The following is a 57671-nucleotide window of genomic DNA, read 5'->3' on the forward strand; positions in this document are numbered from 1 at the left end:
AGCGCGGGACTTACGACCGTACCATTCCTGTTAATGTAAGGGGAGCATTTCGCGGAGCGATGGAATGTAATGGTAACGGATTATGCTTCAATTTCGATGTCAGAAGCCCAATGTGTCCGTCAATGAAAATCAGTCAGCATCGCATACATTCTCCCAAAGGTAGGGCGACCTTGGTGAGAGAGTGGTTGCGGCTTTTGACAGAACAAGGGGTTGAACCCAAAGTGTTGGAGCATGGGCTGGAGCAAGAGCGCCCCAGTTTGCGGGGACTGATTGAAAAAACGCGTCATAGTTGGCAAGCGTGGCGCGGTGAGTATGATTTTTCGCATGAAGTCAAAGAGGCAATGTCAGGTTGTTTAGCCTGTAAAGCTTGTTCAACCCAATGTCCGATCAAGATTGATGTTCCTTCGTTTCGTTCACGCTTTTTAGCGCTGTATCACAGCCGTTACTTGCGCCCATTGCGTGATCATATTGTTGCTAATGTTGAATCCAGCACGCCATTGATGGCAAAAGCGCCGCGAGTATTTAATTTTTTCCTGAAACAACCGTGGGCACAAAAAATCAGCCAGCATACCATTGGCATGGCTGATCTGCCGTTACTCTCCTACCCGACATTGCAACAGCAACTTGCGGGTCATTATGCAGTAAGGACAACGCTGGAACAGCTGGAAGGCTTGTCATCATTACAGCGTGACCAACATGTGCTGATTGTCCAGGATCCTTTTACAAGTTATTACGATGCTAAAGTGGTCACCGATTTTGTATTGCTGGTAGAAAAATTGGGATATAAGCCTGTTTTACTGCCATTTTCACCCAATGGAAAAGCACAGCACGTCAAAGGATTCTTGCATCGATTTGCCAAAACCGCGGGAAAAACGGCTGACTTTCTTAATCGAATAGCGCGCCTGAATATTCCTATGGTAGGTGTCGATCCTGCTTTAGTTCTGTGTTATCGGGATGAATACAACGCTATTCTCGGTGAACGGAGGGGAGATTTTCATGTTCAGTTGGTACATGAATGGCTAATCAGCATTTTGCCGGAAAAAATGTCACAAGCGAAAAACGATGATTCAATGTTCAGAGACGACTGGTATCTGCTTGGGCACTGTACCGAAGTGACAGCATTGCCTAATAGCGGCAAACAGTGGGCTGATATCTTCTGCCATTTTGGTCATCAATTGAATCATGTCAATGTCGGGTGTTGTGGTATGGCTGGTACATATGGTCATGAAAAGAAAAACCTGGAGAGATCCATTGGCATCTACAATCTTTCATGGACTCCGGCACTGAGAAATCTATCCTTAGAACATTGCCTAAGTACCGGGTATTCGTGTCGCAGTCAGGTGAAGCGTATAGAAGGAAAACTGCTTAAACATCCATTACAAGCCCTATTGGAGATAATGTCGTGATTTGGAAACGTAATATAGATGTAAATGCACTTAATCAATTTAACGGTGAGTGTATGGTAAGACATGTAGGGATCGAATTTACCCAGCTTGGTGATGATTTTATCGAAGGAACAATGCCCGTCGATCAACGAACTAAACAACCCTTCGGGATTTTGCATGGTGGGGCATCGGTGGTATTAGCTGAAACACTTGGCTCGATTGCCGGTTATCTCTGCTCGGAAGGCGAACAGAAAGTGGTGGGCGTAGAGATTAATGCTAACCACCTTAAATCTGTTCATGAAGGCATGGTTAAAGGGATTTGTAAACCTGTCCATCTTGGCCGTTCACATCAGGTCTGGCAGATTGATATCTATAATGATCAGCAACAATTATGCTGCACGTCTCGCCTGACAACGGCAGTTTTATCTTAATTATCCTACCTGTTATGTTTTTGTTCCTGTCAGTATGTGGCTGACGGGAACAGTCGGACGATATCAATCCCGCTTTGATTACTACGAATAAGATAGAATAGTTTTGCAAAGTAGGCTATTACTTAACCACTAACACTCAAGCATCATTTTCAGGAAGCACGTATGAAGCGATTTTTAACTGTTATCGGCATGTTCTTGATTGGCATGTTGTCGTTAAGTGGATTGACTCATATCGCCCATGCTATCGAGTACCCATTGCCTCCTGCTAATAGCCGCCTGATTGGCGAAAATTCTACCTATATTGTGCCCAATGACGGACGTCCGTTAGAATTCATTGCAGCCAAATACCAAATAGGATTATTGGCGATGTTGGAAGCAAATCCTGGTGTTGATCCCTATTTACCTAAACCTGGCACTGAGTTAATTATTCCATCACAGATGCTGCTGCCAGACACTCCCCGTCAGGGAATTATTATCAATCTGGCCGAACTCAGGCTCTATTATTTCCCCGAGGGAAAAAATTATGTCGTTGTGTACCCTATTGGAATAGGTCAACTTGGGCGTAACACGCCGACTATGACAACGTCAGTCAGCCAGTTGATCAAAAACCCGACATGGACACCAACCGTTAATATTCGCAAGGATTATGCTAGTCGGGGAATTATTTTGCCTGCTGTAATACCCGCAGGTCCAGATAATCCAATGGGAGATTTTGCCTTACGTTTGGCCGCCGGGCGTGGTGAATATCTGATCCACGGTACAAATGCGAATTTTGGCATTGGTATGCGTGTCAGTTCAGGATGTATTCGTTTGCGACCTGATGATATCGAAGCGCTGTTTCAGACTGTTCCACGAGGAACGCGTGTTCAAGTCATGAATGAACCAGTGAAATATGCCATAGAGCCAGATGGTAAGCGCTATGTGGAAGTTCATCAGCCACTTTCTAATAAAGAGGCTGATGATCCGCAAATAATGCCAGTTCCACGTTCTGAAGGCTTAGTGGAGTTCGTTAATAATCGTGAAACAGATGAATTCCTTGTTGATCAAGCTATTATTCGTCGTTCAGGAATGCCAGTGCAGGTAAATATAGCGCTGACTATAAATAGTCAGGCGGAAAAGGCGATTTTAAGGTCAATTGAAGATGCGGCCCCCGAAATTAAACCAGCTAAAATACCGCCATTACACCAACCAAGGCCAATTTATCAACCTGAAACATGAGAAATTGGGAAATATAGGGCGGCAAGCAGAGAAATAGAAATGGCGTACCACTGTACGCCATTTGTTATCAACAATTTCTACCTACTATAAAGATTATTTCTTGTATGAACGAACTTGGTTATCAAGGCGCTGATTCGCGCGAGCAGCTTCGTCTCTGGCTGATTGTACATCAGAACGAATAGAACTGAGATCACTGCCCAACTGGTCAACTTTAGAACCGAGAGTTTGAACCTGAGAGGCGAGTTGTTCAACTTTAGTTGCGCTTGAGCAACCCGCTAACAGAGTAGAAGCCAGAATTACTGCACCAAATACAACTTTAGCGCGATTCATCACATTACCCTCTAGATTAAGTTAATCTCCAAGTAGCCATCTAAGTATTACACAAACTATTTTAGAAAGAGAATAAATTTTTGCTACGAAAAAAATTCTGCACAAACAATAGAGTGACTTATCTGTTTAATTTTTATTAATTAAACATGAATTATTGTTATTTAGAAGCACAGCTCTAAACATAATTTCTAAAATATTCTAGTAGAGAAACAAAGAATAATATTAATTTTTAACGCTCACTATGATGATGGTGCACCATAGAAATATAAAAAGCCCAATTTGCATAATACAAATATGGGCTTCTTTATGATCCCAGTACTGCCCAAATTTAGACAGCACAGTTATTTAGCTTATTTAATCTTATAGCACGTGAACAGAGGAAGTGTTTGTGGTGCCACTTGGTACTAATGCACCGGATACCATGACAACGATATCCCCTTTGTGTGCCATACCACTTGCCAATGCAGCTTCTTTACCAATACGATAAAAATCATCGGTAGAAGCGATTTCTTTGACAATCTGAGTGGAAACACCTTTGACCAACAGCAGTTGACGGGCAGTGATTTCATTCGTTGTCAATGCAAGGATTGAGGCATTAGGGAAATACTTGCGGATAGATCTTGCAGACTTACCGCCATAAGTTGCTACCACAATCAGTGGAGATTCCAATTTTTCTGCAATTTCAACCGCGCCACGGCACACTGCTTCGGTAACGCGCAGCTTCTGAGTCCTGGTATGTTCAATTTTGCTGCCCATAACGCGATCTGTACGTTCACAGATTGTTGCCATGATGGAAACGGCTTCAACAGGATATTTTCCTTTCGCACTTTCACCAGAAAGCATTACCGCATCTGTACCGTCTAAGATAGCGTTGGCAACGTCGCCAGCTTCGGCGCGGGTAGGGCGTGGGTTTTTGATCATTGAATCCAGCATCTGAGTGGCAGTAATAACAACCTTACGAGCTGCATTACATTTTTCGATCATCATTTTTTGCGCGAAGATAACTTCTTCTACCGGGATTTCAACACCCAGATCGCCGCGGGCAACCATGATACCGTCAGACGCTTCGAGAATTTCATCGAAATTATTCAGGCCTTCCTGGTTTTCGATTTTAGAAATGATTTGGATGTGTTCGCCGCCATGAGCTTTCAGGTGCTCACGGATTTCCAGTACATCGGAACGTTTACGGATAAAAGATGCTGCAACGAAATCCACGCCTTGCTCACAACCGAAGATCAAATCCTGCCTATCTTTTTCTGCCAGTGCAGGCAGGTTGATAGAAACATTTGGCAGGTTAACGCCTTTGTTTTCACCCAAGTCACCGTTGTTCAATACTTCACAGATGACCTCAGTCGCGGTAATTTCTTTAACTGTCATAGCGATCAAACCATCATCAACCAATATGGTGTTACCTGGTTTCAGATCTTCTGGCAAACCGACATAAGTCACAGCGACACGTTCTCGATTGCCAATAACAGATTTATCTGTTGTAAAGGTGAAAGTTTGGCCCGCGGTCAGGGAGACGTCATTGCCATCTTCCAGCTTCATGGTGCGGATTTCAGGACCCTTAGTATCCAGTAAGATTGCGGCTTTTTTGCCAGTTTTTGCTACGACCGCGCGAATGTTTTTAATGCGCTGACCATGCTCTTCGTAGTCACCGTGAGAAAAGTTCAGGCGCATCACATTCATACCAGCATTAAGCAGTTTGGTCAATTTCTCTTCGGATTCTGTTTTTGGCCCGATAGTACAAACAATTTTGGTTTTTTTCATGACAATCTATCTACTGATTTAATGGATTAAAAGAGTGAATCGCTAGCCATTAACATTTGTGCCCGCATCATCTGATGTTTTGAGTTGCGCGACATAGTGAAAAGTGGATAGCAATAGAAAATGAATAGTAGTAAGCGTCAAATAGTTTTTCAGCGTGAAGTTCGGTATGTGCAGATATACGGATTTAGTTCGACTAATCATCTGTAATTTTTTCTGGATTCGGTAAATTAATTAGCTGAAACCATTCAACTTATGACATAAGCGTATTATAGAGACTAATTTCTGTGAAATGAATCAAAAAATAGCTTTTGAAAGGATTTCCACACAGAAAAGAGGAGATAGATATGGTTCATGATTAAAGAAATCAAGTTGTTGTGCAAATAAAACGTAATTGAGTTTTTAGTACACAGGTAGATTGGATAACAAGCTAGTTCATAAGTACAAAAGGATATTGGAATGAAAAAAATCGAAAAAAGGTAACGAGTATAAGAAATGAGAGAAGCGATGAATTAGATATGGTGCGTCCGAGTGGACTCGAACCACCGACCCCCACCATGTCAAGGTGGTGCTCTAACCAACTGAGCTACGGACGCACATCAAGATTCTATTTTCTGCCAACCGAATATTTGGTGCGTCCGAGTGGACTCGAACCACCGACCCCCACCATGTCAAGGTGGTGCTCTAACCAACTGAGCTACGGACGCAATCTAAATTACTGTGGCTGACAACGGGGACGAATATTAACGGGCACTGAGCCTTCTGGCAAGGGGAAAAATGCAAATTCTTGTTCAACTGCTCGCATTTACATCTTTTAGCATGAATTCGCAGCTTTTTCCCCTCGTGTTGGTAATCTAATATATTGAATTAACGAGTAGAACGTTTCAAAACATAATGGGCTGGCTGTTTTTGTGTCCATAAAATACGGTAACCCATCATGAATGCTGATGCGGTTAAACCGATAATAAACCCAATCCAGAAACCCTGTGGTCCCATCGGCTTAGTGACATAATCAGTCAATGCCAGAATATAACCACTAGGCAGCCCCAAGAGCCAATAAGCAATAAAAGTGATAAAGAAAATAGACCGTGTATCTTTATACCCGCGTAGTACTCCTGACCCAATGACCTGAACCGCATCAGAAAGTTGGTAAATAGCAGCAAACAACATCAAGTGGGAAGCAAGAAGAACGACCTCAGGATTATCGTTGTACATAAAAGCAATGTGTTTGCTAAACAGTACCGTGAAGGTCGCTGTCATACAGGCAATAATTAAGCCAACAATAATACTCGTATATGCGGATATCTTAGCGCCTTCTGTTGATTTTTGGCCCAAGTTGTAGCCAACGCGAATGGTGGCAGCGATCCCCAATGACAGCGGGAACATAAACATCATGGAGCTGAAATTGAGTGATATCTGGTGCCCTGCAACGGCCACAACGCCGAGCGGAGAAACCAACAACGAGACGACAGCAAACAGAGTAACCTCAAAGAACATCGCTAAAGCGATAGGCAGGCCAAGCAGTGCAATACGTTTTTGCGTATGCCATTCAGGACCCACAAATTTGTTGAATGTTGGGATATCTTTTTGGGAAGGCGAGTGCTTCACATAGGCAAGCAGCAACAGGAACATAACCCAGTAAACGGTTGCCGTTGCAACACCACAACCGACACCTCCCAATGCTGGTGCACCAAATTTACCGTAAATAAAAATATAGTTAACGGGAATATTGACCAGGAGTCCGGCAAGACCTATGACCATTGCTGGTTTGGTTTTCGATAATCCTTCACATTGACCACGTAAAACTTGATAAAACAAATAACCTGGCGCTCCCCACATGATCGCATGGATAAATTCCGTGGCTTTTTGTGCCAATACAGGATCGACATTATGTTGTGCTTCTATAATAAATCGGCTGTTATACAGTATTGCGATGGTCAAGATAGAGAGGAAGGTTGCAAGCCAAAACCCTTGCTGGATTTGACCTGCAATATTTTTTCTCTGGCCAGAGCCATTCATGTGTGCCACGATTGGCGTCAAGGCGAGCAATAAACCTTGGCCAAACAGAATGGTTGGCAACCAGATTGATGTGCCAACCGCCACCGCTGACATTTCAACAGCACCAGCTTTACCAGCCATGACGGTATCGACGAAACCCATCGCAGTTTGTGAAAACTGTGCGATGACGACAGGGATCCCTAAAGCGAGCAAACTACGCGCTTCATTTAAATATTTCTGCACGTACTACACCTTTTTTGATTGAAAATTAACGAGAAAAACAAGAAATATTTTTGCGAGCAAACGATGTTAATGGAAAATATATCGCTTATAAGCTGCCATATTGTATAGGACTCATTTTATTAATCCAATCATTGCACGATGTTTATACTCAACATGATTGAAGCAACACTCAACAGAAACTAAAATCAACCAAAATAATGTATTAAATAAAATGGTATTTAAACAGAGTAATGTTTAAACGAAATGATGTTTAAACAACATGGTGTTTAAAGGTGGTGGGTGGGTTAAACTAATCCGCCAGATGAAATTATTAAAGAGGTTCCCATGTTTACAGGTATCGTTCAGGGAAAAGCACCGATAGTTGCTATTGATGAAAAAATGCATTTTCGGACCTATGTTGTTAAATTTCCGGCTGAATTATTACCCGGAATTGAAACGGGCGCTTCTGTTTCCCACAACGGCTGTTGTCTGACTGTAACTAATATCGACGGTGATTTAATCAGTTTTGATTTAATGAAAGAAACATTGCGTTTGACCAACCTTGGCGAACTTAGGGTAGGTGATTTAGTTAATCTGGAAAGGGCGGCTAAATTTGGTGATGAAATTGGTGGGCATTTGATGTCCGGTCATGTTATTACAACAGCAGAAATTGCCAAGATCTTCACTTCTGAAAATAACCATGAAATATGGTTTCGAATTCACGATAAACAGTTAATGAAATATATTCTGCATAAAGGATTTGTCGGTATTGACGGAATTAGCCTAACAATTGGAGATGTAGTCAATAATCGCTTCTGTGTTCATTTAATTCCAGAAACATTGGAGCGTACAACTTTGGGCAAAAAACGTCTCGGTGAAAAGGTTAATATTGAAATTGATCCACAAACCCAAGCGATTGTAGATACCGTTGAACGTGTTATGGCTCAGAAAGAACAAGAAAAATTATTGTTACAGACTGAAGAATAATAAAAAATATTTCTAGATTCGATAAAACACGAAAGCTACAGAAATACCATTTCTGTAGCTTTAGAAATTTCATTATGAGGAGTTATCTAGGTACTCTTAATCCTTTTTCGATGCCTCGCGAGCTGAATACTATCTGCCATAACTGTATATCTCTTGCACGAAATGCACCTGCACAGGCGTTCAGGTAATAACTGAACATCCGTTTGAAGCGTGGGCTATAGTTACGCTCTATTTCATGCCAACTGGCGATAAATCGCTCATACCATGCCATCAATGTCCGGTCATAATCGGTCCCAAAATTGTGCCAATCTTCCATGACAAACTTTCCGGTAGTTGCTTTGGCAATTTTGGCAATCGACGGTAAGCAGCCGTTGGGAAAAATATATTTGCTGATCCATGCATCGGAACCTAATTTATCAATATTGGAACCGATAGTATGGAGAAGGAACAGACCATCAGGTGTTAAGTTCTTTTTCACTATATTGAAATAATTGTCATAATTTTTAGGGCCTACGTGCTCAAACATGCCGACAGATACAACGCGATCAAATTGAAGATTAAGGTTTCGGTAATCTTCAAGGATAATTTTTACATTTAGATCCTTGCAACGTTCCTGTGCATACTTCTGTTGCTCGGCTGAAATTGTTACTCCTGTGACAGATACTCCGTAGTTTTCTGCCGCATAGGCGGCCAAACCTCCCCATCCACAACCGATATCCAATAAAGTCATACCCGGAGACAGTTGTAGTTTTTCGCAAATCAGGCGCAGCTTATGGGATTGTGCTTCTTCCAGTGTGTTGGCATCTTTCCAATAACCGCAAGAATATTGCATGTGAGGATCAAGCATCCGAGTAAACAGGTCATTGCCTAAATTATAATGTTCCTCACCTACAATCCAGGCACGCTTGGGAGATTGTAAATTAAATATACGAGAGATAATTATCTTGAAGATATCTTTGACATTTTTAGGAATACGATGTTCTAAACCTGCCCGTAATACTTTGTAAAAGAAAATATCAAGGCGATCACATTCCCACCAGCCATCCATATAACTCTCACCCAGACCCAAGGAGCCTTCTTTCAATACGCGCTTATAGAAGTCAGGATTTTTAATACGTATGTCGAAAGGGCGCTTGCCATTGATATCAATATCAGTTTCCTGAAGCAATTCATGGGCGATCCTATGCCAAGGATCAGTGATTATTTTTTTACCTTCAACGAAAGACGAACTCATATACTCTCCAACATTTGTGTGATGGAATTTTGAGGTGTCACTTTGTAGCTGATTTTTATTATATAAAACCTCGAAGGTTTGTTTGAAAATAATATAGAAATTGCATTGAAAAGCACATATTGCCTATTCATCCTGAAATTAAATAGAGCGTCAATGCTCTGAAAGACCTCAAATTCCGAGTTTTTAGAATAATGAATCCGTATGAGTATATGAGTGAAATGGTATTTAAACAATCATCTAAAGGTCACATAATGGCGTAACCTTTAGATAATAATGTTCTTAACTATTATTTTTTTGGAAAATTATTGTATTTATGCTTGGTGACTTTTTTCAACACCTTGTTTTTGCAGCCAATAACCGATAGCCATGGGGACAACCGTAAGTGCCATGATTGTTGTCGTCGATAAAAGAGGGTATTCCATAAATAGAGAAACGATCATACTGGCAACAAAACAGAGGCCCAATTGCAGGGCATTTTGTAATGCAGCCGCTTTACCACTATCCTGTGGATAAACAGACAGAGCATTTGCTACTGCAATTGGATAGGATGCACCATTCATTGCCGCCATTACACAAAAAGGAATAAGAATGGCTATAAATGAAGGTTCACTTAATATGGAAATCAAACAAATAATGATCATGCTTACAGCATAGCCCACCAACAGAAATGGGAATACCGTTTCACTTTTTACTTTTTCCAGTAAGATACGGCAACCATACCCGCCAATCATAAATGCCAGAGTTTGGGGAATATAACTTAAGCCAATATCGGTAGGATCATAACCCATATCTTTCAAAATTGTTGGTGAACCCGTTAGCCAGGCAAAAAAACCTGCACTGCAAGATGCATAGATCAGTACATTTCCGTTAAAAACTGGGGAAGTGAATAACGTAAAGAAAGAAACTACCTTTTTATCGGCATGGGTTTCGATATTGGTGCGTTTATTGGTCAGAAAAAATGTTGGTATTAACAGCAAGATCGCTACGATCATTAAAACAAGGAAAATGATTCTCCAACCATTATGCGTTAATAACCATGCGCCCAACAAAGGAGCAAGAGCAGGGGAAAGAGCAACCAAAGGCATGATCATGGCAAAAACACGTTTGGTACGCTCTGCATCATATCTATCGACGACTAAAGCCTGCCAGGTCACCGCAGCAGAACAAACACCAACCGCTTGCATAAATCTCAATACCAATAACTGGATCGGGTCTGTTATCCAAAGCATACCTAAACAACTAATGGAAAACAGGAATAGGCCGATAATAAGAACAGGTTTTCTGCCCAAACGGTCAGACAATTGACCCCATAAAAGTTGGGCAAAAGCAAATCCGGCAAGAAAAATGCTAAGGCTCGCACTGATGGCGTTAGTTGATGTACCTAATTCTGCTTTCATTGTATCAAAAGCGGGCAGATACATATCAATGGCCAAATAGCCTAGCATGCTTAAGCCTGCGAGATAAGACATAAATGGAAGGGAGTTTTTATTTGTTGTCATTGTGTTAATAATTAGGTTTTGTAGTGGAGTGAGTAAGGAAATATTTGGCTTATTTTATATAGCATGATTTTTACTTGTGAAACGGTAATATTTGCACCATGCTGTGAAAAAAATTGAAAGGAAGATATATGTGGTCTGAATACTCTCTGGAAGTCGTTGATGCTGTTGCCAGAACAGGAAGTTTCAGCGCGGCTGCATCAGAACTCCATCGTGTGCCTTCTGCTGTCAGCTATACGGTAAAACAGCTTGAAGAATGGCTGGCAGTACCTCTGTTTGAACGTCGTCATCGTGATGTCGATTTAACGGAAGCGGGGGCAATTTTTGTCAAAGAAGCGCGTTCTGTTATCAAAAAAATGAATCACACTAGGCACCAGTGCCAACAGGTTGCCAACGGTTGGCGGGGGCAATTTAGTATTGCGGTTGATCAGGTAGTAAAACCAGAACGAACGCTTCGGCTAATTTTGGATTTTTATCGCCATTTTCCAGATATTGAGTTACTTATCTATCCAGAAGTTTTCAATGGCGTATGGGATGCTTTGGTGGATGAACGAGTGGATGTCGCCATTGGCGCGACACGTGCTTCCCCCGTGGGCGAGCGATATAGCTTCAGGGATATGGGGTTTATGCCTTGGCTGTGTGTAGCCAGTCCTGAACACGAACTGGCAGTAATATCGGAAAAATTGAATGATGATCAAATGCGGCCTTATCCCAGTTTATGTCTTGAAGACACCGCGCGCAGCTTACCTAAACGTGATACATGGGCTTTGGATAATCAGCGGAGGTTGATTGTTCCCGATTGGGATGTTGGATTAAGCTGCTTGATGGATGGATTGTGTGTAGGCATGGTGCCCAAACACCGAGCGCAACCGCTGATCCGTAAAGGCAAGCTGATTACACTTGAACTTGAACAACCATTGCCTGACAGCCCATGCTGCCTGACATGGTCGCAAAAAAGCCATTCACCGGCATTAAGCTGGTTACTTGATTATCTGGGGGATAGCGAAACGCTTAATGCCGAATGGCTGCAAGAAAATTAACTGTCAGCGGCGATAATCGATAAAAGGTCCATCTGCAACTGAGCGCCGTTCAACAAGGCGTGGGTGGACTTCGATAGTTTGAGCATCCTCACGTTTATTGACGATCCTGTCCAGTAGCATTGAAAAGGCCATTTGCCCTAAACGCTCTTTGGGTTGGTGGATGGTTGTCAATGCTGGCGTAAAATAGCGGGCATTACGAATATTATCATAACCGATGATTGAAATGTCTTGTGGAACGCGCAATCCCAACTCATCGGCTGCACAAATTGCTCCCATAGCCATGACATCTCCACCACAAAAAACAGCGGTTGGGCGATGTTTTTGATTCAGGATCTTGTACATAGCTTGATAACCGGACTCAGGTTCAAAATCACCTTGTACAATCCACTCATCCCGAATAGCGATATTGGCTTCTTTTAGTGCTTTGAGGAAACCTTGATGGCGGCCCCCCCCCGTATTTCTTGCCAATGACCCAGGAATAGATGCAATATCACGATGACCACGTTCAATGAGATAACGGCCAGCCAGGTAACCACCATGAAAGGCATTATCAATAATTGCATCGGTAAAATCGCCTCTGGATTCTCCCCAATCCATGACCACCATAGGAATATTACGATAGCCTTCCAGCATACTCAAAAGTTGCTCAGGGTATTCTGAACACATTACCAGCAAACCATCTACCCGTTTTTGCGCCAGCATTGCGAGATAAGCTTTCTGTTTATCAAGGTTGTTATGAGAATTACATAAAATCAGTGTATAACCTTTGCTATAGCAGCTATTTTCAACCGACTCTATGATCTCAGCAAAGTATGGTGCTTCACTTGATGTTGCCAGCAATCCAATGGATTTGGTGTGGTTAACTTTCAAGCTGCGGGCAACGGCACTGGGAGAATAGTTCAATTCTTTAATAGCGGCCCAGACTGCGGCCTTGGTATCTTCGGCGACGAAACGGGTTTTATTGATAACATGGGATACGGTTGTGGTCGAAACACCAGCGCGTTTAGCCACATCTTTAATCGTTGCCATGAAAAAAGGACTCCTGACCTTCTGGTCTAATTTATATACCCTTTATCTTTCTTGTCGGGTATAGCTATTTGTTAATCGTTTGCCAATATATTTATATACAGGGTGATGGTTGGCAATAATTTAGCGGTAAACCTTGAATTTTGTCTGATCTAGCTCAAAAGTGAAAGCAATAATCGATGCTATAAAGAGTATGGATTAAATATCGCGGTAGGGTTTTTCGATATATGGAAAATAACTGCTTAAAATTTAGGATGTTGAGGTGTCTTAATTTTCACATTGAGGATGTTCTATGGATACAGATCTGAAGCTGGGATTGTTGGCTGCCTGTAGTGCATTAATCATGATTGTTTTTCTGGCAAGCCTCTGTCTGATCTGATCAAGATCTAAAAGAAGAATTTGTAGTCTCACTTACATTAAGGGCGGGTTCTCCGGCATGCGGAATTCCGCGAATGAAGGAAAACCTGCCCTTATTATTTCAGGTTAGTATAAGAATGAATCTTATTAAGCCAGGTTTTCTTCAACAAATTTCCAGTTTACCAGAGCCCAGAAGTGCTCCAAATATTGAGGGCGTGCATTGCGGTAATCGATGTAATATGCGTGCTCCCAAACGTCAACAGTCAGTACTGGCTTATCTTCGCCAGTCAGTGGGGTTGCTGCATTTGAAGTGTTAACAATAGCCAGAGTGCCATCAACTTTCTTGACTAACCAAGTCCAGCCTGAACCAAAGTTTTTCAGGGCTGCGTCGGTGAACTGCTGTTTGAACTCAGCAAAAGAACCGAAAGCATTGTTGATAGCATTTGCAACTTTTCCGGTGGGTTCGCCCCCACCATTTGGTGACAGGCTATGCCAGTAGAAAGTATGGTTCCAAACTTGTGCTGCGTTATTGAAAATGCCAGCTTCAGAAGTTTTGATAATTTCTTCCAGCGATTTTCCGGCAAATTCAGTATCTTTAATCAGATTATTCAGGTTTACAACATAAGCGTTGTGATGTTTGCCGTAGTGATATTCCAGAGTTTCTGCAGAAATGTGTGGTTCCAGGGCATCTTTGGCATAAGGTAATGCGGGTAATTCAAAAGACATTGCATGCTCCTTTTTAATATCGGGTTTTTGGCTCCGCAAACCATGGCTTAGACACTAACCATGGGCAGGGCAAATTTAAGCTTATTATCGTGTTACTATTTTGATAATTATCTTAACAACTTTTCTGCTAAATAACAGGGAAAAAGATGCTATTGAGCTGCGAACTGGTGCAGAACTGAACTTAACATGGATTAGATACAGTCAGTTGGAATGAAAATAACTGATGATCAATTGCTGCAAATCATGGCAAAAATTTGCCATATAAAGTTCACGGTAGAAAAATTAGCGTAGAAAGTGGTATTCTGAATCAATCTTTATCTTATGCTGATAAATAGCGCTTGCAGTTTTTAAGGAAGCAAATATGACGAACATTAATGCAAATACTAACACGGTTACTGATACAACGGCTGATACAGTCATTGAAAAAATCGAACGTCAGATCAGAGAAAACCCAATTCTGCTGTACATGAAAGGCTCCCCGAAACTACCAAACTGTGGCTTCTCTGCTCAGGCAGTTCAAGCTATATCAGCTTGTGGTGAACGTTTTGCATATGTGGATATTCTGCAAAATCCAGATATCCGTGCTCAATTGCCTAAATATGCAAATTGGCCGACTTTTCCTCAACTTTGGGTTGATGGTGAGTTGGTGGGAGGTTGTGACATCCTTGTTGAAATGTACCAACGTGGTGAATTACAAACACTGATCAAAGAAACTGCTGATAAATATCGTGAGCAGGAATAAGGTCAGTCATTCATCTGAATGATGGCGCCTTTTCATAGCCCCATACTTTAATCGGTATGGGGCTTGCTTTTTTAGGATCCGCAGTTGGCTGTATCAGCAGATGGAAGCGGCCAACCACCTAGCCGTTTCCAGCGATTAACCAGTTCACAGAAAAGCAGGGCAGTTCGATCAGTATCATAAAGGGCGCTATGGGCCTGATTGCTGTCAAACGGAATTTCCGCTGTGATACAAGCTTTGGCAAGAATTGTCTGGCCAAGAACCAGGCCACTGAGTGCAGCGGTATCAAAAGTAGCGAACGGATGGAATGGGTTGCGTTTCAAACCAGCACGGTCAGCAGCAGCCATGACAAAACTGTGATCAAAATTGGCATTATGGGCGACCATAATTGCACGGTTACAATTCGTGTCTTTCATGCCTTTGCGGATCATTTTAAAAATTGCGTGCAAGGCAGTATATTCACTGACAGCTCCTCGCAAGGGGTTTGTAGGATCAATGCCAGTGAAAGCGAGAGCGGCAGGATCAAGATTAGCCCCTTCAAAAGGCTCGATATGAAAATGCAGTGTATTGGCAGGTGTTAGCCAACCCTCTTCATCCATTTTTAAAGTAATAGCAGCAATTTCAAGTAAAGCGTCTGTACGCGCATTAAAACCAGCGGTTTCGACATCAATGACAACGGGATAGTAGCCACGAAAGCGCCCACTTAGCATATTTTGATCATTTTGATTAGGCATCTGATTTTCAGTTCTTAGCTTCAGGATTCTATTTTTAACTCTGGAATAGTGGGTATTATGACAAAATTTGGTATGTCTTGCAGAAGTAATGCTTATTCGGTGGGGAATTAAAGGGCAAGATGCCCTTATTTAGGTATTTAAATAATTTCTAGCTATAACTCGATAGTTATTGATAGAGTTAGTTGCCTAATGCATGGCTGGCACTTGAATTTTCGATGAGTTCAATCTTATAGCCATCAGGATCTTCAACGAATGCAATGACGGTTGTTCCACCTTTAACTGGCCCTGCTTCGCGAACGACTTTCCCTCCAGCAAGTTTGATGCGTTCACAGGTTGCCGCAACATCATCAACACCTAAGGCGATATGTCCAAATGCGGTTCCCATTTCGTAGTTTTCAACATCCCAATTATAGGTTAGTTCAATAACTGCGCCTTGGCTTTCATCGGTATAACCAACAAACGCGAGAGAATACTTATACTCTGGATTTTCGCTCGTGCGAAGTAAACGCATACCCATTACCTGAGTATAGAAATCAATCGAGCGTTGCATGTTGCCAACACGGATCATAGTGTGGAGTAAACGCATGATTACCTCTTGATCTTTATAGTTTTATTGCGAAACATAGCTTTATTACAAAAACTTTGCTCACATATCTGCATATGCCTGGTTAATATAACGTGTATAGATCAAAAAATTCAAATTATCCGATTTATTTAGCTTTAAGTTGTTACCATTTTATTTTGAAATGACATGGGGAAAGTTTATACTGGTCAATAAATGGCCTTATTATGGGGATGTTTGACAAACCTGGATATAGGGGGATGAGATGGCTGAACAATTAGAATTTTTTGCTATTCCAAACCCTTGTCGGGGAGTTTGTGAATCTGATCCCCGTGGTTTTTGCCGAGGATGTTATCGTAGTAGGGAAGAACGATTTATATGGATGAAAGCATCGGATAGTGAAAAAAGAGAAATATTGCGGTTATGTCATCAGAGAAAACTAAGAGGTCTGAGAAAGAAGGAAGAGGAAAGAAATATTATTCCAAGACAACCGGATTTATTTTAATTCCACTTTGAATTGGCTAAAAAATCTCATTTATATGAATTATAGTTTAGGATGATCGCAAAAATAAGAAATATTACTAGCCATAAATGAGATATTATGTATATTACATTTCTTTTATTTGACATAAGTCATTTCAAAATATCACTTCTGTTGTCTATCTTAATCATTTCAGTAAAAATTTTTTATTAAAGAATCAATTATTGAACAAAAAAGAAACTTTTTGTTATCTTATTGTTTTTTATGTTATTTATTTTGATATTATCAATCTCTGTAAGAGAAAAATGATATTAATGTAAAAATATATAGATTAGTATTTGGATGGCGGTTATTCTTATAGAACTTTAACCGAGTGAAAATGTATATATTTTGGGGATTGTACTTTTTTTGTTGATATTTAAACTTACAATAGTTTAGTTGAAGAATTATTTTATGCAGTTTATATCGTTGGTGGATTAATGCGCGATTTTATTCGGTGCGCCGTACAATTTCGCTCTTTAGGGCGACGAAGATGTCAACTTTGAGTAACAAGCCAACGCGATACTAATTAGGTAATTAGCGAAATTGCTGACTCTGCTAATGTAAGCATGATATAGAGTGCGTATCCATTATTCATATGAATAAACTGATTGGATAATTCATTGATGTTATATGAGTCTCTAATTATAAGGAGGGGTAATTGGAATTGACATTGGGATCAGATCTGGCACGTTTAGTCCGTATCTGGCGCGCTTTAATTGATCATCGTTTGAAACCGTTGAAATTAACTCAGACGCATTGGGTTACTCTATACAATATTAGTCAACTACCGCCAGAGCAGTCCCAGATACAGCTTGCAAAAGCTATTGGTATTGAGCAACCCTCTTTGGTGAGAACGCTTGATCAATTAGAAGAAAAGAAACTGATTACACGCCACACATGTGCCAATGATCGACGTGCAAAAAGAATCAAATTAACCAAAGAATCGGAAAACTTTATTAGAGAAGTGGATAGTGTTATTGGTTCGACAAGAAAAGAAATTTTGGAGGGAATTACTCATGATGAGTTAATTCTGCTTGCTTCTGTAATAAAGAAAATTGAAAAAAATATTAACCAATTGCACAAACAGGTAATATAAAAGTTAATCTATAATAATAAAATCGCGGCCCAGATCTTGTTACTGGTAAACCGCGATTTTTTGTTTTGCGTTATTTGAACATGTTAGAGTGGTGATACAGTCAAAGAATCTCCGCTGTTTGCGATCCTGACACGTTGCCCTCTGCTGAATACGGTGTTGTCTAACTTTTGTACTATGATGGCGTTTTTTCCGCTGTCCATACGAATTTCTAGTTCAATACCTTTCGTTTGATCTAAAGCACCTTCGATTCTTTGACCAGCCAGGCCGCCTGCAATAGCACCCGCAGCGGTGGCAAGCCTTTGACCAGAACCATCACCAACTGTATTACCCAGCAGTCCTCCCAAAACAGCACCACCAATGAGGCCTAGCATATTAGGATCACCAGCTTGCTTACCTTTAATCGTGATGGGTCGTACAGATAGAATGGTGCCATAAGTCACAGTTTGAGCTTGCTTGGCTTGACCAATAGAGTAAGTATCACTAGAAAGTGCTCCCATGTCTGCACAGCCAGACAACGTGGTTACTACAACTGCGCCAACCAGGAAACGTTTTAACATAATCACTCCTAATTTTAGTGCCCGATAGGGAAGCTTGAGAATAAACTTATCACCAGTTGTTCGGCTACTATTCTCAGTAGTAGATACTATTGTTAGCAGCAGAGCTAATAAATTTGTCGGCTACTAATAATGCATATTTACATATAATAAATGTTCACGATGAACTCTGAAAGGAATAATTCCTGACCAAAAGTTTAGCATGTTTTGTGAAGAGCTTTCCAAAACTCAGATTTTATCTCTGACAATGATCATTAAACATATATAGTCCGAATAGATGTGTTTTATAGTTTACGCAAGATTAAATGTAATCCACATGTTAAATGTTATCCATTATTTAATAGAGGAGTATTTATGAAGTCAGGACGTTATATTGGTGTGATGTCTGGCACCAGCATGGATGGGGTTGATGTTATTTTGGCGGAGATTAGTGATAAAATTGTTACTCAGCAAGTGAGTTATAGCCATCCTTTTCCGCAGGAGCTTAAGCAAAAATTGCTATCTATTTGTCAAGGGCAGCAAACGACATTATCAATGGTCGGAAAATTTGACTATGAGCTTGGCACTCTCTTTGCGGAAGCTGTTCAAGGATTACTGAATAAAGCAGGGCTGATTGCAAATGATATTATAGCAATTGGATGTCATGGGCAGACTGTATGGCATGAGCCGGATGGTGAAAAACCTTTTACCATGCAAATTGGTGACAATAACCGTGTAGCAGCACTTACCAATATTACAACGGTCGGTGATTTCAGACGGCGTGACATGGCTTATGGTGGGCAGGGAGCTCCTTTAGTACCCGCATTTCATATGGCTGTATTGGGCCATCCGACAGAAAGGCGTATTATTTTAAACATTGGTGGAATAGCAAATATTTCAGCCCTTCTGCCTAACTTAGCCGTTAAAGGATATGATACCGGACCCGGCAATATGTTGATGGATGCTTGGACATGGCAGCATAAGCAGTTGCCTTATGACAAAGATGCGCAGTGGGCCAGTGAAGGTACTGTTAATGAATCTTTGCTCCAGAAAATGCTTTCTGATCCCTATTTCGTACGTACGGCACCGAAAAGTACCGGGCGTGAATATTTTAATATGGCATGGCTGGAAAAACAGTTGGCTGATTTCCCTGAAGTTGCCCCAGTGGATGTTCAAGCTACATTAGCTGAACTCACGGCTGTAAGCATTGCTCAGCAAGTTATGCTAAGTGGTGGATGTGATCGCTCTTTTGGTATGTGGCGGCGGGGCGCGTAATCCATTCGTGATGAGTCGGTTATCGGCTTTATTGCCGGGTACTGAAGTGACTACGACAGACAAATATGGTTTGAGTGGTGACGACATGGAAGCTCTGGCATTTGCCTGGCTGGCATTCCGAACAATGTCTGGGTTGTCTGGTAATTTACCGTCAGTTACAGGTGCGGATAGAGAAACGATTTTAGGGGCAATTTACCCGGTTGTCAGATAATTGATCGGATAATGGTCAGTTAACAGATGATCATTATTAGAAGACAGTTAGCGAACAGATAACAATGATATGCTAATACTCATTAATAAATCGAGAGTTAGAAATGTCAGAAAATAATGAAGCAGATATTGCAGAATTGCGCCGTGAATATATACGTGGTGGATTGAGGCGAAAAGATCTTACTGAAGAACCGATTGAACTTTTTGAACGTTGGCTAAAGCAGGCTTGTGAAGCGAATCTCAGCGATCCGACGGCAATGTGTATTGCTACAGTAGATGAGCATGGGCAACCTTATCAACGCATTGTTCTATTAAAACATTTTGATGCTAATAACCTGATATTCTACACCAATCTTGGCAGTCGTAAGGCAAAACATCTGGCCCAGAATAACCGGATCAGTCTCCACTTTCCCTGGTATCAATTGGAACGACAGGTCAGTTTTCTCGGCAGAGCAGAGCGCTTGTCTCCGGTTGAGGTTGTAAAGTATTTTCACAGCCGTCCGAAGGATAGCCAAATTGCAGCCTGGGCTTCTCAACAATCCTCAAAGATTTCAGCCAGAAGCATTTTGGAAGGGAAGTTTTTGGAGCTGAAACAGAAATTCCAGAATGGTGAAGTTCCTCTCCCGAGTTTTTGGGGTGGATTCAAGGTCAGATTTGACACAGTTGAATTTTGGCAGGGCGGAACCCATCGTCTTCATGATCGTTTCCTGTATCAACGTGATGGTGATAAATGGAATGTTGACCGTTTAGCTCCTTAAGTTGCAAATTACAGCCAACCAGACAGTGATTTGCAAAGTAGGGGGAATAATTACTGTTTTAATACTGGCACTTATATGACTGGCGTTTTATGCTATAGCACTTGATTTATCACGAGATGCTTATATACCCAATAGGCTTCAAGTTGCAGCGTAGCTAACAAAGCGGCAACGTGAAAGAAGGGTATAGAAATATAAGCAAAATATACAAACTGATGGAGTCATTAATGTCTAGCAATAACCTGATTAAACAACTGCAAGAGCGGGGCCTTATTGCCCAGGTAACGGATGAAGAGGCGTTAGCTGAGAGACTGACGCAAGGTCCGGTTTCTCTCTATTGTGGCTTCGATCCTACCGCTGACAGCTTGCATTTGGGCCATCTGGTTCCCTTGCTGTGTTTAAAACGATTCCAACTTGCGGGGCACAAACCGATTGCATTGGTTGGTGGGGCGACAGGTTTGATTGGTGATCCAAGCTTTAAAGCAACTGAACGCAAATTGAATACAGGGGAAACGGTCAAAGAGTGGGTTGAGAAAATTCGTAACCAAGTTTCTCCGTTCCTGAGTTTCAATGGTGAAAATGGTGCAGAGTTAGCCAATAACTACGATTGGTTTGGTCAAATGGATGTGCTGACCTTCCTGCGTGATATCGGTAAGCACTTTTCTGTAAACCAGATGATCAACAAAGAAGCGGTAAAACAACGCCTTAACCGTGATGATGTTGGTATTTCGTACACTGAGTTTTCTTATAACCTGTTGCAGTCATATGACTTTGCAAATTTGAATAGAGAATATGGTGTTGAATTACAGATTGGTGGATCAGACCAATGGGGCAACATTACTTCAGGTATCGATTTGACGCGTCGCTTAAACCAGAAACAAGTGTTTGGTATGACTGTTCCACTTATCACCAAATCAGACGGAACTAAATTTGGTAAGACAGAGGGTGGGGCAGTTTGGTTGGATCCGAAAAAAACGAGTCCGTACAAATTTTACCAGTTCTGGATTAACACAGCAGATGCAGATGTTTACCGTTTCCTGAAATTCTTTACTTTCATGAGCATTGAGGAAATTAATGCGCTGGAAGAAGAAGATAAGAACAGCGGTAAAGCTCCGCGTGCACAATATGTACTGGCAGAACAAGTTACTGGTCTGGTGCATGGTGAAGAAGGGCTTGCAGCAGCGAAACGTATCACTGAGAGTTTATTCTCAGGAGCGATTGCTGATTTGACCGAAGAAGATTTCGCTCAATTGGCACAAGATGGAATGCCGACAATAGAATTTGAAAAAGGTGGGGATCTGCAACAAGCACTGGTTACCGCCGAATTTGTTCCTTCCCGTGGGCAGGCTCGTACCATGATCAGCTCTAATGCGGTTTCCATCAACGGTGAAAAAAAATCCGAACCGATGTATGTATTTACGGATAATGACTGTTTATTTGGGCGTTATAGCTTATTACGCCGTGGTAAGAAACATTATTGCCTTATCAATTGGAAATAATTAACTAATATTATTATTAAGGGCAACGATAATGTTGCCCTTAATGTATCTGATGTCTTTATAAATATTATCTATTCATAAATTAAAAATAATAAACCAGGTATTATCATGAATAATGTTCTTTCAATTCAGTCTCATGTTGTCTTTGGTCATGCCGGAAACAGTGCAGCTGTTTTTCCGATGCGGCGTATGGGGGTGAACGTATGGGCATTAAATACGGTTCAATTTTCAAACCATACCCAATATCCTCAATGGCGTGGTTGTGTAATGCCGCCGGAACATTTGACTGAAATCGCGCAGGGAATAGGTGAAATAAATAAACTCGCATCCTGTAATGCAGTCCTGAGTGGTTATATTGGTTCTGCGGAGCAGGGAAATTATATCCTTGATATCGTGAAGCGGGTTAAAGAAGCCAACCCTGATGCATGGTATTTCTGTGACCCTGTCATGGGGCATCCAGAAAAAGGATGCATAGTTGCTCCAGGCGTTGCTGAATTTTTATGTGATAAAGCCCTACCTGCCAGTGATGTTATTGCACCTAATTTGTTGGAACTTGAAACATTGACTATGCGGAAAATTGGTAGCGTAGAACAAGCTATATCGGCTGCGCGTGAGTTATGTGACAAAGGTCCCAGGATTGTATTGGTTAAGCATTTGAGTCGAGCAGGTTATCAGGCCGATTGTTTTGAAATGCTTTTGGTAACCAAAGAACATAGTTGGCACGTTAGCCGTCCATTAATTGATACAGGGACACGTCAACCCGTTGGTGTTGGTGACTTAACGAGTGGTTTGTTTCTTGCCAATCTATTGAAAAACCCTTTTTTGACAAATGAAGCATTACAAGCTGCTTTAGAACATGTTGCAGCTGCGGTCTACGAAGTGATGCTGGAAACGCAAAAGAGTGAGGAATATGAATTACAGATTGTTGCCGCACAAGATAGGATAGTGACTCCAGAACATCAATTTCATGCTGTCAGAATAGATTAATAATAAAAAAACAGTGCCACCCATAATTTTATGGATGGCACTGTTTTTAACATGCCATTACTTTAACTCTAACTCATTCATGGCCGCAATGCTAAAGCCACCATCAACATGTAAGATCTCACCGCTGATACCACCAGCCAGATCTGAACACAAGAAGGCAGCAGCATTACCGACATCCTCTGTTGTCACCGTGCGGCGAATAGGTGTAACCGCTTCACAGTGTGCCAGCATCTTACGGAAATCTTTGATACCAGAAGCTGCCAGAGTACGGATTGGGCCAGCAGAGATACCATTAACACGAACACCTTCAGTACCCATTGCATTTGCCATATAACGTACGTTTGCTTCCAGAGAAGCTTTCGCCAGACCCATGACGTTATAGTTAGGAATTGCACGCTCGGCACCCAAATAACTCAAGGTGAGCAGGGCAGAACCCGGATTCAGCATAGTACGGCAGACTTTCGCCATTGCGACAAAGCTGTATGCGCTGATGTCGTGTGCAATTTTGAAACCTTCACGGTTAACAGCGTTAACATAATCACCATCAAGCTGGTCAGCCGGCGCATAACCAATAGAGTGAACAAAACCATCGAATTTAGGCCATACTTTGCCTAATTCAACGAACAATGCGTCGATACTTTCATCTTCAGCCACGTCACATGGCAGAACGATATCTGAATTCAGTGATGCGGCGAATTCTTCGACACGAGGTTTCAACTTGTCATTTTGATAAGTGAAAGCCAGCTCTGCTCCTTGATCGTGCATTGCCTTGGCAATTCCATAAGCAATAGACAGTTTGCTGGCGACGCCAGTAATGAGAATGCGCTTGCCGGTCATGAAACCCATAGCAGTATCCTTATTGTTCTTTATGATCAAAATTGTTCTTTGTGATCAAACACCAAAAGTCATGGAAAAACAGAAATAATAAATCTCTAACCATAACTGCGGTATTTATGGTGAATAAACGGGGATGATTCTACCATGCCGGAGGAAAATGTGGTGAGTTTCCCATTCTGTTCCGATCAGTGATTAAAATACATCCAATAAAAACATTAGGTGATATCCTGTCGCCATGCTTCAGCAGACAGGGCTTCACCAAAATGACTGGCTATCAATTTGCGTGTAATATCATGCAGCGGAGAAGCCAGAACCTCCGCTGTATTGCCACGCTCGACAACTTCCCCTTGATGCATTACCAGCACTTGATCACTGATGTGTTTCATCATACCGAGATGCTGGGTGACATAGATATATGAAATACCGTGTTTTTCCTGTAATTCCAGCATCAAGTTGATGATTTGGGAACGCATTGACATATCAAGGGATGCCAGGGCTTCGTCTGCAACAATGATCTGTGGTTGCAATATCAGGGCCCGTGCCAAAGCCACACGCTGTTTTTGCCCTGATGCGAGCATATGTGGGTAATAATTGGCATGATCTGGCAGTAAACCAACTTGACGCAACGTTTGGTTGATACGTTTTTCCCGTTCGGCGGGAGATAACTTCGTATTCAAAATTAACGGCATATCCAGAATCTGACCAATGCGCTGACGAGGATTCAGTGATGTGCTGGGATCTTGAAAAATCATACGAATGCGCTGGCTGCGGTAGCTATAATCCCCGTAAGACAGCTTATGACCGTTAATCAGAATTTCACCTGAACTCGGTTCAATAACCCCTGATAACATTCTCGCGAGTGTAGATTTACCGGAACCATTTGCACCAAGGATAGCGAGGGTTTTTTTGGGTTGCAGGGTAAAGCTCACTGGTTGTACGGCGTCAAGTTGATGACGGTGAAATAGTCCGGTTCGATAGCGAAATGTTTTAGTCAGGTTTTTAACTTCCAGCAATGTCTCAACCACTTATGGTTCCTCCATATTCAAAGGGAAATGGCAGGCGAATGCATGGCTCTTAATCACCCGTAGCCGTGGGGTTGCAATACAGGTTTTTTGTGCATAAGGGCAACGTGGCCCCAAACGGCAACCTACCGGCAAATGTTCCAGTGATGGAATAACTCCAGACAGCGTGTTTAACCGACTTTTATGTGGCAACGGACTGCCGAAATCAGGAATGGAACGGATCAGCGCTTGCGTATAGGGATGGTAAGGTTTCACCAGCAACTCATCCGGTGTAGCGCTTTCCACTGTCTGACCGCAATACAGCACATTGATGCGTTTGACCAGTTTACTCATCATTTGCAGGTCATGACTGATTAACAGAATAGTCATGTTGTTGTTCTGATTGAGGCTCGAAAGCAAACGGAATATTTGTGCCTGGGTCGTTGGCTCCATTGCATTGGTCGGCTCATCGGCAATCAGCAATCGTGGCTGGTTGGCAAGTGCAATGGCAATCATCACTTTTTGACATTCACCTTCTGTTAATTCATAAGGATAACTGTGCATGATATCAGTGTGATCTTTAATACCAACACGGTGCAACAACTCAATTGCGCGGCGTTTTCGCCAATTAAATCTCTGCCACCAACGGCCTTTATACGTCCACCCAGGAATAGATTGAATAATCTGTTTACCAATGTTTTCTGATGGATCGAGGCATGACTGTGGCTCCTGAAAAATCATTGAAATGTTGTGCCCAATTACCTTACGGCGTTGCCGTGGTGTCAGGCGCAATAAATCAATGTCGTTAAAACGGAAACGATCTGCGGTTACTTTGAGGTTATCTTTTGTGACGCCACAAATCGCTTTGGCAATCAAACTCTTGCCTGATCCTGATTCACCCGCCAAACCTAATATTTCACCTTCTGCCAGTGAAATACTCATTCGGTCAACAGCTTTGACGGGACCTTCTGCCGTCATGAATTCAATGGTGAGGTTTCGAATATCAAGTAATGGCATCATTCGACTCCTGCGTTAATAGCGCGGTGCAGACCATCACCCAGTAAGTTGACCAGCAAAACGCTGAACATAATTGCTGCTCCGGGTAACATAACAGTCCAGGGGGCAGCATAGATCAATTCTAATGAATCTCCCAGCATAGCTCCCCATTCGGGGGATGGTAGTTGTGCTCCAAGGTTGAGAAATCCCAGTGCGGCGATATCAAGAATAGCGATGGAGAGGGTACGGGTTAATTCACTGACTATCACCGCAGTGATATTGGGGAGAACGGCATAACGTAAAATATGGTAGTTTGAAGCGCCATCCAGACGTGCTGCAATAATGTATTCTTTATCCAGTTCGTCATGCACAGCAGTATAAACGGTACGTACTATTCTTGGCAGCAATGCCAGGAAAACGGCAATCATGGCATGGTGCAGGCTGGCGCCAACAAAAGCAACAACAATAATAGCCAGTAGTAATGAAGGAATAGAGAGCAAAGTGTCAAGAATATGGTTCATAACCGCTGATCTCAAACCATGAGTCATTCCGGCAAGGCTACCGATGATTAATCCTACAATGGCTGACGCCGCAGTGACCACCAATGCTCCCCCGAATGTGGAAGATGTGCCAATTAATAGGCGGCTGAAAATATCACGACCGAGATCGTCAGTTCCAAGGAAAAAGGCGACATTACCGTGATGCGACCATGAAGGCGGCATAAGTTGGGACATGAATTGTTGGTCAAGCCGATATGGGGCGAAAAGAACTCCCAACAGGCATAGTGCAATTAAAATTAACACCCCATAAAAACCTGTCATTGCTAATATATCAGCATAGAAAAACCGCCAGATAACTCTCAATGGCGACGGCATTTTCTTTTCGCGGTAAAAATTATCTAACGGCATACCATTCCTTATGCTTCAAGGGATTAGCCATTGCACCAATAATATCTGTCAGAATATTAACGGAAATAACCAGCGTACCTACCACCATGACGCCCGCCGAGATGGCGGAATAATCCTGCTGGCGGATAGCGCTGATAAGCCAACGCCCTAAACCAGGCCAGTTAAAAACTTGCTCTGTCACCATCACTAATGTGAGCATGGTTGAAAATTGCAACCCTAACTTAGGTATGATGGGTGGCAAGGCATTATGCAATAAATGGCGACGAATGATAGTTAACTGTGATAAACCACGTGTTGCTGCCGACTTGATGTAATTTTCACCTGAAACTTCTTCTGCACTATTGCGCATCAAACGGATAACTTCAGTAGTAGGAGCGACGGCCAGTGTCATAACGGGCAGAACCATATGCAGAATAACACTCATGATCATTTCATTGCGATAAGGTGACTTTGATAGCCAGGCATCAATCAGTGCAGAACCAGTGACAGGTTCCATCCGATAGAGTAAATCAAAACGTCCTGAGACAGGCAGCCAGCCCAAATAAAGTGAAAAAAACAGAGTCAGCAGCAGCGCCAGCCAGAAAACAGGAATGGAAAAACCGCATAGGGCGAACGTACTGATAATGATATCGACTTTTTTATTGCGCCAGACACCTGCAATAATCCCAAGAGGGATGCCAATTAACAATGCCATGGAAAAAGAGAGGACACACAGCTCCATCGTGGCCGGGAGAACAGTGTACAGTTGTTCAATAATCCGTTCCCCATTAATTCTGGAAATACCAAAATCCCATTGGAGTAAGCTACGGAAATAGTATACGTAAGCGTCTGACAGTGATGCACCACTCAAGGCACCATGAGGTGTGAAATACATCAGGTTGAAACTGATTAATGAAAGAAAAAACAACGTCACAACCAGAAGCAATAAACGACGCAGGATGTAAATAATCATTTGCTTCCCTTTTTATTTTCACCAGGAACGGTGTCTTCCTGTTCGCGGTAGACTTTGTCAAAGGAACTATTGCCAAACGGGCTGAGTACCAATCCTTGAATGTTATAACGAGAGATTTGTAAACGCATCGAATAAGCCAGTGGCAACACGGGTAATTGCTGCGCGAGAATTTCTTGTGCAACATGATAATTTTTGATTCGTGAAGCAAGTTGTTGATTTAATAAAGCCTCATGAAGAGCATTATCAAAAACTGAGTTACACCAACGGCTCAGATTCGTTTGCGACGCAATGGCGGCACAACTTAATAATGGGCGGAAAAAACTATCGGGATCGTTGCTATCAGTAGACCAGCCTGCCAGCGTCATATCATGGGTTTTATCCATGAGTTGGTTTTCCTGAAAACGGCCTTCGACGGGACGAATAGACATCTTAATACCCACTTGTGCCAAATCGGCCTGAATCAGCTCCGCCATTTTCAGAGGGCTTGGGTTATAGGATTGTGACGCTGTCGGAACCCATAAAGTTAATTCCAACCCGTTTAATCCCAGCTCATTTAACATTTTGCGGGATTTTTCCGGGTTGTATTCGGTGATTTCAGCGCGATTATCATACGCCCATGATGCACGAGGCAAAATAGAAGCCGCTGTCTCTGCCGTACCATAATAAATGGATTTCATCAGGCGTCGGTTATTGATAGCGTAAGCAATGGCCTGACGAACGGCTAACTGATCCAATGGTGGTTTACTGGTATTAAAAGCAAGATAAGCGATATTCATGCCTGAACGTAATGTCTGACGCAGATCTGAATCATCATGCAAGATGTTCCACTGATTAGCATCGGGATAAGCCAGGACATCGCATTCACCCGTGAGTAGTTTTGAGATCCTGCCGGTCCCGCCAGCACCAGTATCTATAACCACCTGTTCCATACGCGGTTTACCTTTCCAATACTTATCATGGCGAACAAGGCGGATAAATTGGTCCATCTGATAATCTTCCAGCATGAAGGGACCGGTTCCGACCGGTTTCCAATCTATTTGCCCCTGTCTATTTATTTGCTGCAATTTTTCAGCATATTCCTGGGACAGTATAGGCGCATAGTAGGTTGCCAGATGCCAGAGAAAAGAAGCATCGGGTTCATTAAGGCGAAATTCGACCGTATATTGGTTGATTTTCCGAATATTTTTTACTGAATCACCAAACTGTAAACTGTCAAAATAGGGATAGTGACCACCATTAACATCATGATAATCATGTGTCTTATCGAAGAGACGGCGGAAACTGAAAACAACATCATCCGCGTTCATTGCACGGGTTGGTGTAAACCAATCGGTTGATTGGAAAGCAACATGATGACGCAAGTAAAGGCGGTAAGTTGCCCCGTTATCCCGCACTTCCCAATCAGTAGCCAGTTCGGGAACCAGACGATAGGTAAGAGGATCAACGCCCAACAGGCGATTATAAATCTGCGCGGCAAGCGTATCCACAGTCAAGCCGCTGATAGCCATTTGGGGATTAAACGTATTCAAATTGCCATTAACGCAATAAATAAAACCGTTCTGCCGTAAGGATGTCGAAATATGAGGCAGACTTTCCGAGGTACTGTTTGGCCTCGATTCTGGAATCATTTTAGTCGGTTCTGGAATGGGATCCGCAGTCATTTCTGGAGCAGTATTCTTGGCCGCCAGAGTCGGAGCGGAAATCAATAATATAATCCAGTAAATCAAATAACGCATATAAAATGTCAGTCATAAAAAAGAGTTTGGCCATTGTAACTTAATTAACGCTTTCTGCTCAAAAACAACGGGCAGATCACGATAATGAGAAAAATTCTCAATAAAATGCTTTACAAGTGTAATTGATAAGTATTATCATTCGCATGTGCTTTCAGGGAGACACCTTGTAATAGCAAGTATGTATCTCAGAAAAGGCACGACATTGCTCACATTGCTTCCAGTATTTTTATTAGCCGGCTCGGGTGCCGGCTACTTTTTTTTATCTCTCTACTCTATCTTGCCATTAGCATCAATACGGTGTTTCTTGATTAACCCGCGGAACTGGTGGTAAGTCAAATGAAGTTTGTCAGCGGCCCTTTTCTGATTAAATTGACTTTCTGTCAAAGCCTGTATGATTAAACCCCTTTCGCTATCATTTTGCCATTGCCTTAAATCGAGAGGTAATTTGGGAAGGGAATCATTGGTCATCTCACTCTCAATGGATGGGGAAGCAGATCGCTGTGATGGTGAAAAGGGATTGATGATGATTGTATTTAATTCATTTTCACTATTACCATGCCGATAAATAGAGCGTTCGATGACATTCTTTAATTCGCGAACATTTCCGGGCCAGTGGTAGGAAAGTAACTGTTGTTTGGCTTTGTCAGTAAATCCGGGGAAAAATGGCAGATCTAACTCACGGCACATCTGAATCGCAAAATTTTGTGCCAGTAACATAATATCCTGTTGCCGTTGACGCAGTGGTGGGATATGAACCACGTCGAACGCGAGCCTGTCGAGCAAATCAGCTCTGAATTTCCCACCGGCAGCCATGGCAGGTAAATCTTCGTTGGTGGCACAGATCAAACGTACATCAACTTGTAATGACTGAGTACCGCCAACACGCTCCAGGTGACCATATTCAATGACACGCAATAATTTTTCCTGTACTTGCATGGGGGCAGTAGCGAGTTCGTCAAGAAACAAGGTTCCGCCGTCGGCTCGCTCAAAGCGCCCTTGGTGTTTTGAACTGGCCCCCGTGAATGCACCCGCCTCATGACCAAATAGCTCTGAGTCAAGCAGATTTTCATTGAGTGCGGCACAGTTCAGGGAAATGAAAGGGCCTTGCCAACGTGGAGAAAGATAGTGTAAGCGTCGGGCAATTAACTCCTTACCTGTTCCTCGCTCCCCCAGAACTAAAACAGGTTTGTTCAACTTCGCTAATGCGGAGACTTGTTCCAAAATTTCAATAAAACAGTTTGCTTCACCTAATAGGTTATCAATGAACTGAGACATGGTATTTTTCGCCAAAAATTGTTTAATTTGACTAAATTAGCTAATTGCCATAAAAAAGCAAAGAAAAAATTATATCAATAATTTCAATTGGATAATAAAAGAAAGAAAGTTGGCATGTATCTTGTATTTAGTTAAGTGCCTTACCGTGTACCTTGTATCCGTATTTAACAATACACAGGCATAACATATATACATTCTAATGAAAGAGGTTTATGACTATGGGTATTTTTTCTCGTTTTGCTGATATCGTGAATGCCAATATCTCTTCTCTGCTGGATAAAGCAGAAGATCCACAGAAAATGATCCGCTTGATGATTCAGGAAATGGAAGACACACTGGTGGAAATCCGCTCGACTTCCGCCCGTACCCTGGCAGAGAAAAAGCAGCTTTTGCGCCGTATCAACATGGGTGAAAACCAAATCGAGGGCTGGCAAGAAAAAGCTGAACTGGCACTGAACAAGGGTAAAGAAGATTTAGCGCGTGCAGCGTTGATTGAAAAACAGAAAGTCAGTAGCTTAGTTGAAACGCTAACACACGAATTGTCCATTCTGGATGAGACGCTGGAACGCATCAAAGGCGAAGTGACTGAACTGGAAAATAAATTGACAGAAGCGCGTGCGAGACAACAATCATTGACACTGCGTCATCAGGCCGCAGCATCTTCGCGCCAGGTACGCCGTCAGTTGGATAGTGGTAAAATCGATGAGGCAATGGCACGCTTCGAACAGTTTGAACGCCGGATAGACCACATGGAAGCGGAAGCAGAAGCTTTTGGACCAGGTAAACAGAAATCACTCGATCAGCAATTTGCAGAATTGAAGGCAGATGATGAAATCAGTGCACAATTAGCGGCCTTGAAAGCTAAAATGAATATCAAAGATTCTCAATGATGACATATGTCATACCTAACTAAGGAAAGATAATGGGCTATATATTTCTTGGTATCCCGCTGATCATTTTTGTGCTTTTTGTCTTACCCATCTGGTTGTGGCTGCATTACAGCAACCGCAACAGCAATCGGGATCAGTTAGGGAACAGTGAAATTCAGCGTCTAGAACAGTTGACCGAAAATGCCAGACGTATGCAAGAACGGGTCAAAACGTTAGAAGATATCCTTGACGCAGAGCATCCAAATTGGAGACAGTCATAATGTCAAATCAATATCGCCGGAAACTTTACCGCCTGCCAGAGCAGGGGGTAGTTAAAGGAGTTTGTGCCGGGTTAGCAGACTATTTTGACGTACCCGCTCCGCTTATTCGTACCATCACGGTATTATCACTGTTTTTTGGTCTATTTGGCATAACGCTATTGGCTTATATTATTTTGACCTTTGTCATGGATCCCGCCCCTGCGGGATATTCAGCAGAGGAAAAATATAGAGGGCCATCAGCACAGAAGATGTTGGACGAAATAGATTACCAATTGAAGACAAGCGAAGCCCGTTTGCGTCAAATGGAACGCTATGTGACTTCTGATACTTACAATGTGCGCAGCCGTTTCCGCCAGCTCTGAGCGCAGTGGATAACATGGGATCTGGCTTGTAACAGCAGAAATAATATTAAATTTTGCCAAGATTACAGGCCAGATGAGATTGACTCACGGTATTCCCATTTAGGAGAAACATGAAACGGTTGCAAAACGAACTAACAGCGCTTGTTAATCGTGGAATGGACCGTCATTTGCGACTGGCGGTAACAGGATTAAGTCGCAGTGGAAAAACCGCATTTATTACTTCCTTGGTAAACCAACTTTTGCATGTTCACAGTGGCGCCAGATTGCCGCTGTTTTCTACCGTGCGCGATGGGCGCTTGCTTGGTGTGAGGCGGGTGCCACAGCGAGATTTTGGGGTGCCTCGTTTTACCTATGATGAAAACATCACAGAATTATATGACACTCCTCCTGACTGGCCGACACCAACCCGTGGCGTGAGTGAAATACGTTTAGCATTGCGTTATCGTTCTGAAGATTCCCTGTTTCGTTATCTCAAGGAAACTTCTACCCTTTATCTGGAAATTGTCGATTATCCGGGTGAATGGCTATTGGATTTACCCATGCTGGAACAAAATTATCTGGCGTGGTCACGACATATGCACGGATTACTGAAGGGGGAGAGGGAGAATTGGGCTAAGTCATGGTTAGCGTTATGCCAGCAATGTGATCCACTGGCACCTGCGGATGAAAATTTACTTGCCAAAATCGCTCAGGCTTATACGCACTACTTGCATCAATGTAAACAGCAAGGGTTACACTTTATCCAACCTGGCCGTTTTATCTTGCCGGGTGATCTGGCGGGAGCACCCGCGCTGCAATTTTTCCCGTGGCCGAATATTGACAAAATTGGCGAGCCGCAATTGGCGAAGGCAGGCAAACACACCAACATCGGTATGTTGCGTGAACGTTTTGCTTATTACTGTGAGCATATCGTTAAGGCATTCTATAAAGAGCATTTTCTCCGTTTTGATCGGCAAATTGTCCTGGTGGATTGCTTGCAACCATTGAATAGTGGCCCGCAAGCGTTCAATGATATGCGGCTTGCATTGACACAACTTATGCAGAGTTTTCATTATGGTAAGCGAACACTGTTTCGTCGTTTATTCTCGCCTTGTATCGATAAATTGCTGTTTGCTGCCAGTAAAGCGGATCATATTACGCCAGATCAACATGCCAATCTCGTTTCACTTTTACAGCATTTGGTACAGGAAGCGTGGCAAAATGCAGCGTTTGAAGGGATCAGCATGGATTGTGTGGGACTTGCATCTGTTCAGGCAACGGAGAGCGGCATTGTCATGCATAAAGGTGAAAAGATCCCTGCCATCAAAGGCAATCGCTTGTCAGACGATAAGTTATTGACATTTTTTCCGGGCGAAGTGCCACAGCGCTTGCCGAAGAGTGAATTTTGGCAAAAACAGGGGTTTAATTTCGAATCATTTCGGCCAAAACAAGCCAATGTCAGCACACCGTTACCCCATATTCGCATGGATAGCGTGATGGAATTTTTATTGGGAGATAAATTAACATGACCGAACCGTTGAAACCGCGCATGGATTTTGACGATCTTGTACAAACAGCGTCCGAACCACCACTAAAAGCAAAAAGAGAATTCACTGGGCAGGAAAAAGCATTCTATCCGGTTATGTCAGAGCGGGAAGCGGAGGAGCAGGAACGTGAATTTGAAGGTGCAGTGAATGCTGCGCTGAAACCGAAACGTAGTTTTTGGCGAAAAGTTCTTATCAGTGCGGTCCTGTTATTGGGGGCTAGTGTTGTTGCCCAATGTGTTCAGTGGATATACCAGGCATGGCGGCAACATGACTGGATTGCGTTGGGGATCGCTGCGGCAGGTAGCATGATTGTGTTAGCGGGAATAGGCAGCGTGATAAAGGAATGGCGGCGCCTTTACCTTTTGCGGCAGCGTACAGAAGAGCGAGATACTGCGAAAGAGCTATTGCAAAGTCACGGCATTGGCAAGGGAAGGCAATTTTGTGAAAAATTAGCAGAACAAGCGGGTATTGAGCGACAACATCCGGCATTACAGCGTTGGCAGGCTACCGTGCATGAAACCCAAAATGATCGTGAAATTGTCATGCTGTACAGTAAATTAGTTCAGCCTGTCTTGGATACACAAGCCAGGCAAGAGATCAGCCGTTCAGCCGCGGAATCGGCTTTGATGATCGCGGTCAGTCCATTGGCTATTGTGGATATGGCTTTTATTGCGTGGAGAAACATTCGTCTCATTAATCGTATTGCAGCGCTTTATGGCATTGAATTAGGTTATTTCAGCCGTATTCGCTTATTTCGGTTGGTATTGCTGAATATTGCTTTTGCAGGAGCATCAGAATTAGTCAGAGAAGTGGGTATGGACTGGTTGTCACAGGACATTGCCGCTCGTCTTTCTGTACGCGCAGCACAAGGGATTGGTGCAGGATTACTGACAGCGCGTTTGGGCATCAAGGCCATGGAATTGTGTCGGCCTTTGCCGTGGATTGATGGCGATAAACCGAAGTTAGGGGATTTTCGTCACCAGTTGATTGCTCAGCTCAAAACTGCGCTTACCTAATGAAATACAATAACAAGGCCGCAGAGGCGGACTCAAAAAGCAGCCATAACGGCACTTAATAACGACTGTCATACCAGATTGACACTTTATTTTCTTGTAAACTTTTGCTGACAAGGTCTTCATCTATTGGATAGTAACGGGTAACATTCAGGCAGTTAAGAACATCGTATAAATAAGGTCAGAAAAATGCGATTGGAAGTTACTTGTCAGGATCGAATTGGGTTAACCCGCGAATTACTTGATTTACTGGTTTTACGAAATATTGACCTGAAAGGAATTGAAATTTCTCCTGCACGTCGTATTTACCTTAATTTTACTCAAATTGATTTCAATATTTTCCGTGAATTGATGGCAGAAATTCGCCGTATCAATGGTGTCATTGATGTCAGGACTGTTGCCTTTATGCCGTCGGAGAAAGAGCATAGGGCAATGTGGACACTGCTGGAATCGGTTCCTGAACCTATCTTTTCTATTGACATGAAAGGCAATGTTGAACTGGTTAACTCCGCGGCTTTGGCATTGTTTGGTGTCAGTAAAGAAAAAATTAGCCAAAAAAACATAGGCCATCTGATTAGCAATTACAATTTCCTTCGCTGGCTTGAAAGTGAGCATCATCAATCCCATTCAGCACAACTATCCGTCAAAGGGCAAGATTATCGGATGGATATTATTTCTATGCAATTAACAGATGAAAATCAGGTTGTTAGGTGTGTAGGGGCGGTAATTATGTTGCGTTCTGGTGAACACCAGCCAACGGTGCATATTGAGTCGTCACGCAAAAAATTAACTGTAAATGGTGATAACGCTTTTGAACAGATTATTGCTGTTAGCCCTAAAATGGTTCATATCGTTGAGCAGGCCCGTAAAATGGCAATGCTCGACGTTCCCTTGCTGCTTGTCGGTGAGACAGGAACGGGAAAAGATGAATTTGCTAAAGCCTGTCATTTGCGCAGTGCAAGGGGAAAACAGCCTTTTCTTGGGTTAAATTGTGCTTCCATGCCGGATGATGTTGTAGAAAGTGAGTTGTTTGGTTATGCGGCGGGAGCCTATCCCAATGCATTGGAAGGCAAAAAAGGATTCTTTGAACAGGCTAATGGCGGTACGGTTTTGTTAGATGAAATCGGTGAAATGTCGCCACAGATGCAGACTAAATTACTTCGTTTCTTGAACGATGGAACATTTCGCCGTGTCGGTGAAGAGAATGAAGTTAAGGTGAATGTCAGAATCATTTGTGCCACTCAGAAAAACTTAATTGAGTTGGTACAAAAAGGCGAGTTTCGGGAAGATCTCTATTATCGGCTGAATGTCTTAACCATTACATTACCGCCTTTGCGGGAACGTCAGGCGGATATCATGCCATTGACGGACTATTTTGTAACACGTTTTGCGCAAGAACAGGGCTTACATAAGCCTAAGTTCTCTGCTGATTTAGAGCAATTTTTGTGTGGTTATCATTGGCCAGGCAATGTCAGACAGCTTCGCAATGCGATATATCAAGCATTGACTCAACTTGAGAGTAACAAATTCAGTCCGCAGGATATCCGGTTACCTGAACTAGAAGCTGAGGTAACATTTAATGAAGATATTCTGGTGGGTTCTTTGGATGAAATCAGCAAGCGTTTTGAACGCTCTGTATTGACACGTCTTTATCGTCATTATCCCAGTACGCGTAAGCTGGCAAAACGGCTTGGCGTTTCTCACACGGCAATAGCTAATAAATTACGCGAATATGGATTGAGTGGTAAGAAACACTTAGTTGAGCATGAATACGATGAATAATAACTGAAATATTACTGCTTTTAACAAAATCTTATATATAAAATAAGCTGGCGACGATAAAATAATTAATTGTGATTTTATCGTCGCCAGGAAATAAGTCTTTAAAGACTATGTTTTAAAAAATGCGTTGCTGTGTGAAAAAACAAAAGCAATAATAAAACAATTATTTTAATGCGGCTAATGCGCTGTCATAATCAGGTTCATTGGTGATTTCATCGACCAATTGGCTATAAATAACGTGGTTATTTTCATCCAAAATAACTACAGCGCGTGCAGTCAGTCCACCCAATGGGCCTTCGCTTATTGCAACGCCGTAATCTTCCTGAAATTTCCCGCTACGCAGCGTAGAAAGAGTGACAACATTAGACAGACCTTCAGAACCACAGAAACGGGACTGGGCAAAAGGCAAGTCTGCTGAAATACACAGTACGACAGTATTGTCTAATTCACTGGCAAGTTGGTTGAATTTACGGACAGATGTGGCACAAACACCGGTGTCAATACTTGGGAAGATATTAAGCACTTTACGTTTACCTGCGTAGTAGCTCAATGTGACATCAGCGAGATCTTTAGCGACTAGTGTGAATTCTTTTGCTGCCTGACCTGCTTGTGGAAAATCTCCGTTAACGGTGATATCACCACCTTGAAACTTGACTGTTTGTGTCATGGTTTAATCCCTCTATAAAGTAAACTACGCCGTCAGTGTAAAGGAATAGTGGGATCTTGCCCACAAAAATAGATACAATATTCATGAAATACTCTTCCTTTCTTTAATTAACAATGTCTTATAATTTATTTTTAAGGTGATTATTAGGCGCACCTGATAAAAAACCACGCGTAATATGTGCACGGAGCAAATATCAATATACTAATGGCCGATTGATCAAACTGTGGTTAAAAGAATATCCGATCACCAATCCTGAAGATGTCGCCTATAGTCATACCATGTATATCATCAAAAAACACAATTGAGCATGAAGAGTAAGGCATTTAAGTACAAACAAGGAGCAGATGTGGAAGTGATCTATGGCTCGGTATTTAAAGGTTCAAATGCAATTTATGCCTGTCAATTAAATGGCAAGGGAGGCATTACGGCATTCGCGGAAGATTCACTCGTAACCGCAAAGCAGCCAGTTTGGCAACATCTTGATTATAAAAACTTGGATAGTTATCAATGGATTATGAATACAATCTTGCTACCGCCACCAGTGAAGGAGGGGTTAGTGAGTGATAATATTCGTCCAAAAGTACTGCGCACAGGTGAAGGAACTTTGATTACCTTGAGATCAGTGAACCGTAATGATAATGCACGTCCCGATCATCTGGTTTCGTTTCGCATCTATATTAATGACCAAATTATTATCTCCAGCCGACATCGAAAAATTCATTCCATCGATCAAATTCTGGATGATTTGCACAATGGTGTTGGTGCGAAAAGTACAGGGAATTGGCTGGTAGAAATAGCGGGAGCCATTACTGATGAAGCCAATGATTTTATTGAAGAGCTACATGACAACCTGATTGAGTTTGAAGATGATATTTTGGAGCAGAAGGTTCCTGGTCGCGGAGAGTTAGTATTGCTGCGTAAACAGTTAATCGTTCTGCGCCGATATATGGCACCACAGCGGGATATTTTTATCCGTTTGGCCAGTGAGAAATTGCCCTGGATGAACGATGAAGAACGCCGTTTAATGCAGGAAATTGCAGACCGGTTGGGCAGGGGAATCGATGATCTTGATGGTTGTATTGCCCGAACCGCAGTTCTTGCCGATGAAATTACTTCCATGATGGCGGATGCCATGAACCGCCGTACTTACATGATGTCTCTATTGGCGATGGTATTCTTGCCAACCACCTTTTTGACGGGGTTGTTCGGTGTCAACCTGGGGGGAATACCAGGCAATGAGTATCGGTTTGGATTCGGTTTGTTCACTCTTTTGTTGTCATTATTGATGGTGGCTTTTGCGTGGTGGTTAAGGCGAAGCAAATGGCTATAGGTTTGAGATAAATCAATAATTGATCGCCATAATTAAGGCACTATAGCTCCCGCAGGTGAATACAACGTTGAACAATGAACGTTGTACTCCATAATTGTAGTTTTTCTCATATTGAGTTTCACACAGAATAATTGCTCATTAATTATGCCGATATTTGTTTTAGTATCGGCTATTTTTTTTTTTGACAGAGTTTAAGCAGACTGTACAAAAGCTACTTATTTTTAAATATTTTTTTAAATATTTGTTACATCAATAAACATTGATTCATCAATATTCGTTGACGATACCACGGCTTCGTTAAAAGCATACTCTTCTCTTTCCCCCTCACGATGCAAGGGCAAGTTGACAAAGTCGAAAATAGTTTTGTCTGCCAATTGGCTTGGGCTAACATTTTGAATAGACTTGAAAATATTTTCCACTCTGCCTGGTGTTTTCTTATCCCAATCTACCAGCATGGCTTTGATTGCTTGCCGCTGTAGGTTTTCCTGGGAACCACATAAATTACAAGGAATGATTGGGAATTTTTTGCTTTCCGCATACTGAATAAGGTCTGTCTCCCGGCAATATGCCAGAGGTCTTATAACGACATTACGGCCATCGTCAGAGCGTAATTTTGGTGGCATCGCTTTCATACGTGCGCCATGGAACATATTCAGGAACAGCGTTTCAACGATGTCATCAAGATGATGTCCAAGTGCAATTTTGGTCGCCCCGATTTTTTCTGCAAAAGAATAGAGGGTGCCGCGACGTAGCCTTGAGCACAATCCACAGGTAGTTTTGCCTTCAGGAATTTTCTCTTTAACCACTGAGTAGGTATCTTTATCAACAATGTAGTATGGAATATCCAGGCTTTCAAAATATTGGGGTAAAATGTGTTCAGGAAAGCCAGGCTGTTTCTGATCAAGGTTTACAGCAACGACTTTGAATGTTATTGGTGCCGCTTTTTGCAGATTCAACAGAATATCTAACATCGCGAATGAATCTTTGCCACCACTGATACATGCCATTACAACATCATTATCTTCAATCATATTGTAATCAATGATGGCAGTACCAACGTTTCTCCGCAGGCGTTTCTGGAGTTTGTTGAATTCAAGTATCTCTTTTCTCGTATCTTTTTGATTCATTGCGACTTCTCACATTGCCGATTATATCGACTGTAGATTTTCTATACGGATCCTTTGCAGGAGGGGGATTATACGGATTTTTCTTTTTGTTTGAAACATGTCTGTGTCTAACAAGTTTCGGCACTATACCGAGCGTTGTTGTAAAAAAGCACGGTAGTGATAAGGGTGCCGCTGATGTCGGTTGGAAAAATATTCACAGTTGGTTTTATACCAATCGTCTTTCAAGTCAAAATTCATTGGGTATATATTTCTAATAATAAAGATGTAAAAAATAAGGCCAGCAATACTGGCCTTGTTCAGTTACTCTATATTGATATCATCCTTATTTGACAATGTGTTAATTATTTCCGTACTGATAATGGAAACTGAGTCAATAATATTCTCGTGATAACAATCATTAATCAACTTAATGACTAATGGATGGGTTGACCATTGTGAAATATTATTATCTGGTGTTTTGATTATCAGTCGACTCATGGTCAGTCCTGTTTCTTCTTTATGATATGGGTTTATTTTACCCGCTTTAAATAAAGTGATATTTGTATATGATAATTTTCCGCTTAAATGACAGTCCGCTATTCTAGACTCAAAAGGTATTGCTTCTAATACCTTATTGATATAAGTTTCGCTTGCTCCCATTTCCTGTAACTTTTTGACAACCTTGTTATATGCATTTGATATATCTAATTTATTTCTGAGTTCTTTTATCTCATCATTATTGATAACGGTATCTAATAGAAACAACTGAATCTCTTTTGCACCAAGTTGTTCCAATTGAAATGCAATCTCTATCGCTAATTGTCCTCCTAATGACCAGCCTAGAATACGGATAGGTTTATCAATGGAAGTTTCAGTCAAGATTAATTCCATGTAGATCTGTGCTATCTGTTGTAATGAATCGATTTTATGCTCTGTGGAAAGATTGTAATTATCGATACCGATGCAGTTATACGTATTAGATAAAGCATTTGCCAGAGGCTCATAGACTTCACTACCGCAATTAACTGCATGGATCATAAACAGTTTATTGCTTGCGGTTGATTCGGGTGTTAAGAAATTAAGTAAATTAGATGTAGCGCTACCGGTTTCCAACCATTGGGATAACAAGGAAACGCATTTGTAGCTAAATAGAATATTTAAAGGAATATCAACGTTTATTTCATTACGCATTGCTGTAGTTAATTTAATCGCTATGAGGGAATTACCACCAATGCGGAAGAAGTTATCTTCAATACTTACCCGTTCCAGACCTAAAACTTCCTGCCAAATAGCACATAACTGGGTTTCCAGTGCATTACGGGGCGCAATATAGTTGTCACTCTTACCCCATACCGGTGTTGGCAGGGCGCGGCGATCCAGCTTGCCGTTGAGGGTTAAGGGTACGGATTCGATACGGGTAAAGTTGGCGGGCAGCATATAGTCTGGCAAGCGGGTGGAAAGATACCGAACTAAGGTATCATCGGGCAGCACACCGTCGGTGACCAGATACGCCACCAGTATTTGATCCCCTTTGTGCTCATGGTCAATCACCACCGCCTGTTTAACTTGCGGATGCGTGGCAAGGGCCGTTTCAATTTCTCCCAATTCGATACGGTAGCCCCGGATCTTAACCTGAAAATCATTGCGTCCCAGATATTCCAGCTCCCCGTTCGGCCGCCAGCGGACTAAGTCGCCGGTTTTGTACAAACGGGTATAGCCACAGGCTTTATCTGCTTCTGACGCAAACGGGTTCTCAACAAAACGTTCAGCGGTGAGTTCAGGTCGGTTTAAATACCCCCGTGCCAGTCCGGCACCGCCAATATATAACTCACCCGACACACCGATAGGGGACAAGTTGTTGTGACTATCAAGGACGTAAAGACGAACATTATTGATGGATTTACCAATATTGTTGGCGATTTCCCCGGATTGGTAGTGCTTGCCGCTGGCACAAACGGTTACTTCGGTGGGGCCGTACGCATTCAGTACCTCGCAGTGATGACTGAAATAGTCAAGAAAATCTAAAGACGGGGTTTCTCCCGCGGTCACCAGTAACTGTAAAGAGGGCAATTCAGTGCCAATTAACATTTTTAATATGGCTGGAGGTAAGGTGGCTAATTCAATGCCTTCGCGCTGGATCAGTTGTGCAACAGCCGGCGCATTGCGCTCTGTTTCGCTGCACAGGTAAACCGTCAGGCCATGCAGTAAACTGACAAACAGTTCAGAAACCGAGGCATCAAAGACATAAGCCGCAAACATTAAGGCTTTTTTGCGCTTTGTGATATCAAACAGGGCTGCCTGTGCCGCCACCAGATGGGCCACATTTTTATGCTCAATCATGACGCCTTTAGGCTGCCCCGTGGTGCCTGAGGTGTAGATGATATAGGCCAGATCGGCAGGATTATTGATGGATGCCAAATTTTCCACTGACTGATCTCTGGTGAGGGTCTGGTCATCTGCCGCTACCCGTATCGGTGGCGCTGCCCGTGCCTGCGTATATTCCGTCAGTGTTGTCAGATAGCGTTGCTGGGTAAGGACACACGGGCTTTGGGTATCTTGCAGAATAAACTGCACCCGCTCCGGCGGATATGCCGGGGAAATTGGCACATAAGCGCCGCCGGCTTTGAGCACTGCCAGAATACTGATGACCATCTCCAGACTGCGGTCAAGATAGAGGGCGATGGGGGTATCTGCTGGCATGGGGGCATTTTTATTTTGCTGATAATGTTCACGAATAACCCGGGCTAACTGATTGGCCCGTTGGTTTAATTGCCGGTAGGTCAGGGTTTCCCCTTCAAATACCAGTGCCACATTATCCGGCGTCTTTTCTGCCTGTACTTCAAAGAGCTGCTGCAAGGTTTTCTCTTGCGGGTAAGGCGCATCGGTCTGGTTCCAGGTGTGCAGCAGGGTATGGCGCTCCGGGGCCGACAGGATATCAATCTCCGCCAGCGATTGTTGCGGGTCTGTCACGAAGGCGGCCAGCACCCGTTGGTAGATAGCGGCCAGTCGTGCCACGGTGGTGTCGTTAAACAGGCTGACCGCGTAATTCAGGTTGCCTGTAATAGCGGGTTGTCCCTCAGACAGAAACAGGCTCAGGTCAAATTTGGCCGGGCTGTACAGGGATTCGTCTAATGTCACCGGTTGAAACGGCAGTCTGGCTTCATCTGGCCGGTGTTCCCCAAAACGGTGTAAGCCAAACATCACCTGAAAAATCGGATGACGGGCGGGGTCACGTTCAATTGCCAGAGCGTCAAGCAGTTGTTCAAACGGCATGTCCTGATGCGCTTTGGCATCGGCAAGCAACTGATGAATTTGTTGAATCAGGGTGGCGACATTGTCTGTCAGCACAAGTTGTGCCCGCAAGACCAGAGAGTTGACAAACATCCCTATCAGCGTTTGGGTTTGGGCGTGGTGCCGGTTATCAGTCGGTGTACCCAGTACGATATCGTTTTGGCCGGATAATTTTGCCAGCGTGACATAAAAGCCACCGAGCAGCACGGTATACAGGGTGGTTTCCTGCTCTTTTGCCAGCATTCTGAGCTGGTCAGAGAGGGCGGTATCTAACGTGAAATTGAAGTCCCGTCCCTGATAACTGACCTGAGCGGGTCTGGGGGAGTCTGTTGGCAAGGTCAGGGTTTCGTAGTGGGCTAAGGTCTGTCGCCAGTAAGCGAGCTGGCGTTCACGCACATCGCCCTGTAAATATTCCCGCTGCCAGGCGGCATAGTCGCCATAGGTGATATCCAGAACGGGCAACCGGCTGTCACGGCCGGCTAACAAGGCTGGGTAAATCTCGGCCAGTTCACGCATAAAAATGTCGATGGCCCAGCCATCAATGGCGATATGGTGCCATAACATCAGGAAGTAATGTTTATCGGCCAGGGCATAGTGACAGAGGCGCAGGCCGGGTTCGGTGGTCAAATCAAATGGCGTGGCTATCTCAGTGCGTACGGTATCCAGAAGCGTGTCAATATCATCACAGGGCGCGACTGACCGGATAACCAACGGCCTGTCCAGTATTTGTTGGTAGTTCTGCCCGTCATCATGATGGGGGTATACCGTTCTTATCACAGCATGGCGCTGCGCTAATCGGTTAATGGCGGCTTCTAACACGGGCAAACAGGCGGCATTATCCAGTTGAACCAGACAGGGGATATGGTAGGCATCGGTGCCCTGTTCAAACTGCTCGATAAACAGCATTCTTTCCTGAGCAAAGGATAAGGGGGAGTGCGCCAATTCACGGTGAGGAATAACCGTATTGGCGGGTTGTCCCATCTGGTTCGCCAGGCTGGCGATGGTTTTGTGTTCAAAGAGTTGCGTCAGTGAAACCGCAAGCCCAAGGGTGTGGTGAATTGCTGCCGTCAGCTTAATCGCGGTCAGGGAATTGCCGCCGATACGGAAGAAGTTATCTTCAATCCCCACCCGCTCCAAACCTAATACTGTCTGCCAGATAGCGCATAACTGAGTTTCTAAGGCATTACGGGGCGCAATATAGTTGTCACTATTACCCCATACCGGTGTTGGCAGGGCGTGGCGGTCCAGCTTGCCGTTGAGGGTTAAGGGTATGGATTCAATACGGGTAAAACTGGCCGGCAGCATATAGTCCGGCAGGCGAAGAGAAAGGTGTGTCATTAGGGCATCATCTGATACCTCACCCGCCGTAACCAGATACGCCACCAGCACTTGATTGCCTTGATGCTTATAGTCAGTCACCACCGCCTGTTTAACTTGTGGATGGGTGGCAAGGGCCGTTTCAATTTCTCCCAATTCGATACGGTAGCCCCGGATCTTAACCTGAAAATCATTGCGCCCCAGATATTCCAGCTCCCCATTCGGCAGCCAGCAGACTAAGTCACCGGTTTTGTACAAACGGGTATAGCCCCGGGCTTTATCTGCTTCTGAGGCAAACGGATTCTCAACAAAACGTTCAGCGGTGAGTTCAGGCTGGTTTAAATACCCCCGAGCCAGTCCGGCACCGCCGATATATAACTCGCCCGTCGCGCCGATAGGAGATAAGTTACCCTGTTTGTCAACGACATACAGACGGGCGTTATTAATGGCTTGACCAATATTGCGGGCAATCTCCCCAGATTGGTAGTGCTTGCCGCTGGCACAAACGGTCACTTCGGTCGGGCCGTAAGAGTTGAATACATCGCTGTGATGGCTGAAATAGTCAAGGAAATCTAGGGATGGGGCTTCTCCCGCGGTCACCAATAACTGCAAGGAAGGGAACTCAGTGCCAATTAATAACTTCAGTATGGCAGGAGGCAGGGCGGCGATTTCAATACCTTCGCGTTGGATCAGTTGTGCAACGGCCGGCGCATTGCGCTCTGTTTCACTGCACAGATAGACCGTCAGGCCATGGAGTAAACTAGAAAACAGTTCGAAAACGGAACCATCAAAGACATAAGCCGCAAACATTAGGGCTTTTTTGCGCTTTGAGATATCAAACAGGGTTGCCTGTGCTGCCACCATATGGGCCACATTTTTATGTTCGATCATGACGCCTTTAGGCTGCCCTGTGGTACCTGAGGTGTAGATGATATAGGCCAGGTCGGTAGGTTTATTGACGGATGCCAAATTTTCTACTGACTGATCTCTGGTGAGGGTTTGGTCATCTGCCGCTATCCGTATCGGCGGCGCTGCCCGCGCCTGAGTATATTCCGCCAAGGTTGTCAGATAGCGTTGCTGGGTGAGGAGACACGGGCTTTGGGTATCTTGCAGAATAAACCGCACCCGCTCCGGCGGGTATGCCGGGGAAATCGGTACATACGCACCACCGGCTTTCAGTACCGCCAGAATACTGATGACCATCTCCAGACTGCGATCGAGGTAGAGAGCGATAGGGGTGTCTGCTGACAGAGGGGCGCAATGTGCACGAATAACCCGGGCTAACTGATTTGCCCGTTGATTTAACTGCCGGTAGGTCAGGGTTTCCCCTTCAAACACCAGTGCCACATTATCTGGCGTCCTTTCTGCCTGTACTTCAAAAAGTTGCTGTAAGGTTTTATCTTGCGGGTAAGGGGCATCGGTCTGGTTCCAGGTGTGCTGCAGGGCATAACGCTCTGCTTCACTGAGGAACAAGATGGCAGTATGAAGCTGGTGTGGATCACCGGCCACTGCGTGTAGAATGCGTTCAAGCTGATGCAGCAAGCGCTGTGCTTGTTTGTCGGTCAGCCAGTCTTCACCATAACCCAATTTAACTGTAAGACAGTTATTCTGCTCATAGGCCATTAACGACACCGGATAGTCCACTTTTTCGATGGCCTGGCGGAATATCAGGGTATTCTCAATACCTCCTTCATTTTCGTTTGCCACGGGGACGGGGTAGTTTTCAAAGACAAACAGGCTATGGAATAACCGTTCCCCGTCGGATTGCAAACTGGCAAGTGAGACGGCACTGTGGCTGTTAAGTGCAGCGATATCTTTCTGTATAGCTTGTAAAACACTAATAACACTATGGGTATTATCCCACTGCACCATTAATGGCAACGTATTAATATACAGGCCGACGCTGGATTCAATGCCGTCTACCGGTATATCGCGTCCGGATACGGTGGTGCCGACAATAGTCTGTTCATCTCCGGTGTAACTGTGCAGTAATTTATGCCAGGCAAATTGCAAGACCACGTTCAAGGTAATGCCTTGTTCACGACACATTTTCTTAATCTGCTGATATACGTTTCCCTGGACAGTAATAGTTTGCCTCGCGGGTTTTTCAATCGCTCTTATCCGAGTTAAATCAATGTGATGACTTAACAGGGCAGAAAGATTATTGGCTCCCTGAAATTGTGCTTTGCGCTTCTCCCAATAGATTTCAGATCCCGCTTTGTGTTCCAGATAATATTGCTGGGTTGCCAGATAGGCTTTATCTGCCACTATTTGGGGAACGTGTTTTTGTGCGAGTTGGTTGTAATATTCATGCACGTTTTGCAATAAAATTGGGTTACTCCAACCGTCAGTAATACTGTGATGTTGCGTGATCAGCACCGTTACCCGTTGTTCACTCTGTTTAATTAAGGTAAAGCGGATTAACCCGGGCTGACGTAAATCAAAGGGTAAGGAGCGATCATGTTGTTGGATCGCTTCAATCGCTCTGGTTTTCTCTTCTGGTAATAACTGACTGATATCCTTGATAATAAAATTCTTCGAATCAAGGCTTGCCCCTTCAGTGACAATCTGCAACATTTCTTCTTCCCAATTAAATGCTGTTCTGAGGATAGGAAAGCGCAGTGAGGTCAGAACCCAGGCCTGTTGGTAGGTGGCAAGGTCGAGTTGAGTGTGATAATCCAATAGCAGTTGCACGCGATAAGCATCATCCTGTGGTTGAGCCAGATGATGATAAATAAATCCCTGCTGCAAGCTGGTCGCTGGATACAGTGCTTCAATCTTATATGTCTGTTGAAGATGACGTAAAAGTTCGATTGAGATCCCTTCAATACCGTAGTCACTGGGCGTTTTTATTCCACCCAATTGAGCCTGTTTTTGACCTGTGGTGATGACAGAATTAAGTGCCTGCTCAAAGGCTGTGATAAATTTCTGTGTCTGAGTTTGTGATAAGGATGAACTGAGACTAAATTGCAGCCTGCCCGTTTGAATTAAGCCATTAATATTCAATAACAAATGACTATGGTTATCATCTGTCACGACGGTTCCACAGTCGTCGCTGATCAGTGACCAATTTTGCTCAGTTTCTGTGCCTAACTGCCCGAGATAATTGAAGCCAATTGTCGGTAAATCTCCCGACAGATATCCGGCCTGACGTAATGCACCATAACCGATACCTTTGTTTGGCACGGTACGCAGCATCTCTTTCGTGTGAATAATCGTCTCAGCGATATTGTCCTGCATTACCAGACGAACTGGATAAGTGGTTGTAAACCAGCCGACGGTTTCTGAAACATCCAGCGTGTTATCAATCGCTTCCCGTCCATGACCTTCAAGCATAATGTGGTTAACTGGATGTGAGAAAATAGTCTGTAATGCTAATGTGAGGGCGCTAAGCAATAAGTCGTTAATTTCAGTATGGTAACCGGCATTGGCTTCACGCAGCAGAATGTCGGTTAATTCAGCGGAAACACTCAACTTGTGTTGGCTCATTTCATGCGAAGCAGAGTAGACATGGTTTTCAGCCATGACTTGCTGCCAATAGAGAATTTCCTGTTGATGGTGTTCTGCATAGTGATGGACTGCATTAACCCATTGTCGATAGCTACTGGTTTTCGCTGGCAGCGTTTCGCCTTGCAGCAATCTGCGCATATCTTCCGCAATGATTCGCCAGGACACGACATCAATAATCAGGTGGTGAAATGCGAAGAATACGCGAGCGCTGCCATCGGCATATCCGGTCAGATGGGCGGCTTGCCACAAAGGGCCTGTGCAATAATTAAAGCCACTTTGCCATTGGGTCAGTTGTTGGTGATTCAATTCATTAAAATCACAACGCTGTAATGTGGGTAACCAGGGGGGGATTCCTGAGGGATAACACTGGCGATAACCCTGTTCGGTATTAATAAAATGAGCGCGTAGCATATCATGCCGCTCAGTCAGTGTGATCAACGCCTGTTCAATAACCGCATGACTGATACTGCCTGGCAGCCGGATCATAAATGCCTGATTCCAATGATGCGGGCTTGATAAATTCCAGTTGAAGAAATCTTGCTGGATAGGCAATAGACCAAATTCCCCATGCAATAATCCCTGTTCAGCCACCACAGATACATGGGATGAAATTTGTGTCAGCAGTTGCGCTAACTGCGTTACCGTTGGTGCTTCAAAGATCGATTTGGCCTGCAGGGAAAAACCAGCCCGTCGCAGCCTGGAAACCAGTTTGATGCTGATTATGGAATCGCCACCAATACGGAAGAAATTGTCTTCAATGCCAATTTTCTCCAGCCCTAACACTTCCCGCCAAATGGCACACAACTGGGTTTCTAAGTCATTACGGGGCGCTATATAACTGTCGCGGTTTTGCCATTTCGGCTCTGGCAGGGCGCGGCGATCCAGCTTGCCGTTGAGGGTTAAGGGTATGGATTCAATGCGGGTAAAGTTGGCAGGCAGCATATAGTCTGGCAAACGGGTAGAAAGATATCTAATCAGGGCGTCATCGGATAACGCGCTATCTGTGACCAAGTACGCGATCAGTACCTTATTTCCTTTATGCTCGTGATCAGTCACTACCGCTTGTTTGATCTGTGGGTGTGAGGTCAGGGCACTTTCAATTTCTCCCAGTTCAATGCGATAACCGCGAATTTTAACCTGGAAGTCATTGCGTCCCAGATATTCCAGCTCTCCATTCGGTAGCCAGCGGACTAAGTCGCCGGTTTTGTACAGGTGGGTATAGCCGTTGGCTTTCTCTTCTGGGGTGGCAAAGGGATTTGGCACGAAACGTTCGGCAGTGAGTTCAGGTTGATTTAAATAACCGCGTGCTAATCCGGCACCGCCGATATATAACTCGCCTGATGCACCAATGGGGGACAGGTTTCCCTGTTTGTCAAAAACATACAGACGAACGTTATTAACTGCTTTACCAATATTGCTGGCAATGTCTTCATGTTGATAGCGCTTTCCAGTCGCACAAACGGTGATTTCGGTCGGACCGTACGCATTCACCACATCACAGTGATGGCTGAAATAGTCAAGAAAATCTAAGGACGGTGATTCACCGGCCGTCACTAATAACTGTAAGGAAGGTAACTTAGTACCAACTAATAATTTCAATATAGCCGGGGGTAAGGTAACGATTTCAATACCTTCTCGCTGAATCAGTTGTGCAACTGCCGGTGCATTGCGTTCTGTTTCTCTGCACAGATAAACCGTCAGGCCATGCAGTAAACTGAGAAACAGTTCGGAAACCGAGGCATCAAAGACATAAGCCGCAAACATTAAGGCTTTTTTTCGCTTTGTGATATCAAACAGTTCTGCCTGTGCCGCCACCAGATGAGCTACATTTTTATGCTCAATCATGACGCCTTTAGGCTGTCCTGTGGTGCCTGAGGTATAGATGATATAGGCCAAATCAGTAGGTTTATTGACCGGAACCAAATTTTCCCCGGACTGATCCCTGATGACTATTTGGTCATCTGCCGCTATCGATATCGGTGATCCCGCGAGTGTTGTCAGATGTCGTTTTTGGGTGAGTACGCACCGGCTTCCGGTATCTTGCAGAATAAACTGCACCCGTTCCGGGGGATATTCGGGGGATATAGGCACATAAGCGCCGCCGGCTTTCAGCACGGCTAAGATACTAATCACCATTTCCAGACTGCGGTCAAGGTAGAGGGCGATGGGGGTGTCTGCTTGCAAAGGGGCATCATTGTACTGCTGAAAACGGTCACGAATAACCCGGGCTAACTGATTGGCCTGTTGATTTAATTGCCGGTAGGTCAGCGTTTCCCCTTCAAATACCAGTGCCACATTATCCGGTGTCTTTTCAGCCTGTACTTCAAAGCGTTGCTGTAAGGTTTTATCTTGCGGGTAAGGCGCATCAGTCTGATTCCAGGTGTGCAGTAGGGTATGACGCTCTTCTTCACTAAGGAACAAGATAGAAGTATGAAGCTGGTGTGGATCACAGGCTACAACGTGTAGAATGCGTTCAAGCTGATAAAGTAAGCGTTGCGCTTGTTTATCTGTCAGCCAGTCTTCACCGTAGCCTAACTTGACGATCAGGCTGTTATCCTGTTCATAAGCCTTCAGCGATACCGGATAATCCACTTTTTCGAAGGCCTGGCGGAATGTCAGGGTGTTTTCAATGCCGCCCTCGTTTTCGTTCACTACAGGATCAGGATAGTTTTCAAAAACCAGCAGGCTGTGGAATAACCGTTTCCCATCGGATTGTAAGCCGGCAAGCGATATCGCACTGTGGCTGTTGAGTGCGGCGATATCCAGTTGTATCTCTTGCAATATAGTGGCTACGCTGTCAGCCTGGTTCCATTGCACTGTTAACGGTAACGTATTGATATACAAGCCAACACTAGACTCAACACCCTCTACCGGTACATCGCGCCCGGATACAGTAGTACCGACAATGGTCTGTTCATCTCCGGTGTAACTGTGCAGTAATTTATGCCAGGCAAATTGCAGTACCACATTCAGGGTAACACCTTGCATTCGGCACATACCCTTAAGTTGCATATAGGCGTCTCCTCGCACAGTAAGCGCTTGTTCGGCTGGCTTTTCAACGGTTTTTATCTGCGTTAAATCAACATACTGACTTAGCAGAGCAGAAAGATCGTTGGCTCCCTGAAAGTGAGCTTTGCGCTGCGCCCAATATGCATCTGTTTCAACTTTATGATCCAGATGATATTGCTGGGTTGCCAGATAAGCCTGTTCTACGACGACCTGCGGTACTTGTCCCTTTATCAGTTGATTGTAATATTCATGTACAGCCTGTAATAAAATCGAGTTACTCCAGCCATCGGCAATACAGTGATGTTGGGTGATCAGCACGGTTACCCGTTGTTCATTTTGTTTGATGAAAGTGAAGCGGATTAATCCAGGCTGGCTTAAATCAAAAGGCAAGGTACGGTCATGTTGTTGGATTGCTTCAATCGCCTTGTTTCGCTCTGTCTCTGGTAATTGGCTGATATCTTTACTCTTGAAATGTGCCGAATGAATACTGGCACCTGCAGTGACAATCTGCAAAATTTCCCCTTCCCAATCAAATGCGGTTCTGAGGATAGGGAAACGCAGGGAGGCCAGCGACCAGGCTTGTTGATAGGCGGTAAAGTCGATATTGGTGTGATAATCCAACAGTAACTGCATACGATAGGCATCATCCTGTGGTTGAGTCAGATGATGATAAATAAACCCCTGTTGTAAACTGGTGGCAGGAAATATCACTTCAATGCCATTAAAGGTAAAACGTTTGAAATCCTCTTCGGAGAAAATGTTCTCTTCATTTAAGAAAATTAATATGTTTTCCCTTTTCTTCTTAACCTTATCAATAAGCTGGACAGGGGGTGTTTCCCCTGTAAATGCCAGTTTTAATTTATTCTCACAAGCCCATATCGATACATGATTTTTTTTAAGTTCTTTAAATAGCATCAACATTTTTTACACGTCCAAGATGGTTTTCTTTTCTGGATAGAGAGGTGAATTTTCGTTATCCACATAGTCAAAACGATGAGTAAGCTGGTTGAGCTGCTCAATTGAAACGCCTTTAATTCCGTAATCGCTGGGCGTTTTTATTCCTCCCGCATGGGCCTGTTTTTGACTTTCGCTGATAACATTATTGAGTGCTTGCTCAAATGCCGTGATAAATACCGCTGTCTGAGCGTGTGGCAAGCGGGAGTCCACACTAAATTGCAGTTTTCCCGTCTGAACTGCGCCATTGATATTCAGCAATAAAGCGTTGTGATCCCCGCTGGCTATCACTGCGCCACAATTATCGCTACTCAGTGACCAGTCTTGATGGCAACCTCCGCCTAACTGACCGAGATAATTGAAGCTGATGGCCGGTAAATCTCCTGACAAATAGCCAGCCTGACGTAACGCGCCATAACCAATACCTTTGTTTGGTACGGCGCGAAGCATCTCTTTGATGTGAATAATGGTTTCTGCAATAGTGGTCTGCATTTCCAGCCGAACAGGGTACTGTGTTGTAAACCAGCCGACGGTTTCGGCAAGATCTAGCGTGTTATCGATGGCTTCCCGTCCATGCCCTTCCAGAACGATGTGGTTTACTGTTCGGGAGAAAGTCTCCTGTAATGCCAAGGTTAGGGCGCTCAATAATAAGTCGTTAATTTCAGTGGAATAACCGGCGTTGGCTTCATGCAGCAGGATATCGGTCATCTCGGCAGAGATATCTAATTGGTGATAAGTGGTTGTACCCAGTGCAGGATGTATGCCGTTGCCTGTTATGACTTGTTGCCAGTAGGACACTTCATCTTGATGCTGTTGTGCATAATGATGGACTGCGGCCACCCACTGCCGATAACTGCTGGTTTTCGGTGGTAAGGTCATGCCTTGCAATAACAAACGCATATCTTCGGTAATAATTCGCCAGGATACAGCGTCAATGATCAGGTGGTGGAATGCGAAGAATAATCGGGCGCTGCCATCGGTGTATCCAGTCAGATGAGCGGATTGCCATAAGGGGCCGTTACTGTAATCAAATCCACTTTGCCATTGGGTGAGTTGTTGGTGTAATTCCGTTTCTGTAAGTTCACTGATATTACAGTGCTGTAATGCAGACAACCAGGGGGGCATTTCCGGCGAATAGCACTGACGGTAGCCGTTTTCAGTATATATAAAATGGACACGTAATATGTCGTGCCGCTCAGTCAGTGCGATCAGCGCCTGTTCAATAGCAGTATGACTGATATTGCCTGGTAGTCGGATCATAAATGCCTGATTCCAATGGTGTGGGTTTGGCAGATTGAGGTCAAAGAAACTTTGCTGGATAGGCAATAAATCAAACTCTCCGCTTAGTAACCCTTGTTCAGCACTGGCTTTTACTGTGTGTGATATCAGTGTTGGCAGTTGGGCTAATCGAGCCACCGTTGGTGCTTCAAATATTGATTTGACCTGGAGATAAAAGCCCGCCTGACGCAGTTTGGAAACTAGCTGGATACTGACTATGGAGTCACCGCCGATACGGAAGAAGTTATCTTCAATGCCAATTCTTTCCAGCCCCAACACCTCTTGCCAGATGGCACACAACTGAGTTTCTAAGGCATTACGGGGCGCTATATAGTTGTCACTATTGCCCCATACCGGTGTTGGCAGGGTGCGGCGATCCAGCTTGCCGTTGAGGGTTAAGGGTACGGATTCGATACGGGTAAAGTTGGCGGGCAGCATATAGTCTGGCAAGCGGGTGGAAAGATACCGAACTAAGGTATCATCGGGCAGCATACCGTCGGTGACCAGATACGCCACTAGCACTTGATTGCCTTGATGCTTATAGTCAGTCACCACCGCCTGTTTAACTTGCGGATGGGTAGCAAGGGCCGTTTCAATTTCTCCCAATTCGATACGGTAGCCGCGGATCTTAACCTGAAAATCATTGCGTCCCAGATATTCAAGCTCCCCATTCGGTCGCCAGCGGGCCAAGTCACCGGTTTTGTACAAACGGGTATAGCCCCGGGTTTTATCTGCTTCTGACGCAAACGGGTTCTCAACAAAACGTTCAGCGGTGAGTTCAGGTCGGTTTAAATACCCCCGTGCCAGTCCGGCACCGCCAATATATAACTCACCCGACACACCGATAGGGGACAAGTTGTTGTGACTATCAAGGACGTAAAGACGAACATTATTGATGGCCTTACCAATATTGCGGGCGATTTCCCCGGATTGGTAGTGCTTGCCGCTGGCACAAACGGTTACTTCGGTGGGGCCGTACGCATTCAGTACCTCGCAGTGATGACTGAAATAGTCAAGAAAATCTAAAGACGGGGTTTCTCCCGCGGTCACCAGTAACTGTAAAGAGGGCAATTCAGTGCCAATTAATACTTTTAATATGGCTGGGGGTAAGGTGGCTAATTCAATGCCTTCGCGCTGGATCAGTTGTGCAATGGCCGGCGCATTGCGCTCTGTTTCGCTGCACAGATAGACTGTCAGGCCATGCAGTAAACTAACAAACAGTTCAGAAACCGAGGCATCAAAGACGTAAGCCGCAAACATTAAGGCTTTTTTGTGCTTTGTGATATCAAACAGGGCTGCCTGTGCCGCCACCAGATGGGCCACATTTTTATGCTCGATCATGACGCCTTTTGGCTGCCCCGTGGTGCCTGAGGTGTAGATGATATAGGCCAGGTCGGCAGGATTATTGACGGATGCCAAATTTTCCACTGACTGATCTCTGGTGATAGTTTGGTCATCTGCCGCTATCCGTATCGGCGGCGCTGCCCGTGCCTGAGTATATTCCGCCAGTGTTGTCAGATAGCGTTGCTGGGTGAGGACACACGGGCTTTGGGTATCTTGCAGAATAAACTGCACCCGCTCCGGCGGATATGCCGGGGAAATCGGCACATAAGCGCCGCCGGCTTTCAGTACCGCCAGAATACTGATGACCATCTCCAGACTGCGGTCGAGATAGAGGGCGATGGGGGCATTTTTATGTTGCTGACAATGTTCACGAATAACCCGGGTTAACTGATTGGCCCGTTGGTTTAATTGCCGGTAGGTCAGGGTTTCCCCTTCAAATACCAGTGCCACATTATCCGGCGTTTTTTCTGCCTGTACTTCAAAGAGCTGCTGCAAGGTTTTCTCTTGCGGGTAAGGCGCATCGGTCTGGTTCCAGGTGTGCAGCAGGGTATGGCGCTCCGAGGCCGACAGGATATCAATCCCCGCCAGCGATTGTTGCGGGTCTGTCACGAAGGCGGCCAGCACCCGTTGGTAGATAGCGGCCAGCCGTGCCATGGTGGTGTCGTTAAACAGGCTGACCGCGTAATTCAGGTTGCCTGTAATAGCGGGTTGTCCCTCAGACAGAAACAGGCTCAGGTCAAATTTGGCCGGGCTGTACAGGGATTCGTCTAATGTCACCGGCTGAAACGGCAGTCTGGCTTCATCTGGCCGGTGTTCCCCAAAACGGTGTAAGCCAAACATCACCTGAAAAATCGGATGACGGGCGGGGTCACGTTCAATTGCCAGAGCGTCAAGCAGTTGTTCAAACGGCATGTCCTGATGCGCTTTGGCATCGGCAAGCAACTGATGAATTTGTTGAATCAGAGTGGCGACATTGTCTGTCAGCACAAGTTGAGCCCGCAAGACCAGAGAGTTGACAAACATCCCTATCAGCGTTTGGGTTTGGGCGTGGTGTCGGTTATCAGTTGGTGTGCCCAGTACGATATCGTTTTGGCCTGATAATTTTGCCAGCGTGACATAAAAGCCACCGAGCAGCACGGTATACAGGGTAGTTTCCTGCTCTTTTGCCAGCATTCTGAGCTGGTCAGAAAGGGCGGTATCTAACGTGAAATTGAAGTCCCGTCCCTGATAACTGACCTGAGCGGGTCTGGGGGAGTCTGTTGGCAAGGTCAGGGTTTCGTAGTGGGCTAAGGTCTGTCGCCAGTAAGCGAGCTGGCGTTCACGCACATCGCCCTGTAAATATTCCCGCTGCCAGGCGGCATAGTCGCCATAGGTGATATCCAGAACGGGCAACCGGCTGTCACGGCCGGCTAACAAGGCTGGGTAAATCTCGGCCAGTTCACGCATAAAAATGTCGATGGCCCAGCCATCAATGGCGATATGGTGCCATAGCATCAGGAAGTAATGTTTATCGGCCAGGGCATAGTGACGGAGGCGCAGGCCGGGTTCGGTGGTCAAATCAAATGGCGTGGCTATCTCAGTGCGTACGGTATCCAGAAGCGTGTCAATATCATCACAGGGCGCGACTGACCGGATAACCAACGGCCTGTCCAGTATTTGTTGGTAGTTCTGTCCGTCATCATGATGGGGATATACCGTTCTTATTACGGCATGGCGCTGCGCTAATCGGTTAATGGCGGTTTCTAACACGGGCAGACAGGCGACATTATCCAGTTGAACCAGACAGGGAATATGGTAGGCATCGGTACCCTGTTCAAACTGCTCGATAAACAGCATTCTTTCCTGAGCAAACGATAAGGGGTAGTGCGCCAATTCGCGGTGAGGAATAACCGTATTGGCGGGTTGTCCCATCTGGTTCGTCAGGCTGGCGATGGTTTTGTGTTCAAAGAGTTGCGTCAGTGAAACCGCAAGCCCAAGGGTGTGGTGAATCGCTGCCGTCAGCTTAATCGCAGTCAGGGAATTACCGCCGATACGGAAGAAGTTATCTTCAATCCCAATTCTCTCCAGCCCCAATACCTCCTGCCAGATAGCGCATAACTGAGTTTCTAAGGCATTACGGGGCGCGAGATAACTGTCGCGATTACCCCATACCGGCGCTGGCAGGGCGTGGCGGTCCAGTTTACCGTTGAGGGTTAAGGGTATGGATTCAATACGGGTAAAACTGGCCGGCAGCATATAGTCTGGCAGGCGAGACGATAAATATTTTATCAGGGTGTCATTGGACAACCCGCCATCGGTGACCAGATACGCCACCAGCACTTGATTGCCCTGATGCTTATGGTCAGTCATCACCGCCTGTTTAACTTGCGGATGCGAGGCAAGGGCCGTTTCAATTTCTCCCAATTCGATACGGTAGCCCCGGATCTTAACCTGAAAATCATTGCGCCCCAGATATTCCAGCTCCCCGTTCGGCAGCCAGCGAACTAAATCACCGGTTTTGTACAAACGGGTATAGCCACGGGTTTTATCTGCTTCTGAGGCAAACGGATTCTCAACAAAACGTTCAGCGGTGAGTTCAGGCCGGTTTAAATACCCCCGTGCCAGTCCGGCACCGCCGATATATAACTCACCCGTCGCGCCGATAGGGGACAAGTTGTTGTGACTATCAAGGACATAAAGACGGACATTATTGATGGCTTTGCCAATATTGCGGGCAATCGCCCCGGATTGGTAGTGCTTGCCGCTGGCACAAACGGTCACTTCGGTAGGACCGTAAGCATTCAGTACATCGCTGTGATGGCTGAAATAGTCAAGGAAATCTAGGGATGGGGCTTCTCCCGCGGTCACCAATAACTGCAAGGTGGGTAACTCAGTGCCAATTAATACTTTCAGCATGGCTGGGGGTAAGGTGGCTAATTCAACGCCTTCGCGCTGGATCAGTTGTGCAACGGCCGGCGCATTGCGCTCTGTTTCACTGCACAGATAGACCGTCAGGCCATGCAGTAAACTGACAAACAGTTCGGAAACCGAGGCATCAAAGACATAAGCCGCAAACATTAGGGCTTTTTTGCGCTTTGTGATATCAAACAGGGCTGCCTGTGCCGCCACCATATGGGCCACATTTTTATGTTCGATCATGACGCCTTTAGGCTGCCCTGTGGTGCCTGAGGTGTAGATGATATAGGCCAGATCGGTAG

Annotated in this window: 39 protein-coding genes, 2 tRNA genes and 2 pseudogenes (2 of these 43 only partly in view); 20 read left to right on the plus strand and 23 right to left on the minus strand. The window is 44.2% G+C overall.

What is annotated here, in order from left to right; genetic code table 11:
* The 3 genes from ydiJ to ACSJJG_RS09080 form a co-directional block, all read left to right on the plus strand.
* Positions 1 to 1406 carry the final stretch of a D-2-hydroxyglutarate dehydrogenase YdiJ gene (ydiJ, locus tag ACSJJG_RS09070; RefSeq protein WP_481089141.1) on the plus strand. 1666 nt of this gene lie to the left of the window's left edge, so only the last 1406 of its 3072 coding nucleotides appear in the window; its start codon lies beyond the left edge, outside the window; it ends in the stop codon at positions 1404 to 1406.
* Positions 1403 to 1816 carry a hotdog fold thioesterase gene (locus tag ACSJJG_RS09075; protein WP_481089142.1) on the plus strand — a complete coding sequence of 138 codons (414 nt, stop codon included), beginning with the start codon at positions 1403 to 1405 and terminating at the stop codon, positions 1814 to 1816. Before ydiJ ends, ACSJJG_RS09075 begins: the two co-directional genes overlap by 4 nt.
* A 162-nt stretch (positions 1817 to 1978) precedes the next feature.
* Positions 1979 to 3034 carry a L,D-transpeptidase family protein gene (locus ACSJJG_RS09080; protein ID WP_481089143.1) on the plus strand — a complete coding sequence of 352 codons (1056 nt, stop codon included), beginning with the start codon at positions 1979 to 1981 and terminating at the stop codon, positions 3032 to 3034.
* 93 nt (positions 3035 to 3127) lie between these two features.
* Here the strand turns inward: ACSJJG_RS09080 and ACSJJG_RS09085 are convergent, their stop codons facing one another.
* From ACSJJG_RS09085 to ACSJJG_RS09105, 5 genes are all read right to left on the minus strand, one after another.
* Positions 3128 to 3364 (minus strand): major outer membrane lipoprotein, encoded by a 237-nt coding sequence (locus tag ACSJJG_RS09085; protein ID WP_481089144.1) that lies wholly within the window; start codon positions 3362 to 3364, stop codon positions 3128 to 3130.
* 360 nt (positions 3365 to 3724) lie between these two features.
* Complete coding sequence (gene pykF, locus ACSJJG_RS09090) at positions 3725 to 5134, minus strand: pyruvate kinase PykF (RefSeq protein WP_481089145.1); 1410 nt, start codon at positions 5132 to 5134, stop codon at positions 3725 to 3727.
* A gap of 516 nt (positions 5135 to 5650) precedes the next feature.
* Positions 5651 to 5727: transfer RNA gene (locus tag ACSJJG_RS09095), tRNA-Val, on the minus strand.
* A gap of 34 nt (positions 5728 to 5761) precedes the next feature.
* Positions 5762 to 5838, minus strand: a tRNA-Val gene (locus ACSJJG_RS09100).
* Between the two features lie 160 nt (positions 5839 to 5998).
* The gene (locus ACSJJG_RS09105; protein WP_481089146.1) at positions 5999 to 7372 is read right to left on the minus strand and encodes an MATE family efflux transporter; all 1374 of its coding nucleotides are present in this window, start codon (positions 7370 to 7372) and stop codon (positions 5999 to 6001) included.
* 324 nt (positions 7373 to 7696) lie between these two features.
* Here ACSJJG_RS09105 and ACSJJG_RS09110 point away from each other — a divergent pair, with 324 nt between their 5' ends.
* On the plus strand, positions 7697 to 8338 hold the full coding sequence (locus tag ACSJJG_RS09110; RefSeq protein ID WP_481089147.1) for a riboflavin synthase subunit alpha: 642 nt from the start codon (positions 7697 to 7699) through the stop codon (positions 8336 to 8338).
* An 82-nt stretch (positions 8339 to 8420) separates the two neighbouring features.
* On the opposite strand, the gene cfa is transcribed toward ACSJJG_RS09110, so the two are convergent.
* Both cfa and punC read right to left on the minus strand, forming a co-directional pair.
* Positions 8421 to 9572 carry a cyclopropane fatty acyl phospholipid synthase gene (gene cfa, locus ACSJJG_RS09115; RefSeq protein ID WP_481089148.1) on the minus strand — a complete coding sequence of 384 codons (1152 nt, stop codon included), beginning with the start codon at positions 9570 to 9572 and terminating at the stop codon, positions 8421 to 8423.
* Between the two features lie 311 nt (positions 9573 to 9883).
* Positions 9884 to 11071 (minus strand): purine nucleoside transporter PunC, encoded by a 1188-nt coding sequence (punC, locus tag ACSJJG_RS09120; protein ID WP_481089149.1) that lies wholly within the window; start codon positions 11069 to 11071, stop codon positions 9884 to 9886.
* A gap of 128 nt (positions 11072 to 11199) precedes the next feature.
* Here punC and punR point away from each other — a divergent pair, with 128 nt between their 5' ends.
* Positions 11200 to 12108: a DNA-binding transcriptional activator PunR gene (punR, locus tag ACSJJG_RS09125; RefSeq protein WP_481089150.1), complete on the plus strand. Its 909-nt coding sequence runs from the start codon at positions 11200 to 11202 to the stop codon at positions 12106 to 12108.
* Between the two features lie 3 nt (positions 12109 to 12111).
* On the opposite strand, the gene purR is transcribed toward punR, so the two are convergent.
* Together purR and sodB are read right to left on the minus strand one after the other, a co-directional pair.
* Positions 12112 to 13137: an HTH-type transcriptional repressor PurR gene (gene purR, locus ACSJJG_RS09130; RefSeq protein ID WP_481089151.1), complete on the minus strand. Its 1026-nt coding sequence runs from the start codon at positions 13135 to 13137 to the stop codon at positions 12112 to 12114.
* A 501-nt stretch (positions 13138 to 13638) separates the two neighbouring features.
* On the minus strand, positions 13639 to 14217 hold the full coding sequence (sodB, locus tag ACSJJG_RS09135) for a superoxide dismutase [Fe] (protein WP_481089152.1): 579 nt from the start codon (positions 14215 to 14217) through the stop codon (positions 13639 to 13641).
* Between the two features lie 361 nt (positions 14218 to 14578).
* On the opposite strand from sodB, the gene ACSJJG_RS09140 reads away from it, so the two are divergent.
* Positions 14579 to 14959, plus strand: a complete 381-nt coding sequence (locus ACSJJG_RS09140; RefSeq protein ID WP_481089153.1) for a Grx4 family monothiol glutaredoxin — start codon at positions 14579 to 14581, stop codon at positions 14957 to 14959.
* A 71-nt stretch (positions 14960 to 15030) separates the two neighbouring features.
* Here ACSJJG_RS09140 and rnt read toward each other — a convergent pair whose 3' ends face one another.
* Both rnt and gloA read right to left on the minus strand, forming a co-directional pair.
* Positions 15031 to 15690: a ribonuclease T gene (gene rnt / locus ACSJJG_RS09145; protein WP_481089154.1), complete on the minus strand. Its 660-nt coding sequence runs from the start codon at positions 15688 to 15690 to the stop codon at positions 15031 to 15033.
* A gap of 178 nt (positions 15691 to 15868) precedes the next feature.
* A complete protein-coding gene (gene gloA, locus ACSJJG_RS09150; RefSeq protein ID WP_481089155.1) occupies positions 15869 to 16276 on the minus strand; it encodes a lactoylglutathione lyase in 408 nt (135 codons plus the stop codon).
* A 241-nt stretch (positions 16277 to 16517) separates the two neighbouring features.
* On the opposite strand from gloA, the gene ACSJJG_RS09155 reads away from it, so the two are divergent.
* Entirely contained in the window at positions 16518 to 16757 is a 240-nt protein-coding gene (locus ACSJJG_RS09155; protein WP_481089156.1) for a DUF1289 domain-containing protein, read from the plus strand.
* A gap of 676 nt (positions 16758 to 17433) precedes the next feature.
* Positions 17434 to 17871: a transcriptional regulator SlyA gene (slyA, locus tag ACSJJG_RS09160; protein WP_099132866.1), complete on the plus strand. Its 438-nt coding sequence runs from the start codon at positions 17434 to 17436 to the stop codon at positions 17869 to 17871.
* 83 nt (positions 17872 to 17954) lie between these two features.
* Here the strand turns inward: slyA and ACSJJG_RS09165 are convergent, their stop codons facing one another.
* The gene (locus ACSJJG_RS09165) at positions 17955 to 18428 is read right to left on the minus strand and encodes an outer membrane lipoprotein (protein WP_481089157.1); all 474 of its coding nucleotides are present in this window, start codon (positions 18426 to 18428) and stop codon (positions 17955 to 17957) included.
* A 351-nt stretch (positions 18429 to 18779) separates the two neighbouring features.
* Between ACSJJG_RS09165 and anmK the strand changes: the two are divergent.
* The 4 genes and pseudogenes from anmK (at position 18780) to pdxY (ending at position 23130) form a co-directional block, all read left to right on the plus strand.
* Positions 18780 to 19890, plus strand: a pseudogene (anmK, locus tag ACSJJG_RS09170) (anhydro-N-acetylmuramic acid kinase).
* Positions 19891 to 19993: 103 nt separating this feature from the next.
* Complete coding sequence (gene pdxH / locus ACSJJG_RS09175) at positions 19994 to 20647, plus strand: pyridoxamine 5'-phosphate oxidase (protein ID WP_481089158.1); 654 nt, start codon at positions 19994 to 19996, stop codon at positions 20645 to 20647.
* A gap of 224 nt (positions 20648 to 20871) precedes the next feature.
* Positions 20872 to 22143: a tyrosine--tRNA ligase gene (gene tyrS, locus ACSJJG_RS09180; protein ID WP_481089159.1), complete on the plus strand. Its 1272-nt coding sequence runs from the start codon at positions 20872 to 20874 to the stop codon at positions 22141 to 22143.
* Between the two features lie 108 nt (positions 22144 to 22251).
* Positions 22252 to 23130 carry a pyridoxal kinase PdxY gene (gene pdxY, locus ACSJJG_RS09185; RefSeq protein ID WP_481089160.1) on the plus strand — a complete coding sequence of 293 codons (879 nt, stop codon included), beginning with the start codon at positions 22252 to 22254 and terminating at the stop codon, positions 23128 to 23130.
* Between the two features lie 57 nt (positions 23131 to 23187).
* Here pdxY and fabI read toward each other — a convergent pair whose 3' ends face one another.
* The 7 genes from fabI to pspF form a co-directional block, all read right to left on the minus strand.
* Complete coding sequence (gene fabI / locus ACSJJG_RS09190; protein WP_481089161.1) at positions 23188 to 23976, minus strand: enoyl-ACP reductase FabI; 789 nt, start codon at positions 23974 to 23976, stop codon at positions 23188 to 23190.
* A 206-nt stretch (positions 23977 to 24182) separates the two neighbouring features.
* The gene (gene sapF / locus ACSJJG_RS09195) at positions 24183 to 24992 is read right to left on the minus strand and encodes a putrescine export ABC transporter ATP-binding protein SapF (RefSeq protein ID WP_481089162.1); all 810 of its coding nucleotides are present in this window, start codon (positions 24990 to 24992) and stop codon (positions 24183 to 24185) included.
* The gene (gene sapD, locus ACSJJG_RS09200) at positions 24993 to 25985 is read right to left on the minus strand and encodes a putrescine export ABC transporter ATP-binding protein SapD (protein ID WP_481090414.1); all 993 of its coding nucleotides are present in this window, start codon (positions 25983 to 25985) and stop codon (positions 24993 to 24995) included. It abuts the gene before it with no gap.
* On the minus strand, positions 25985 to 26872 hold the full coding sequence (gene sapC / locus ACSJJG_RS09205; protein ID WP_481089163.1) for a putrescine export ABC transporter permease SapC: 888 nt from the start codon (positions 26870 to 26872) through the stop codon (positions 25985 to 25987). Before sapC ends, sapD begins: the two co-directional genes overlap by 1 nt.
* The gene (gene sapB / locus ACSJJG_RS09210; RefSeq protein WP_481089164.1) at positions 26859 to 27824 is read right to left on the minus strand and encodes a putrescine export ABC transporter permease SapB; all 966 of its coding nucleotides are present in this window, start codon (positions 27822 to 27824) and stop codon (positions 26859 to 26861) included. Before sapB ends, sapC begins: the two co-directional genes overlap by 14 nt.
* A complete protein-coding gene (gene sapA, locus ACSJJG_RS09215; protein ID WP_481089165.1) occupies positions 27821 to 29560 on the minus strand; it encodes an ABC transporter substrate-binding protein SapA in 1740 nt (579 codons plus the stop codon). The genes sapB and sapA overlap by 4 nt, the downstream gene beginning before the upstream one ends.
* Positions 29561 to 29827: 267 nt before the next feature.
* Complete coding sequence (gene pspF, locus ACSJJG_RS09220; protein WP_481089166.1) at positions 29828 to 30835, minus strand: phage shock protein operon transcriptional activator; 1008 nt, start codon at positions 30833 to 30835, stop codon at positions 29828 to 29830.
* A 218-nt stretch (positions 30836 to 31053) separates the two neighbouring features.
* On the opposite strand from pspF, the gene pspA reads away from it, so the two are divergent.
* From pspA to tyrR, 6 genes are all read left to right on the plus strand, one after another.
* Entirely contained in the window at positions 31054 to 31725 is a 672-nt protein-coding gene (pspA, locus tag ACSJJG_RS09225; RefSeq protein WP_481090415.1) for a phage shock protein PspA, read from the plus strand.
* A 32-nt stretch (positions 31726 to 31757) separates the two neighbouring features.
* The gene (gene pspB, locus ACSJJG_RS09230; RefSeq protein WP_481089167.1) at positions 31758 to 31985 is read left to right on the plus strand and encodes an envelope stress response membrane protein PspB; all 228 of its coding nucleotides are present in this window, start codon (positions 31758 to 31760) and stop codon (positions 31983 to 31985) included.
* The gene (gene pspC, locus ACSJJG_RS09235; protein WP_481089168.1) at positions 31985 to 32347 is read left to right on the plus strand and encodes an envelope stress response membrane protein PspC; all 363 of its coding nucleotides are present in this window, start codon (positions 31985 to 31987) and stop codon (positions 32345 to 32347) included. Before pspB ends, pspC begins: the two co-directional genes overlap by 1 nt.
* Before the next feature lie 110 nt (positions 32348 to 32457).
* Positions 32458 to 33855 (plus strand): YcjX family GTP-binding protein, encoded by a 1398-nt coding sequence (locus ACSJJG_RS09240; protein WP_481089169.1) that lies wholly within the window; start codon positions 32458 to 32460, stop codon positions 33853 to 33855.
* Positions 33852 to 34889 (plus strand): TIGR01620 family protein, encoded by a 1038-nt coding sequence (locus ACSJJG_RS09245; protein WP_481089170.1) that lies wholly within the window; start codon positions 33852 to 33854, stop codon positions 34887 to 34889. Before ACSJJG_RS09240 ends, ACSJJG_RS09245 begins: the two co-directional genes overlap by 4 nt.
* A 186-nt stretch (positions 34890 to 35075) precedes the next feature.
* Positions 35076 to 36668 (plus strand): transcriptional regulator TyrR, encoded by a 1593-nt coding sequence (gene tyrR / locus ACSJJG_RS09250; protein WP_481089171.1) that lies wholly within the window; start codon positions 35076 to 35078, stop codon positions 36666 to 36668.
* A 163-nt stretch (positions 36669 to 36831) separates the two neighbouring features.
* Here tyrR and tpx read toward each other — a convergent pair whose 3' ends face one another.
* Positions 36832 to 37335, minus strand: coding sequence for a thiol peroxidase (gene tpx / locus ACSJJG_RS09255; protein ID WP_481089172.1), 504 nt, complete (start codon positions 37333 to 37335; stop codon positions 36832 to 36834).
* A 191-nt stretch (positions 37336 to 37526) separates the two neighbouring features.
* On the opposite strand from tpx, the pseudogene ACSJJG_RS09260 reads away from it, so the two are divergent.
* Together ACSJJG_RS09260 and zntB are read left to right on the plus strand one after the other, a co-directional pair.
* A pseudogene (locus ACSJJG_RS09260) lies at positions 37527 to 37640 on the plus strand (hypothetical protein); the annotation flags it as partial.
* Positions 37641 to 37681: 41 nt separating this feature from the next.
* Entirely contained in the window at positions 37682 to 38665 is a 984-nt protein-coding gene (gene zntB, locus ACSJJG_RS09265; protein WP_481089173.1) for a zinc transporter ZntB, read from the plus strand.
* Between the two features lie 233 nt (positions 38666 to 38898).
* Here zntB and ttcA read toward each other — a convergent pair whose 3' ends face one another.
* The 3 genes from ttcA to ACSJJG_RS09280 form a co-directional block, all read right to left on the minus strand.
* Positions 38899 to 39792, minus strand: a complete 894-nt coding sequence (ttcA, locus tag ACSJJG_RS09270) for a tRNA 2-thiocytidine(32) synthetase TtcA (RefSeq protein WP_481089174.1) — start codon at positions 39790 to 39792, stop codon at positions 38899 to 38901.
* Positions 39793 to 40092: 300 nt separating this feature from the next.
* Positions 40093 to 51819 carry a non-ribosomal peptide synthetase gene (locus ACSJJG_RS09275; RefSeq protein WP_193836312.1) on the minus strand — a complete coding sequence of 3909 codons (11727 nt, stop codon included), beginning with the start codon at positions 51817 to 51819 and terminating at the stop codon, positions 40093 to 40095.
* Between the two features lie 3 nt (positions 51820 to 51822).
* Positions 51823 to 57671, minus strand: partial view of an amino acid adenylation domain-containing protein gene (locus ACSJJG_RS09280; RefSeq protein WP_481089175.1) — the 3' end only. It continues 6322 nt past the right edge of the window; only the last 5849 of its 12171 coding nucleotides appear in the window; the start codon falls outside the window, past its right edge — the gene reads right to left on this strand; its stop codon occupies positions 51823 to 51825.

Source organism: Xenorhabdus sp. SGI 60, assembly GCF_056632175.1.

Coding starts and splice junctions, on each gene's coding strand:
- ACSJJG_RS09080 (WP_481089143.1), top strand. CDS start 1,979: ATGAAGCGATTTTTAACTGTTATCGGCATGTTCTTGATTGGCATGTTG.
- ACSJJG_RS09085 (WP_481089144.1), bottom strand. CDS start 3,364: ATGAATCGCGCTAAAGTTGTATTTGGTGCAGTAATTCTGGCTTCTACT.
- pykF (WP_481089145.1), bottom strand. CDS start 5,134: ATGAAAAAAACCAAAATTGTTTGTACTATCGGGCCAAAAACAGAATCC.
- ACSJJG_RS09110 (WP_481089147.1), top strand. CDS start 7,697: ATGTTTACAGGTATCGTTCAGGGAAAAGCACCGATAGTTGCTATTGAT.
- cfa (WP_481089148.1), bottom strand. CDS start 9,572: ATGAGTTCGTCTTTCGTTGAAGGTAAAAAAATAATCACTGATCCTTGG.
- punC (WP_481089149.1), bottom strand. CDS start 11,071: ATGACAACAAATAAAAACTCCCTTCCATTTATGTCTTATCTCGCAGGC.
- punR (WP_481089150.1), top strand. CDS start 11,200: ATGTGGTCTGAATACTCTCTGGAAGTCGTTGATGCTGTTGCCAGAACA.
- purR (WP_481089151.1), bottom strand. CDS start 13,137: ATGGCAACGATTAAAGATGTGGCTAAACGCGCTGGTGTTTCGACCACA.
- sodB (WP_481089152.1), bottom strand. CDS start 14,217: ATGTCTTTTGAATTACCCGCATTACCTTATGCCAAAGATGCCCTGGAA.
- ACSJJG_RS09140 (WP_481089153.1), top strand. CDS start 14,579: ATGACGAACATTAATGCAAATACTAACACGGTTACTGATACAACGGCT.
- rnt (WP_481089154.1), bottom strand. CDS start 15,690: ATGCCTAATCAAAATGATCAAAATATGCTAAGTGGGCGCTTTCGTGGC.
- gloA (WP_481089155.1), bottom strand. CDS start 16,276: ATGCGTTTACTCCACACTATGATCCGTGTTGGCAACATGCAACGCTCG.
- ACSJJG_RS09155 (WP_481089156.1), top strand. CDS start 16,518: ATGGCTGAACAATTAGAATTTTTTGCTATTCCAAACCCTTGTCGGGGA.
- ACSJJG_RS09165 (WP_481089157.1), bottom strand. CDS start 18,428: ATGTTAAAACGTTTCCTGGTTGGCGCAGTTGTAGTAACCACGTTGTCT.
- pdxH (WP_481089158.1), top strand. CDS start 19,994: ATGTCAGAAAATAATGAAGCAGATATTGCAGAATTGCGCCGTGAATAT.
- tyrS (WP_481089159.1), top strand. CDS start 20,872: ATGTCTAGCAATAACCTGATTAAACAACTGCAAGAGCGGGGCCTTATT.
- pdxY (WP_481089160.1), top strand. CDS start 22,252: ATGAATAATGTTCTTTCAATTCAGTCTCATGTTGTCTTTGGTCATGCC.
- fabI (WP_481089161.1), bottom strand. CDS start 23,976: ATGGGTTTCATGACCGGCAAGCGCATTCTCATTACTGGCGTCGCCAGC.
- sapD (WP_481090414.1), bottom strand. CDS start 25,985: ATGCCATTACTTGATATTCGAAACCTCACCATTGAATTCATGACGGCA.
- sapC (WP_481089163.1), bottom strand. CDS start 26,872: ATGCCGTTAGATAATTTTTACCGCGAAAAGAAAATGCCGTCGCCATTG.
- sapB (WP_481089164.1), bottom strand. CDS start 27,824: ATGATTATTTACATCCTGCGTCGTTTATTGCTTCTGGTTGTGACGTTG.
- sapA (WP_481089165.1), bottom strand. CDS start 29,560: ATGCGTTATTTGATTTACTGGATTATATTATTGATTTCCGCTCCGACT.
- pspF (WP_481089166.1), bottom strand. CDS start 30,835: ATGTCTCAGTTCATTGATAACCTATTAGGTGAAGCAAACTGTTTTATT.
- pspA (WP_481090415.1), top strand. CDS start 31,054: ATGGGTATTTTTTCTCGTTTTGCTGATATCGTGAATGCCAATATCTCT.
- pspB (WP_481089167.1), top strand. CDS start 31,758: ATGGGCTATATATTTCTTGGTATCCCGCTGATCATTTTTGTGCTTTTT.
- pspC (WP_481089168.1), top strand. CDS start 31,985: ATGTCAAATCAATATCGCCGGAAACTTTACCGCCTGCCAGAGCAGGGG.
- ACSJJG_RS09240 (WP_481089169.1), top strand. CDS start 32,458: ATGAAACGGTTGCAAAACGAACTAACAGCGCTTGTTAATCGTGGAATG.
- ACSJJG_RS09245 (WP_481089170.1), top strand. CDS start 33,852: ATGACCGAACCGTTGAAACCGCGCATGGATTTTGACGATCTTGTACAA.
- tyrR (WP_481089171.1), top strand. CDS start 35,076: ATGCGATTGGAAGTTACTTGTCAGGATCGAATTGGGTTAACCCGCGAA.
- tpx (WP_481089172.1), bottom strand. CDS start 37,335: ATGACACAAACAGTCAAGTTTCAAGGTGGTGATATCACCGTTAACGGA.
- ttcA (WP_481089174.1), bottom strand. CDS start 39,792: ATGAATCAAAAAGATACGAGAAAAGAGATACTTGAATTCAACAAACTC.
- ACSJJG_RS09275 (WP_193836312.1), bottom strand. CDS start 51,819: ATGTTGATGCTATTTAAAGAACTTAAAAAAAATCATGTATCGATATGG.